69 protein-coding genes, 1 tRNA gene and 1 riboswitch (2 of these 71 only partly in view) are annotated in these 54,542 nt (G+C 40.9%); of the genes, 17 read left to right on the forward strand and 53 right to left on the reverse strand.

Annotated elements, in window-relative coordinates; translation table 11 throughout:
* The 10 genes from spoIIIAE to NST73_RS11560 all read right to left on the reverse strand — a co-directional run.
* Positions 1–736, reverse strand: the 5' portion of a protein-coding gene (gene spoIIIAE / locus NST73_RS11515; RefSeq protein WP_230677075.1) for a stage III sporulation protein AE. It extends 413 nt beyond the left edge of the window; the window shows 736 of its 1,149 coding nt (coding positions 1–736); its start codon is at positions 734–736; its stop codon lies off the left edge, out of view.
* Between the two features lie 64 nt (positions 737–800).
* Positions 801–1,214: a stage III sporulation protein AD gene (gene spoIIIAD, locus NST73_RS11520; RefSeq protein ID WP_087978339.1), complete on the reverse strand. Its 414-nt coding sequence runs from the start codon at positions 1,212–1,214 to the stop codon at positions 801–803.
* Positions 1,211–1,417 (reverse strand): stage III sporulation protein AC, encoded by a 207-nt coding sequence (spoIIIAC, locus tag NST73_RS11525; RefSeq protein ID WP_003153142.1) that lies wholly within the window; start codon positions 1,415–1,417, stop codon positions 1,211–1,213. The genes spoIIIAD and spoIIIAC overlap by 4 nt, the downstream gene beginning before the upstream one ends.
* Positions 1,418–1,436: 19 nt before the next feature.
* On the reverse strand, positions 1,437–1,952 hold the full coding sequence (gene spoIIIAB, locus NST73_RS11530; protein WP_007501189.1) for a stage III sporulation protein SpoIIIAB: 516 nt from the start codon (positions 1,950–1,952) through the stop codon (positions 1,437–1,439).
* Positions 1,946–2,869, reverse strand: a complete 924-nt coding sequence (spoIIIAA, locus tag NST73_RS11535; RefSeq protein WP_024718857.1) for a stage III sporulation protein AA — start codon at positions 2,867–2,869, stop codon at positions 1,946–1,948. The genes spoIIIAB and spoIIIAA overlap by 7 nt, the downstream gene beginning before the upstream one ends.
* 66 nt (positions 2,870–2,935) lie before the next feature.
* Positions 2,936–3,217, reverse strand: a complete 282-nt coding sequence (locus tag NST73_RS11540) for a YqhV family protein (protein WP_039165991.1) — start codon at positions 3,215–3,217, stop codon at positions 2,936–2,938.
* Between the two features lie 173 nt (positions 3,218–3,390).
* Positions 3,391–3,948 carry an elongation factor P gene (gene efp, locus NST73_RS11545; protein ID WP_007501192.1) on the reverse strand — a complete coding sequence of 186 codons (558 nt, stop codon included), beginning with the start codon at positions 3,946–3,948 and terminating at the stop codon, positions 3,391–3,393.
* Between the two features lie 25 nt (positions 3,949–3,973).
* A complete protein-coding gene (locus NST73_RS11550; RefSeq protein ID WP_007501193.1) occupies positions 3,974–5,035 on the reverse strand; it encodes a Xaa-Pro peptidase family protein in 1,062 nt (353 codons plus the stop codon).
* Positions 5,032–5,475 (reverse strand): type II 3-dehydroquinate dehydratase, encoded by a 444-nt coding sequence (gene aroQ / locus NST73_RS11555; RefSeq protein ID WP_144679358.1) that lies wholly within the window; start codon positions 5,473–5,475, stop codon positions 5,032–5,034. The genes NST73_RS11550 and aroQ overlap by 4 nt, the downstream gene beginning before the upstream one ends.
* A gap of 111 nt (positions 5,476–5,586) precedes the next feature.
* Positions 5,587–6,114: a YqhR family membrane protein gene (locus NST73_RS11560; protein WP_057079319.1), complete on the reverse strand. Its 528-nt coding sequence runs from the start codon at positions 6,112–6,114 to the stop codon at positions 5,587–5,589.
* A 221-nt stretch (positions 6,115–6,335) separates the two neighbouring features.
* Between NST73_RS11560 and NST73_RS11565 the strand changes: the two genes are divergently transcribed.
* A complete protein-coding gene (locus tag NST73_RS11565) occupies positions 6,336–7,292 on the forward strand; it encodes a DUF1385 domain-containing protein (RefSeq protein ID WP_144679356.1) in 957 nt (318 codons plus the stop codon).
* 38 nt (positions 7,293–7,330) lie between these two features.
* The gene (locus NST73_RS11570) at positions 7,331–7,726 is read left to right on the forward strand and encodes an SA1362 family protein (protein ID WP_024422959.1); all 396 of its coding nucleotides are present in this window, start codon (positions 7,331–7,333) and stop codon (positions 7,724–7,726) included.
* Here NST73_RS11570 and NST73_RS11575 read toward each other — a convergent pair.
* The 3 genes from NST73_RS11575 to NST73_RS11585 form a co-directional block, all read right to left on the reverse strand.
* The gene (locus NST73_RS11575; RefSeq protein ID WP_041091753.1) at positions 7,723–8,598 is read right to left on the reverse strand and encodes a patatin-like phospholipase family protein; all 876 of its coding nucleotides are present in this window, start codon (positions 8,596–8,598) and stop codon (positions 7,723–7,725) included. The genes NST73_RS11570 and NST73_RS11575 overlap by 4 nt on opposite strands.
* Positions 8,599–8,903: 305 nt before the next feature.
* Positions 8,904–9,338: a transcriptional regulator MntR gene (gene mntR, locus NST73_RS11580; RefSeq protein WP_003215946.1), complete on the reverse strand. Its 435-nt coding sequence runs from the start codon at positions 9,336–9,338 to the stop codon at positions 8,904–8,906.
* An 85-nt stretch (positions 9,339–9,423) separates the two neighbouring features.
* Positions 9,424–10,260, reverse strand: coding sequence for a biotin/lipoate A/B protein ligase family protein (locus NST73_RS11585; RefSeq protein WP_017357972.1), 837 nt, complete (start codon positions 10,258–10,260; stop codon positions 9,424–9,426).
* A 219-nt stretch (positions 10,261–10,479) separates the two neighbouring features.
* Between NST73_RS11585 and NST73_RS11590 the strand changes: the two genes are divergently transcribed.
* Complete coding sequence (locus NST73_RS11590) at positions 10,480–10,860, forward strand: rhodanese-like domain-containing protein (RefSeq protein ID WP_024718853.1); 381 nt, start codon at positions 10,480–10,482, stop codon at positions 10,858–10,860.
* Positions 10,861–10,899: 39 nt separating this feature from the next.
* Here NST73_RS11590 and gcvPB read toward each other — a convergent pair whose 3' ends face one another.
* Genes gcvPB through gcvT form a run of 3 tightly spaced genes read right to left on the reverse strand, consistent with a single transcriptional unit; the run spans position 10,900 to position 14,813 of the window.
* Positions 10,900–12,360 carry an aminomethyl-transferring glycine dehydrogenase subunit GcvPB gene (gene gcvPB / locus NST73_RS11595; protein WP_024718852.1) on the reverse strand — a complete coding sequence of 487 codons (1,461 nt, stop codon included), beginning with the start codon at positions 12,358–12,360 and terminating at the stop codon, positions 10,900–10,902.
* Positions 12,353–13,699, reverse strand: coding sequence for an aminomethyl-transferring glycine dehydrogenase subunit GcvPA (gene gcvPA, locus NST73_RS11600; protein ID WP_024718851.1), 1,347 nt, complete (start codon positions 13,697–13,699; stop codon positions 12,353–12,355). Before gcvPA ends, gcvPB begins: the two co-directional genes overlap by 8 nt.
* Positions 13,700–13,715: 16 nt before the next feature.
* A complete protein-coding gene (gcvT, locus tag NST73_RS11605; protein ID WP_072367814.1) occupies positions 13,716–14,813 on the reverse strand; it encodes a glycine cleavage system aminomethyltransferase GcvT in 1,098 nt (365 codons plus the stop codon).
* 201 nt (positions 14,814–15,014) lie between these two features.
* A riboswitch (glycine riboswitch) is annotated at positions 15,015–15,122 on the reverse strand.
* A gap of 250 nt (positions 15,123–15,372) precedes the next feature.
* Here gcvT and NST73_RS11610 point away from each other — a divergent pair.
* The 4 genes from NST73_RS11610 (at position 15,373) to NST73_RS11625 (ending at position 18,573) form a co-directional block, all read left to right on the forward strand.
* Positions 15,373–17,043 carry an SNF2-related protein gene (locus NST73_RS11610; protein ID WP_008342199.1) on the forward strand — a complete coding sequence of 557 codons (1,671 nt, stop codon included), beginning with the start codon at positions 15,373–15,375 and terminating at the stop codon, positions 17,041–17,043.
* Between the two features lie 14 nt (positions 17,044–17,057).
* On the forward strand, positions 17,058–17,855 hold the full coding sequence (locus NST73_RS11615) for a YqhG family protein (RefSeq protein WP_144679351.1): 798 nt from the start codon (positions 17,058–17,060) through the stop codon (positions 17,853–17,855).
* A gap of 184 nt (positions 17,856–18,039) precedes the next feature.
* Positions 18,040–18,204, forward strand: a complete 165-nt coding sequence (locus tag NST73_RS11620; protein WP_008342197.1) for an anti-repressor SinI family protein — start codon at positions 18,040–18,042, stop codon at positions 18,202–18,204.
* Positions 18,205–18,237: 33 nt separating this feature from the next.
* Positions 18,238–18,573 (forward strand): helix-turn-helix domain-containing protein, encoded by a 336-nt coding sequence (locus NST73_RS11625; protein ID WP_017357978.1) that lies wholly within the window; start codon positions 18,238–18,240, stop codon positions 18,571–18,573.
* A gap of 67 nt (positions 18,574–18,640) precedes the next feature.
* On the opposite strand, the gene NST73_RS11630 is transcribed toward NST73_RS11625, so the two are convergent.
* Genes NST73_RS11630 through tapA form a run of 3 tightly spaced genes read right to left on the reverse strand, consistent with a single transcriptional unit; the run spans position 18,641 to position 20,649 of the window.
* Positions 18,641–19,441: a TasA family protein gene (locus NST73_RS11630; RefSeq protein ID WP_008342195.1), complete on the reverse strand. Its 801-nt coding sequence runs from the start codon at positions 19,439–19,441 to the stop codon at positions 18,641–18,643.
* 58 nt (positions 19,442–19,499) lie between these two features.
* A complete protein-coding gene (locus NST73_RS11635) occupies positions 19,500–20,072 on the reverse strand; it encodes a signal peptidase I (RefSeq protein WP_017357979.1) in 573 nt (190 codons plus the stop codon).
* A gap of 49 nt (positions 20,073–20,121) precedes the next feature.
* On the reverse strand, positions 20,122–20,649 hold the full coding sequence (gene tapA / locus NST73_RS11640; protein WP_342499103.1) for an amyloid fiber anchoring/assembly protein TapA: 528 nt from the start codon (positions 20,647–20,649) through the stop codon (positions 20,122–20,124).
* A gap of 252 nt (positions 20,650–20,901) precedes the next feature.
* On the opposite strand from tapA, the gene NST73_RS11645 reads away from it, so the two are divergent.
* Positions 20,902–21,228 (forward strand): DUF3889 domain-containing protein, encoded by a 327-nt coding sequence (locus tag NST73_RS11645; RefSeq protein WP_039166025.1) that lies wholly within the window; start codon positions 20,902–20,904, stop codon positions 21,226–21,228.
* A 34-nt stretch (positions 21,229–21,262) separates the two neighbouring features.
* Here NST73_RS11645 and NST73_RS11650 read toward each other — a convergent pair whose 3' ends face one another.
* The 9 genes from NST73_RS11650 to NST73_RS11690 form a co-directional block, all read right to left on the reverse strand.
* Positions 21,263–21,457 (reverse strand): YqzE family protein, encoded by a 195-nt coding sequence (locus tag NST73_RS11650; RefSeq protein WP_008342191.1) that lies wholly within the window; start codon positions 21,455–21,457, stop codon positions 21,263–21,265.
* A 60-nt stretch (positions 21,458–21,517) separates the two neighbouring features.
* The gene (gene comGG, locus NST73_RS11655) at positions 21,518–21,901 is read right to left on the reverse strand and encodes a competence type IV pilus minor pilin ComGG (protein WP_342499104.1); all 384 of its coding nucleotides are present in this window, start codon (positions 21,899–21,901) and stop codon (positions 21,518–21,520) included.
* A complete protein-coding gene (gene comGF, locus NST73_RS11660) occupies positions 21,898–22,395 on the reverse strand; it encodes a competence type IV pilus minor pilin ComGF (protein ID WP_034647459.1) in 498 nt (165 codons plus the stop codon). The genes comGG and comGF overlap by 4 nt, the downstream gene beginning before the upstream one ends.
* Entirely contained in the window at positions 22,337–22,651 is a 315-nt protein-coding gene (comGE, locus tag NST73_RS11665) for a competence type IV pilus minor pilin ComGE (RefSeq protein WP_039166034.1), read from the reverse strand. Before comGE ends, comGF begins: the two co-directional genes overlap by 59 nt.
* Positions 22,635–23,081, reverse strand: a complete 447-nt coding sequence (comGD, locus tag NST73_RS11670) for a competence type IV pilus minor pilin ComGD (protein WP_096881621.1) — start codon at positions 23,079–23,081, stop codon at positions 22,635–22,637. Before comGD ends, comGE begins: the two co-directional genes overlap by 17 nt.
* Positions 23,074–23,367 carry a competence type IV pilus major pilin ComGC gene (gene comGC, locus NST73_RS11675; RefSeq protein ID WP_008342186.1) on the reverse strand — a complete coding sequence of 98 codons (294 nt, stop codon included), beginning with the start codon at positions 23,365–23,367 and terminating at the stop codon, positions 23,074–23,076. Before comGC ends, comGD begins: the two co-directional genes overlap by 8 nt.
* Positions 23,368–23,383: 16 nt before the next feature.
* Positions 23,384–24,424, reverse strand: a complete 1,041-nt coding sequence (gene comGB / locus NST73_RS11680; RefSeq protein ID WP_041506954.1) for a competence type IV pilus assembly protein ComGB — start codon at positions 24,422–24,424, stop codon at positions 23,384–23,386.
* Complete coding sequence (comGA, locus tag NST73_RS11685; protein ID WP_035390817.1) at positions 24,405–25,475, reverse strand: competence type IV pilus ATPase ComGA; 1,071 nt, start codon at positions 25,473–25,475, stop codon at positions 24,405–24,407. Before comGA ends, comGB begins: the two co-directional genes overlap by 20 nt.
* Positions 25,476–25,933: 458 nt before the next feature.
* Entirely contained in the window at positions 25,934–26,806 is an 873-nt protein-coding gene (locus NST73_RS11690; protein ID WP_024718838.1) for an STAS domain-containing protein, read from the reverse strand.
* A gap of 99 nt (positions 26,807–26,905) precedes the next feature.
* On the opposite strand from NST73_RS11690, the gene NST73_RS11695 reads away from it, so the two are divergent.
* A tRNA-Gln gene (locus tag NST73_RS11695) sits at positions 26,906–26,976 on the forward strand.
* 55 nt (positions 26,977–27,031) lie between these two features.
* Here NST73_RS11695 and NST73_RS11700 read toward each other — a convergent pair.
* Entirely contained in the window at positions 27,032–27,412 is a 381-nt protein-coding gene (locus tag NST73_RS11700; protein WP_007501232.1) for a Spx/MgsR family RNA polymerase-binding regulatory protein, read from the reverse strand.
* Positions 27,413–27,624: 212 nt separating this feature from the next.
* Between NST73_RS11700 and NST73_RS11705 the strand changes: the two genes are divergently transcribed.
* A complete protein-coding gene (locus NST73_RS11705) occupies positions 27,625–27,867 on the forward strand; it encodes a DUF2626 domain-containing protein (protein ID WP_003217440.1) in 243 nt (80 codons plus the stop codon).
* 48 nt (positions 27,868–27,915) lie between these two features.
* On the opposite strand, the gene NST73_RS11710 is transcribed toward NST73_RS11705, so the two are convergent.
* Positions 27,916–28,554, reverse strand: coding sequence for an MBL fold metallo-hydrolase (locus NST73_RS11710; protein WP_017357989.1), 639 nt, complete (start codon positions 28,552–28,554; stop codon positions 27,916–27,918).
* Positions 28,555–28,714: 160 nt separating this feature from the next.
* Between NST73_RS11710 and NST73_RS11715 the strand changes: the two genes are divergently transcribed.
* Complete coding sequence (locus NST73_RS11715; RefSeq protein WP_003217333.1) at positions 28,715–28,888, forward strand: DUF2759 domain-containing protein; 174 nt, start codon at positions 28,715–28,717, stop codon at positions 28,886–28,888.
* Positions 28,889–28,912: 24 nt separating this feature from the next.
* On the opposite strand, the gene NST73_RS11720 is transcribed toward NST73_RS11715, so the two are convergent.
* The 11 genes from NST73_RS11720 to rpmG all read right to left on the reverse strand — a co-directional run bounded on the left by NST73_RS11720 (position 28,913) and on the right by rpmG (position 38,663).
* Positions 28,913–29,227 carry an MTH1187 family thiamine-binding protein gene (locus NST73_RS11720; RefSeq protein ID WP_017367597.1) on the reverse strand — a complete coding sequence of 105 codons (315 nt, stop codon included), beginning with the start codon at positions 29,225–29,227 and terminating at the stop codon, positions 28,913–28,915.
* A gap of 77 nt (positions 29,228–29,304) precedes the next feature.
* Positions 29,305–30,558 carry an MFS transporter gene (locus NST73_RS11725; protein WP_274660602.1) on the reverse strand — a complete coding sequence of 418 codons (1,254 nt, stop codon included), beginning with the start codon at positions 30,556–30,558 and terminating at the stop codon, positions 29,305–29,307.
* A gap of 316 nt (positions 30,559–30,874) precedes the next feature.
* Complete coding sequence (locus tag NST73_RS11730; protein WP_056705261.1) at positions 30,875–31,996, reverse strand: M14 family metallocarboxypeptidase; 1,122 nt, start codon at positions 31,994–31,996, stop codon at positions 30,875–30,877.
* Positions 31,997–32,080: 84 nt separating this feature from the next.
* The gene (locus tag NST73_RS11735; RefSeq protein ID WP_135009246.1) at positions 32,081–34,000 is read right to left on the reverse strand and encodes an LTA synthase family protein; all 1,920 of its coding nucleotides are present in this window, start codon (positions 33,998–34,000) and stop codon (positions 32,081–32,083) included.
* A 212-nt stretch (positions 34,001–34,212) separates the two neighbouring features.
* Positions 34,213–35,166, reverse strand: a complete 954-nt coding sequence (locus NST73_RS11740; protein ID WP_008342319.1) for an ROK family glucokinase — start codon at positions 35,164–35,166, stop codon at positions 34,213–34,215.
* A 13-nt stretch (positions 35,167–35,179) separates the two neighbouring features.
* Positions 35,180–35,383: a YqgQ family protein gene (locus NST73_RS11745; protein ID WP_008342322.1), complete on the reverse strand. Its 204-nt coding sequence runs from the start codon at positions 35,381–35,383 to the stop codon at positions 35,180–35,182.
* A gap of 70 nt (positions 35,384–35,453) precedes the next feature.
* A complete protein-coding gene (locus tag NST73_RS11750; RefSeq protein ID WP_056705265.1) occupies positions 35,454–36,992 on the reverse strand; it encodes a rhomboid family intramembrane serine protease in 1,539 nt (512 codons plus the stop codon).
* Between the two features lie 86 nt (positions 36,993–37,078).
* On the reverse strand, positions 37,079–37,252 hold the full coding sequence (locus tag NST73_RS11755; RefSeq protein WP_017367602.1) for a hypothetical protein: 174 nt from the start codon (positions 37,250–37,252) through the stop codon (positions 37,079–37,081).
* Between the two features lie 102 nt (positions 37,253–37,354).
* Positions 37,355–37,819: a hypothetical protein gene (locus tag NST73_RS11760; protein WP_061419592.1), complete on the reverse strand. Its 465-nt coding sequence runs from the start codon at positions 37,817–37,819 to the stop codon at positions 37,355–37,357.
* A gap of 84 nt (positions 37,820–37,903) precedes the next feature.
* The gene (locus NST73_RS11765; RefSeq protein ID WP_342499105.1) at positions 37,904–38,464 is read right to left on the reverse strand and encodes a 5-formyltetrahydrofolate cyclo-ligase; all 561 of its coding nucleotides are present in this window, start codon (positions 38,462–38,464) and stop codon (positions 37,904–37,906) included.
* A gap of 49 nt (positions 38,465–38,513) precedes the next feature.
* Positions 38,514–38,663 carry a 50S ribosomal protein L33 gene (gene rpmG, locus NST73_RS11770; RefSeq protein WP_008360061.1) on the reverse strand — a complete coding sequence of 50 codons (150 nt, stop codon included), beginning with the start codon at positions 38,661–38,663 and terminating at the stop codon, positions 38,514–38,516.
* Between the two features lie 452 nt (positions 38,664–39,115).
* On the opposite strand from rpmG, the gene NST73_RS11775 reads away from it, so the two are divergent.
* Together NST73_RS11775 and NST73_RS11780 are read left to right on the forward strand one after the other, a co-directional pair.
* On the forward strand, positions 39,116–39,463 hold the full coding sequence (locus tag NST73_RS11775; protein WP_003217285.1) for a hypothetical protein: 348 nt from the start codon (positions 39,116–39,118) through the stop codon (positions 39,461–39,463).
* Positions 39,460–39,960, forward strand: a complete 501-nt coding sequence (locus tag NST73_RS11780; RefSeq protein ID WP_008342335.1) for an endolytic transglycosylase MltG — start codon at positions 39,460–39,462, stop codon at positions 39,958–39,960. The genes NST73_RS11775 and NST73_RS11780 overlap by 4 nt, the downstream gene beginning before the upstream one ends.
* A 44-nt stretch (positions 39,961–40,004) precedes the next feature.
* Here NST73_RS11780 and pstB (NST73_RS11785) read toward each other — a convergent pair whose 3' ends face one another.
* From pstB (NST73_RS11785) to NST73_RS11825, 9 genes are all read right to left on the reverse strand, one after another.
* Entirely contained in the window at positions 40,005–40,787 is a 783-nt protein-coding gene (pstB, locus tag NST73_RS11785; RefSeq protein ID WP_024422991.1) for a phosphate ABC transporter ATP-binding protein PstB, read from the reverse strand.
* 15 nt (positions 40,788–40,802) lie between these two features.
* Positions 40,803–41,606 carry a phosphate ABC transporter ATP-binding protein PstB gene (pstB, locus tag NST73_RS11790; protein WP_186365908.1) on the reverse strand — a complete coding sequence of 268 codons (804 nt, stop codon included), beginning with the start codon at positions 41,604–41,606 and terminating at the stop codon, positions 40,803–40,805.
* A 32-nt stretch (positions 41,607–41,638) separates the two neighbouring features.
* Positions 41,639–42,523, reverse strand: coding sequence for a phosphate ABC transporter permease PstA (gene pstA / locus NST73_RS11795; protein WP_007501259.1), 885 nt, complete (start codon positions 42,521–42,523; stop codon positions 41,639–41,641).
* A complete protein-coding gene (gene pstC, locus NST73_RS11800) occupies positions 42,523–43,449 on the reverse strand; it encodes a phosphate ABC transporter permease subunit PstC (protein WP_017357999.1) in 927 nt (308 codons plus the stop codon). Before pstC ends, pstA begins: the two co-directional genes overlap by 1 nt.
* A gap of 79 nt (positions 43,450–43,528) precedes the next feature.
* Positions 43,529–44,446 carry a phosphate ABC transporter substrate-binding protein gene (locus NST73_RS11805; RefSeq protein WP_017367609.1) on the reverse strand — a complete coding sequence of 306 codons (918 nt, stop codon included), beginning with the start codon at positions 44,444–44,446 and terminating at the stop codon, positions 43,529–43,531.
* A gap of 214 nt (positions 44,447–44,660) precedes the next feature.
* Complete coding sequence (locus NST73_RS11810) at positions 44,661–46,796, reverse strand: penicillin-binding protein 2 (RefSeq protein WP_326110720.1); 2,136 nt, start codon at positions 46,794–46,796, stop codon at positions 44,661–44,663.
* 122 nt (positions 46,797–46,918) lie between these two features.
* Complete coding sequence (locus NST73_RS11815) at positions 46,919–48,205, reverse strand: MFS transporter (protein ID WP_008342348.1); 1,287 nt, start codon at positions 48,203–48,205, stop codon at positions 46,919–46,921.
* Between the two features lie 123 nt (positions 48,206–48,328).
* Positions 48,329–48,937, reverse strand: a complete 609-nt coding sequence (gene sodA, locus NST73_RS11820; protein WP_007501264.1) for a superoxide dismutase SodA — start codon at positions 48,935–48,937, stop codon at positions 48,329–48,331.
* A gap of 183 nt (positions 48,938–49,120) precedes the next feature.
* A complete protein-coding gene (locus NST73_RS11825) occupies positions 49,121–49,606 on the reverse strand; it encodes a DUF456 domain-containing protein (RefSeq protein WP_007501265.1) in 486 nt (161 codons plus the stop codon).
* 143 nt (positions 49,607–49,749) lie between these two features.
* Here NST73_RS11825 and NST73_RS11830 point away from each other — a divergent pair, with 143 nt between their 5' ends.
* Positions 49,750–50,502 carry a DUF1189 domain-containing protein gene (locus tag NST73_RS11830; RefSeq protein WP_342499106.1) on the forward strand — a complete coding sequence of 251 codons (753 nt, stop codon included), beginning with the start codon at positions 49,750–49,752 and terminating at the stop codon, positions 50,500–50,502.
* Positions 50,503–50,541: 39 nt separating this feature from the next.
* Here NST73_RS11830 and NST73_RS11835 read toward each other — a convergent pair whose 3' ends face one another.
* Positions 50,542–51,087 (reverse strand): GNAT family protein, encoded by a 546-nt coding sequence (locus tag NST73_RS11835; protein ID WP_342499107.1) that lies wholly within the window; start codon positions 51,085–51,087, stop codon positions 50,542–50,544.
* Between the two features lie 190 nt (positions 51,088–51,277).
* On the opposite strand from NST73_RS11835, the gene NST73_RS11840 reads away from it, so the two are divergent.
* Both NST73_RS11840 and ispG read left to right on the forward strand, forming a co-directional pair.
* Positions 51,278–51,580, forward strand: coding sequence for a hypothetical protein (locus NST73_RS11840; RefSeq protein WP_007501268.1), 303 nt, complete (start codon positions 51,278–51,280; stop codon positions 51,578–51,580).
* A gap of 106 nt (positions 51,581–51,686) precedes the next feature.
* Positions 51,687–52,802, forward strand: coding sequence for a flavodoxin-dependent (E)-4-hydroxy-3-methylbut-2-enyl-diphosphate synthase (gene ispG, locus NST73_RS11845; protein ID WP_008342357.1), 1,116 nt, complete (start codon positions 51,687–51,689; stop codon positions 52,800–52,802).
* Between the two features lie 47 nt (positions 52,803–52,849).
* On the opposite strand, the gene NST73_RS11850 is transcribed toward ispG, so the two are convergent.
* Positions 52,850–53,212, reverse strand: a complete 363-nt coding sequence (locus NST73_RS11850) for a DUF308 domain-containing protein (RefSeq protein WP_008342359.1) — start codon at positions 53,210–53,212, stop codon at positions 52,850–52,852.
* Between the two features lie 139 nt (positions 53,213–53,351).
* Here NST73_RS11850 and NST73_RS11855 point away from each other — a divergent pair, with 139 nt between their 5' ends.
* Complete coding sequence (locus tag NST73_RS11855; RefSeq protein WP_008342361.1) at positions 53,352–53,930, forward strand: nucleotidase; 579 nt, start codon at positions 53,352–53,354, stop codon at positions 53,928–53,930.
* Between the two features lie 227 nt (positions 53,931–54,157).
* Here NST73_RS11855 and NST73_RS11860 read toward each other — a convergent pair whose 3' ends face one another.
* Positions 54,158–54,542, reverse strand: the 3' portion of a protein-coding gene (locus tag NST73_RS11860; protein ID WP_284725471.1) for an ROK family protein. Its footprint extends 533 nt past the window's final position; only the last 385 of its 918 coding nucleotides appear in the window; the start codon falls outside the window, past its right edge; it ends in the stop codon at positions 54,158–54,160.

Here is a 54,542-nt window from a genome sequence, read left to right on the forward strand (position 1 = left end):
CGCCGAGGAATACAGTTAAAAAAACAGCGAGCCCGCCAATGGCGACATTTCTTAACAGCTGGGCAAGCTGGGTCACTTTGTATTGTTCGGTCAATGTACTGACTATGCTCAAGATCGCTGATAAAAAGATGAGCGGAAGAACGACATATTGAATAAAAACACCGCTCGTGTTCATTAAAAACAAAATCACAGGATGAAAGAATCCGGCTGAGACAAGCCCGCCTGATGAGGCAATAAGTGCTAATAAAAGAGGAATAAGAGCAAGAATAAAACTAGTCATTGTTTGAATGGCTTCTGTTGCATAAGAGATCGCAACATGAAAACTGTTTAATGCAATAATAATAAGCACCATATAAACAAGAGCGTATGCAACTTTACTAACAGTGCTTTGTTCAAACGCATTTTGCAAAAGCTGTAAAAGCGAACAAAAGATGGTGAGTAATATAAGTGTGCCTAAGAGCTTTCCATTGGCAATCAGCTCATGAAACAGATAATGAACAAAAGCCTTCAGCCACGTTTGGGGAGACAGCTCTTTATCGCCATCAATCATTTCCTTCACAGTACCTTTTTGGCTTTCAGGCAGAAAGCCACCATACTCGTCCAATATCGTTTCCCAAAAGTCACTGATAGAATGAAGCTCTAAGGCATCAGCCTGTCCACCCGCAACTTCTTCTGCGACCGGTTCTTCACTTGATAAAGGCACACTTTCTTCTGCACCTGCATACGGAACGATCATCCAAAAGAACATCATAAACCCCAGCACAGCTGTCACCCGTTTCATCATCATCACCTCTTTTCCATCAAGTCATGGACGGGATCATACCTAGGATCGTCTCAATGATGACCGTTAAAATCGGTACCGCCATGACCAAAATAAGAATCTTGCCGCCAAGCTCTATTTTTGAAGCGATGGCGCCTTGGCCCGCATCCTTTGTAAGCTGGGCTCCAAATTCTGCAATATAGGCAATGCCAATGATTTTCAAAATGGTTTCAACGTATTTCATATTGACGCCTGCACTTGCTGCAATTTTTTCAATCATGGAGATAATGGCATAGATTTGATCGATTAAATAAAGGAAAATGACACACCCAGTAAACACAACAAGCATAAAGGCAAAGGTTGGCTTTTGTTCTTTGACGATTAATGCTAGAAAAGTAGCGATTAAACCAAGTCCAACAATTTGAATAATTTCGATTTGTAAGCCCTCCCCTATCCTTGAAATAGAAATACGGCTTTAATCTTCTTAAACAAATCATCCACAATGGTAGCAACCATAAATAAAATGTAGATAAATCCAAGCAGTGTGACCCACTGTGCGTACTCTTTTTTCCCCATTTGATCTAAAATCGTATGGAGAAAAGCCACGACGATACCCACTCCCGCAATTTGGAAAATGACGTTTACATCAACGCCCATGCTCTCGACTCCCTTCCTCTCACATCAATAACAGAATCAGTAGTAACCCACTTAGAAAACCAAGACTTCTCACCATTTTTTCATTTTTCGCTTGGGCAACTTCAGCTTCTTTTTCCTCTGATTCCAAATGGCCTAAAGCTAGCTTGATATATTTTTGCTGAGCCGTCACATCATGCTGACCAAGGGTTTCTCCAAAGTGCTTCAGCGCCTCATATTCGCCTTTTTTTAATACGGTTTTTTTCCATACATCCTCTAGACTTTCATTCCATGCATGCCTCGCAGAAAAGGTTCCGACGTTGAGTTTTTCTGCAAATTGTTCAAATAGCCGATTCACAGGCGGTCCTACTTGGGACGCAATTTGGTCAGCGGCTCTAGCTAAAGGTGTTTGACCATACATAATTTCAGCTTCAAGAGATTGGAGTGCAAACCGGAGCTGGCGGATTTGCTTTGGCCGATCACTGTACCGCTTCGCAAACTCGAATCCTCCCCATGTCGTAGCCGCAACAATGAAAATAGCACCAATAAGCTTTAACATACGTCCACTCCCCGCCTCCGCTTCAGCTCTTGTCCCTCTTGGTCAAATATCCGTCCGATCGTGCCAGGCCCTTTTTCTCTATTTAATTCCACATATCGATCAAACACACGAAGCTGCCATAACGGTTCAAATGATGGCCGTTTAGATAAGTCTTCAAGAGAATACCCATGAGCTGAGACGATAATGGTGACTCCAGCATGGATTGCTTCTAACAGTGCCTGTACATCTTCACTTTTTCCGATTTCATCGACAATGATGACTTCTGGGCTCATGGATCTGATCATCATCATTAATCCTTCAGCCTTTGGGCACGCATCAAGTACATCAATCCGGTGCCCAAAAGAATGCTGCGGCACTCCTCTTATACAACCTGCGATTTCAGAGCGTTCATCTACAATCCCTGTTTTTCTAGGAGAAATGGCTGTTGTTCCTGTACTGACAAGACGTGCTAGATCACGCAGCAATGTCGTTTTCCCGGTTTGCGGCGGACCTATAATCAGTGTGTTACACCAATGTTTTTCATATAAATAAGGGAGAAACGGCAGAGCAATTCCGATCTTCTCTTTTGCGATACGAATATTAAATGAAGAAATATCTCTTAAGCCTTTGACGAATCCATTTTCGACGATGACCTTTCCAGCAAGCCCAACCCGATGTCCGCCAGATATGGTGATATAGCCCTGTTTTAACTCTTCCTCCAGTGTGTACATACTGTAATTACTGAGCCTGCCTAATAGCTGAGCCGCATCTTCACCTGTTGTATAATAGGAAAGAAAGCGGGGTTTTCCTCCTTGCATCAGCTCAATTGGGCGATCGGTGCGAATGCGGATTTCTTCTATTTGCGCCCACTCTGCTTCTTTTAACATGCTGAGTTCTTGTCCAATTGAGTGCGGGAGAATATCCAACAAACTCCGCAACGAATTCCCCTCCTTTTTTTCTTCTCTAAAATGTATGATGCATGCCGTTAATTATGCCAAGCCATTTCACTTATAAATTCCAACAAGAATAAATACGACACCAATGAAAATAAACACAAGCTTCGCATAGGATAACTGCCCTGCAATTTGGTAGATTCCAATCGTCATCGTAATAATAAAAATGAGCGGCCCGATGATCGCTAATATACTATTGATGACAACCGCTTTACGCACATCATTTGTTACTAAAATGAGGATGGCGGCCGTCAGTTCAATCGTGGCAGATAAAAACCTCATCCCTGCCATGGCAGCGACTGATGGGTGTATACCCGGGAGAAATTGTTTCATATAGAACCTCCAGCTTTTTTTACACTATATGCTTCACTAGCTAGAAGTAGTCTTGTTTTTCAAAAGGAAGAGAGATGGATGAGAGAATAGAGTAAGGGGTGTCATAACGAGGCGTCCTATTTTTCAAATAAAAAAAGACTGTAAACACGAGGTTTACAGTCTCTCTCCGTTCATTACGCTCTTGAAACGTATGAACCGTCAGATGTATTGATCACTAGTTTATCACCTTGGTTCACAAAGAAAGGAACGTTCACGATTAAACCAGTTTCTGTTTTTGCAGGTTTTGATCCACCTGATGTCGTATCACCTTTAATACCAGGCTCTGTTTCTACTACTTCTAGTTCTACAGTGTTTGGAAGTTCTACTCCAAGTGTTTCATCACCGTACATGACGATTTGAACAGACATATTTTCAAGCAAATATTTCAGCTCATCTTTGATTTGCGCTTCGCTTAGTTCAAGTTGTTCGTATGAGCTTGTATCCATGAATACATGCTGATCGCCATTTGCATATAAATATTGCATTGTTTTTGTTTCAATTTGAGCTTTCGCTACTTTTTCACCTGCACGGAATGTTTTCTCTTGAATCGCACCTGTACGCAGGTTACGCAGTTTCGAACGGACAAACGCTGCGCCTTTTCCTGGTTTTACGTGTTGGAAATCCACTACACGCCAAATACCGCCGTCCACTTCAATTGTCAGGCCTGTACGAAAATCGTTTACTGAAATCATTTTGTCATCCTCCTACATTTCACCATCATAATATGATAAGTTCTTTCGGTGAGTGGGTCAATCGTTTATTGCCGTCAGCTGTCAGGACAATATCATCCTCAATTCTCACGCCGCCGACATCCGGCAAGTAAATGCCTGGTTCAACTGTCACAACCATTCCCTCTTCTAACACGACATCTGAGCGTGAGGAAAGGCCAGGTGCTTCATGTACTTCCATACCAAGCCCATGTCCAGTCGAATGCCCGAAGTATTGACCGTAGCCATACTTTTCAATGATGTCTCGTGTGATGCGATCAGCTTCTTTTCCTGTTAAGCCTGGCTTGATTTTATCCACACCAGCGTTTTCTGCTTCTAATACGATATGATAAATTTCCTTTAATTTGTCGCTTGGTGTTCCTACAGCAATGGTTCTTGTCATGTCTGAACAATAGCCTTTATAATAGGCACCGAAATCCAGTGTCACCAAGTCGCCAGATTCAATCACCTTTTCGCTCGCTCTCCCGTGTGGCAGGCTTGAACGAACGCCAGAGGCAACAATCATATCGAATGAAGATCCTTCTGCCCCTTCTTTTCTCATGAAAAATTCAAGCTCGTTCATGACCGCAATTTCTGTCAGGCCCGGCTTGATGTACGTGAGAATATGATCAAAGGCATGATCTGCAATCTTCGCAGCTTCCTCTAATATCTTAATCTCTTCATTAGACTTAATCAAGCGCAACTTTTCAACTGATTCTGAGACTGGAACAAGCTCGATACCGCTTGCTTTCCCCGAGTACTGCTGGTAGGTGGCAAACGTCATATGGTTTTGTTCAAAACCAAGACGTTTCACCCCAAATTCGTTTGCCGTTTGGACAGCAGTTTCCACAATGTTTCCTTTATGTTCAATGATGTCATAACCCTTTACTTGATCCTTGGCTTGCTCCGTGTAACGGAAATCCGTAATAAAGGCGGCTCGATCCTTTGAAACGATGGCAAGACCGGCTGATCCAGTAAAACTCGTCATATAATGTAAATTAAAGCTGCTTGTAATCACTAAACCATCTATGTCTAATTCGGCTAAAAGTTTTCTTAGTTTTTCAAGTTTCATGATACTGCTCCCCCTTCACTGACTAAATAACGAATCGCCAATTTATATCCTTCTAAACCAAGTCCAACGATTTGACCTTGGCATACTGGAGCAAGAACCGAATGATGGCGGAATTCCTCTCTCTTATGAACATTTGTGATATGTACTTCGATGACAGGTAACGTAATACTTGCAATGGCATCTCTCAGTGCATAGCTATAGTGGGTAAAAGCACCCGGGTTAAACACGACGCCATCGTACTGATCTTCTGCTTCATGGAGCGCATCGACCAAATCTCCCTCGTGATTCGATTGAAAGAACGTCAATTGAATATTTGCTCTTTCTGCAAACTGAAACAAATCCGTTTCTAAATTTGTTAGTGTTTTACTTCCATAAACTCCTGGCTCTCTCTTGCCGAGCCTATTTAAGTTGGGCCCATTCAGCACTAGAAAATGAGGCATATATGACCACTCCTTCACCCTAATTCACTCTATATCGATGTCTGTTTCTTTTTCCTTAGAAACCTTTCGTTTCCAAAAATAATTTTATCATATGAATGGTGGATTTACACTTTATTCTGTCTTTTTCCCGAGTGCCCTTGCAAGCTTCTGACTCGTTAATTCATTGTATTCAAATGAAATACTGTATCCGACAAACATGCCATATAAAATATATAGGCAAAATGTCGTCACAATGGTGCTTTGCTGCAAATCTTGCACTTGCTTCACATCGGGGAATATAGGATTAAATACATAAAAAACAAGCAGCCATAAAATCGCGCCATAGATCAGCCCCATCCAAAAACCTTTGATCCGTTTGAGCAGTCCATAATAAATAAAGGCTGCTCCAATAGATAAAATCCCTAAAAGTACAATACTCATAAATGTACCAAGTCCGCCTTTTTTCCATTCACCAAGCACAAATGGCTGCAACAGCATATTTGGACTCACCTCTGAAAAATGAAACATATGGGTCAGAAATCCGATAAAGCCCCAAAAAACTCCGCCGGCAAAACCTGTAGCTGCTGCCCTTGCCACCATTGATGACGTTTGTACTGATTGATTTTTTTCTTCTTGGTTTTTCTTTTCATCACGTTTCATATGAACACCTCCAGCAAGTAGTATGTCCAAAATGTCATGAAAAAAAAGGATTTCCGTGCGAGAGTGTAAAATTTTTATAACAGGGTATACTGGCTAAAAAGAGGTAGATAGAATTCTAGTAGATAATCGACCTGTGAGCTAGTGATTTCCCCTCTTTTCCTGTACAATAAAGGTATAAGGAAATGCATGTAAATTACAGGAAACAGGCAGGTTGATGAAATATGTCCAATCAAACAAAACCTCCAGCATATGGAGGGCAGGCAGTTGTGGAAGGTGTCATGTTCGGAGGTGAAAAGAACTATGTGACAGCGATTCGGCGTAAGGATGAGTCGATTGAGTTTTTAAAGCTTCCCCGGACCTCCAATAAACGAACAACCTTTCTTAAGAAAATCCCTTTTGTCAGGGGTGTTGCTGCACTTGTTGAAGCAAGCGCAAACGGCAGTAAGCACTTAAACTTCTCCAGCGAGCGCTATGACTTAGATCCTTCTGAAGATCATTCTCTTGAAAAAGAACAAAAAAGCTCGAAATTATCAATGATCTTTGGCATTGCTGTGATCGGAGTTCTCTCTCTTCTTTTTAGTAAATTTGTCTTTACTTTAGTGCCTGTCTTTTTAGCCGAACTTGTGCGTCCGGTGTTTTCTGGAAACTTCGCACAAATTGCAGTGGAAACATTCTTTAAATTGATCCTGTTATTAGGCTATATTTACTTTATTTCCATGACCCCTTTAATTAAAAGGGTATTTCAATATCATGGGGCAGAACATAAAGTCATAAACTGCTATGAACAGAATCTTGACATCACAGTGGAAAATGTCCAAAGCCAATCTCGCCTGCATTATCGATGCGGCAGCAGCTTTATTTTATTCACTGTCATTGTCGGCATGTTCGTCTATTTACTCGTACCGACAGATCCTTTATGGGTGAGAGTTCTGAATCGCTTGGCGCTTATTCCGGTTGTTCTGGGCATTTCATTTGAAGTGCTTCAGCTCACAAACAAACTCCGTGACGTGCCAGTGCTTAAAGTGCTTGGCTATCCTGGCCTTTGGCTGCAATTGCTCACAACAAAAGAACCCTCTGATGATCAAGTCGAGGTAGCCATTGCAAGTTTTAATGAACTTCTTCGTTTAGAGGAAGCATCTGCGAAACAAGCATCAGATTCTGCTCATCAAGTGATCTAGTTTATAAATCCGGTAAATTCTTTCGGAGGTGGACAGTTATGAATCGCCGAGTACATCCTGCTTTTACCATTATTTTCGCTTTAGGTGTTTTGGGATTTGTGTATTTACTCACAACGAATCCAGGCAGACTCTTTACGATGCTGCTATCAGTTGTGATCATTGGAGCGGTTCTATTTTTCTTATTTAGATGGCTGATGAATCGAAGAACTGGAACAGAAGGAAATCTTTATCGTAAAGCAGTCAAACAATCAAAACGTCGCTACCAGCAGCCTAAACCAAAAACGAAAAGCCAGATGAAAAACCGGGTCACTCATTTGCGAAGCGTGCCGACTGACCACAAGTCTAAGCCCGTCCTTCTCAAAAAGAAAAGCCAAACACATTTGACAGTCATTGAAGGCAAGAAAAACAAAAAGAAAAATCGCGCCTTATTTTAAAATGTCCAGCTCTTTAAAAATTGCTCGGCCTTCTGTCTGCCTAGATCGACGAGCGCCTTTTTCTTTTCTGTCATGAGATGAAAATCAGTGGCAATGACGTGTTCTACAGGGATAAAAATAATATGACGTTCGTGTTTTGTGGCAATATGTCTTTCGTCATGAGCACCACGCATCGTTTCAAATAGAGCGCCAAACAGTTCAAACGCATTGCGGATGGAATGTTGAGGGCGTTCTTTTTCGTTTGGGGTTAATGTGACACCGACAAACGGTCTTTTTTTCTCTTCAGCAAAAAGCCAAATCGGAAAGTTGCTGAGCACGCCGCCATCCACGATGGTACAAATTCCTTTTGAAGACCTCAGTTTGACAGGTTCGAAAAAATACGGCAAACTGCAGCTCATCCGAATGGCTCTGGCAACAGAAAACCGTTCTGGATTTAACCCATAGGAAGGAAGGTCATCTGGAAGGACGAGGATTTTGCCATTTGTTAAATCAGAAGCGACGATTTTGAGCGTATCTTTTTTCAGATCTCCGAATACGGTGACGCCTTTTCGTTTTAACACGTCTGTCAGCCATTTTTCTAGACGGTCACCTTTGTAAAGGCCAAGACGCCAATAAATAGACACCCATCTGAGCATTTTAAACGGGATGAATTGACACCTTCGGTCAAGCAATTGATGCTCATCCATTTCGTCTAACAGCTCCCGAATCTCCTGACTCGTAAAACCCGCTGCGATGAGTGAAGCAATGATCGCTCCCGCACTTGTTCCAGCGAGACGGACAAATTGAAATCCTCTTGCTTCAAGCGCTTCATAGGCGCCTGCAAGTGCTGCACCCTTAATGCCTCCACCTGAGAACACACCATCTATCTTCATCAAGGAGCCCCCTTTTCTGTCACACTATTAATAGTGTAGGAGCATTTGCCTTTCATTAGAACTATATTCAAAAAGGACACCCTTCGCCAGGTGTCCTTTCAGCGTGTAGACAACCCCTCGCATTCGGTGTCAGTCCTGCGCTCCGGTGCTCACGAATGTCAAATTCGCTCCGCTCCGATGCTCGTCCTTCCTAGACTGCAAAGGTTTTCTTTCACGCTGAAAAGAAGACAAAGAGCTAAAATAAAGTACATTTTACCCCTTTGTCAACAATTTAAAAGGACACCCTTCGCCAGGTGTCCTTTTTCTTAAGATTCTTGATTTGTTTGTTCGTTTTTCTTTTGAATCGCTTTCAGCTGAACGGATCGCTCATCGTTTTCTTCAAAGAATTGGACGAGGTCGCCGATGCGGTCAATGCTGTTCCAGCTGAGATGATGCTCAATACCTTCTACATCATCATAAATTTTCTCTTCATCTACACCAATGATTCTTAAAAATTGCTCTAGCAGTTCATGTCTGTATACGAGACGTTTTCCAATTTTTTTGCCTTTCGGGGTTAAAATTAGACCACGATATTTCTCATAAATGAGGTATTCATCTTTATCTAGCTTCTGAACCATTTTTGTTACAGAGGAGGGATGGACAGCGAGGGCTTCTGCAATATCAGATACTCTTGCATATCCTTTTTCTTCTATCAGCATATAAATTTGTTCAATATAATCTTCCATACTAGGTGTAGTCATAAAACCCCTCCAAAATGCACCTTTACTTAATAATCATAACAATTCTACACCATCGCCCATTAAAAAACAAGAAGAGTCCTTCGTCTTAACGCTTGTAATTCCAATCATCTGTGGCGTATTTCGTTTTGGCGAGGTGATGAACAAATGCCAACTCTTCATCTGTCAGCTCATAAGGCACAAGCTCGATATTTAATCCTTTTTCAAACCCTCGTTTAAATGCAACACGCGCATCGTCTATCGTACATGTTCGATCTGAAATTTCATTGATCGCCACCGCTTTGTTTTTAAAGCTGCGCTGCATCCGCTCTCTCACCCGGTCGTTTGGATACAGAAATAAATCAAACAATTTGTCCTCATCAAGATCAATTAAGATCGAGCCATGCTGGAGGATCACACCTTTTTGTCTTGTTTGCGCACTGCCTGCTACTTTTCTGCCTTCTACGACAAGCTCGTACCATGAAGGCGCATCAAAACATACAGACGATCTTGGATTTTTTAAGCTTTCTTTTTCTTTTTCTGTACGAGGAATGGCAAAATACGCATCGAGTCCCAGTTCTTTAAATCCCTCTAAAATCCCTTCTGAAATGACGCGGTATGCCTCTGTCACCGTCGCCGGCATCTCTGGGTGCTCTTCTGACACGATGACACTGTAGGTCAATTCCTGATCATGAAGAACGCCGCGGCCTCCTGTAGGCCTGCGAACAAATCCAAGACCATAGCGCTCAACCGCTTCCATGTTGATTTCTTTTTCAACATGTTGAAAATATCCAACAGATAATGTCGCTGGATTCCAACCATAAAAACGGATCACAGGCGGGATCAGCTTCTCGCTATGCCAATAAAGCAAGGCTTCGTCCATGGCCATGTTAAAGGCTGGGTCTTGGTTTCCTGTATCAATGAAACACCATTTCTCTTTTTGCATATAAAATCCCTTCTCTTTTACGTAGTCAATGTTAGATAATGGTGGTGACCACCGATTTTCTCTCTTCATCAGTCTATCAAATAGGGAAGGAATTGAAAATAATTCTTACCATTTATGATGACAAGTTTCTTTTGCTTTACTATAATAGTATTTGTCTAAAACGTACCATCAGACAGGTGACTGTGCTGATGCTCAAGAAGGAGTCGAGTCGTATTGCCAATATTCAACTATATCGTCCTCTCACTTTGTGGACTTTTCGTTCTTTATTCCATCGGCAGTTACATTTATCAGCAGCGCATAATGAAAACGCTGACGGAAGCAGAATTTATCAAAGGTTACCGCAAAGCCCAACTCATTGATGTGAGAGAACCAAATGAGTTTGAAGGTGGACATATTTTAGGCGCAAGAAACATTCCCCTTTCACAATTAAAGCAGCGCAAAAATGAAATACGCCCTGACAAGCCTGTTTATCTCTATTGCCAAAATAATTTGAGAAGCGGAAAAGCTGCTCAAACGTTACGTAAAAATGGCTGTCGTGAGATTTATAATTTAAAGGGCGGCTTTAAAAAATGGGGCGGCCGCATTAAAACAAAGAACTAACAAAAAAGACTCTGGGAGCTAATGCCCCCATGAGTCTTTTTATTTTCTTTCAAAAACCAGCACTGGATTCCGTGCAGCCTTTGTTTCATCCATTCGTTTCACAACGGTTGTATGTGGTGCTTCCTGTACGATTTCTGGGTTCTCTTCCGCTTCTTTTGCAATTTGAATCATCGCTTCAATAAATGCATCAAGGGTTTCTTTTGATTCTGTTTCAGTTGGTTCAATCATGATACATTCCTCTACATTTAGCGGGAAGTAAATCGTTGGCGGATGATAGCCAAAATCAAGTAATCGTTTGGCAATATCAAGTGTCCGCACACCTAGTTTCTTTTGACGTTTACCTGAAAGGACAAATTCATGCTTACAGTGGCGGTCAAATGGCAAATCATAATGAGCACATAAGCGGCGCATCATATAGTTTGCATTCAACACCGCATGATCCGTTACAGCCTTTAAGCCGTCTGGTCCCATAGAGCGGATATACGCATACGCTCTGACATTGATACCAAAGTTCCCATAGAACGGTTTCACACGGCCGATAGATTCTGGACGATCGTAATCAAAGAAATAACGACCTTCTTTCTTCACAAGCACTGGCTTTGGCAAATATGGAATCAAATCCTTTTTCACGCCAACTGGACCTGAACCAGGGCCTCCTCCTCCGTGTGGACCTGTAAAGGTTTTATGAAGATTTAAGTGAACCACATCAAATCCCATATCCCCCGGTCTTGCTCTGCTTAATACAGCATTTAAGTTCGCTCCATCATAATAAAGCTTCCCGCCTGCTCCGTGGACGATTTCAGCCATTTCTAAAATATTTTCTTCAAAAAGGCCGAGTGTATTTGGATTTGTGAGCATGAGAGCCGCTGTTTCTTCATTGACAACACGGCGCAGGTCGTCTAAATCGACAAGCCCATGTTCATTAGATGCCACCGTAATCGTTTCAAATCCTGCTACTGTTGCAGATGCGGGATTTGTTCCATGAGCAGAATCAGGCACGATGACTTTTGTTCGTTTAAGATCTCCTCTTGCTTCATGGTATGCACGAATCATCATGAGCCCCGTCCATTCGCCATGTGCTCCTGCCGCAGGCTGTAATGTCACGGCGTCCATTCCTGTAATTTCTTCTAAATGGTCACCTAAATCATAAAGTAACTCTAATGCACCTTGCACAGTGTCTGCCTCTTGAAGTGGATGCACGTTCGAGAAACCTGCAAGACGTGCCACCTTTTCGTTAATCTTTGGATTATATTTCATCGTACAAGAGCCTAGAGGATAAAAGCCAGAATCGACCCCGTGATTACGCCTAGATAATGCTGTGTAGTGACGCATAATATCCAGTTCAGAAACCTCTGGCAGCTCCGCATCTTCATGGCGGATATACGCTTCATCAAATAAATCTGGGAGCTTCTCCTCAGGTACGTCTAAATCAGGCAGGCTGTAACCAATTCTTCCTTCTTTGGATAATTCAAAAATAAGCGGCTGATCTTGTTTATTCATGACGATCCCCCAATTCCTTGATGAACGTATCAATTTCTTCTTTTGTTCTTAGTTCTGTCACAGCGACGAGCATATGCTGCTGAAGCTCTGGATAATCCCGTCCCAAGTCATATCCGCCGATGATTCCTTTTTTAAGCAATCGCTCATTCGCTTCTTTCACAGGTTCATTCAGTTTCAACACAAATTCATTAAAATGAGCGCCCTCTATTTCAGCCTGTAACCCATGTTTTTCTGCCTGCGTCTTGGCATAATGGGCTTTTTGTACGTTTTGATAGGCAATGTCTTTGATACCTGTTTTCCCAAGCGCCGTCATCGCAACAGAAGCGGCTAACGCATTTAATGCTTGGTTTGAACAAATATTTGAAGTCGCTTTGTCTCTTCGGATATGCTGCTCTCGCGCTTGAAGGGTCAGCACAAATCCTCGCACACCGTTCTCGTCTTCTGTTTGCCCGACTAAACGCCCCGGCACTTTCCGCATTAATTTTTTCGTCACAGCGAAATATCCACAATGAGGTCCGCCAAATGCAGCTGGAATGCCAAATGGCTGCGCATCACCAACGACAATATCTGCCCCAAGCTTTCCTGGTGGTGTCAGTAAACCAAGTGCAAGCGGGTTACTTGAGACGATGAATAAACTTTTCCCTTTATGTGCAATCGGTTCAATGTCCTTTAATGGTTCAACAACACCGAAGAAGTTTGGGTATTGTACAAGGACCGCTGCTGTTTCGTCGCAGACGGCTTCTTCTAATGCAGCTAGATCGGTCTGACCTTTTCGCGCAGGTACCTCGACGACTTCAATATGCTGTCCTTTCGCATATGTTTTCAGCACCGCTCTTGATTCAGGATGAACCGTCTCAGATACCACAATCTTTTTCTTCTTTGTATGTCCTGCTGCCAGCATCGCCGCTTCAGCTAATGCCGTTCCGCCATCATACATCGAGGAGTTGGCAAGATCCATGCCAGTCAGCTCAGCAATCATTGTTTGGAATTCAAAAATTGCCTGCAATTCACCTTGAGAAATTTCAGGCTGATAAGGTGTGTACGCTGTATAAAATTCAGAACGTGAAATCACATGGTCGACAATCACAGGCTGGTAATGATCATACACACCAGCACCTAAAAACGAGGCATAAGCCACTGTATCTTTATTTTTTGCAGCAAGACGAGACAATTCCCGCACTAGCTCTGTTTCAGATGCGGCTTCTTTGATGTTGTACGCACCTTTGAATCTGACTTTCTCTGGGATATCTGAGAAAAGCTCATCAATTGACTGAACACCGATGACATCCAGCATTTCTTTTTGATCTTGCTCTGTTTGCGGCAAATACCTGTGCTTCATCCTCTATTCCTCCTCGTTATTTGGCTCTTTTATAAAATGGTGTGGCGACGATTTTGGCTTTTAGACGTTTTTTGCGAACTTGCACTTCCACTTCTGTCCCAAGCTGCGCCTCTGATGTTTCAATCAAGGCAAGCCCAATATTTTTCTTTAATGTTGGAGATTGTGTACCGGTTGTGACTACACCAATCTGCTTATCTCCTGAGAAGACCGGATAGTCTGTCCGCGGAATCCCCTTATCTATCATTTCAATCCCGACAAGCTTTCGCTTCGGTCCTTCTTCTTTTTGTTTTTTAAGTGCATCTTTTCCGATAAAATCTGCTTCTTTATCCGTTTTAACAGCAAAACCAATGCCGCCTTCTAAAGGAGAAATATCCTTCGTGAGCTCTTGGCCATAAAGCGGGAGTCTTGCTTCAAATCTTAAGGTGTCACGTGCACCGAGTCCACATGGGATCAGTCCTTTCGGCTGTCCGGCTTCTAATAAAGCGGTCCAAAGGTGAACAGCATCTTCTGACTGGCAGTAGATTTCAAAGCCATCTTCTCCTGTGTAGCCGGTTCTTGATACAAGCACCTCTTTTTGCGCAATTATCGCTTTTGATAAAAACGTAAATGGCTTCAGTGATGTTACCTCTTCATCCGCAACATCTTTGATGATGTCAGCAGCAAGAGGTCCTTGAAGGGCTAACAAGGCGGTTTGATCAGAGACATTTTTAATGAAAACGTCTTCCTCACCTTGATGTTTCAGCAGCCAATCCACATCTTTTTCAATATTTGAAGCATTGATCACAAGCAAATAGTTGTTCTTTTCTTTTTGGTAGACAAGCAGATCATCCACCGTTCCGCCATCTTCATAACACATGGCTGTATATAGTGCCTTACCGTCTGTCAGCTTTGACAGATCATTGGTTAATAACCTTTGTAAAAAAGGAAGGGCTCCCTGACCTGTGACTTCCACCTCACCCATGTGAGACACGTCAAACAGCCCTGCTTTTGTTCGAACAGCTTCATGTTCTTCTTTAATGGAAGAAAATTGGACAGGTAATTCCCAGCCCCCGAAGTCAATGGTTTTTGCGCCAAACGTTTCATACGCATGAAAAAGCGGTGTTCGTTTCAACATCAATCGTTTCCCCCTTTTTTCTTACAGTGCATCACAAGCTGAATTTTCAGAAAAAAATCACAGCAAAAAAGGACAGAGCGCTCCCTTTTATCAAAAAGAAGTCTCTGTCCTTGCACCTGAAAGTTTACAGCACAACATCATTGTGCGTTTTCCCCTTTGGTGGTTTGCTAAAAATCGCTACGCAAACACTCTCCAGAGTTGCGTCCGGTAAGAGTACTTTTGCCTGAGAGATTCACTGAACCAATTCAGCTTGCTCCTTCGGCGCCTGTCAGTGCAAAATAACCGCTAGGTCTCTCCCCATACCATCATCCGCTCATATTCTTCACCTTTATTGGACATACTATCAAAATGGGTGACTTATTCTCTAGATCACTTACCAACATCCTACCATTAGAAATGGATGAAGAGCAACAGAAAAATCATTAACATTTTTAAAATAATCATTCATTATCGTTCGCTTTTATTGATATATAACATCTTTTAAATCGCTATGAAAAAATGAAGCGTTTAAAAACAGAACGATTTTATCATCACTCTACCAGAAAGGCAGGCGGTCACATTGAATATTCAAACGATCTTTGATCAAAAATGGGCAAGTGAATTTCAAAAGCGGCTTACAGCAGACGGTCCCTGGGCGAATTGGGATATGTACCGTTTAGCAGCACAAGTACAAAAAGTGACAGCCATTGATTCATTTGAAGGACTGCAAGCACCTGCGCACCTGCCTGCATTTACTCCTTTAAAACACCAGCTCGAAGTCGCTAGAAGAGTCGTAGAAGAGATGAATGGGAAAGCCATTTTAGCAGATGAAGTGGGTCTTGGAAAAACCGTTGAAGCAGGACTGATTATCAAAGAATACATGATTCGCGGACTTGCCAAGAAGATTCTCATTCTCGTACCCGCCTCCCTTGTTTCCCAATGGGTACAAGAACTGCGGACGAAATTTTACATAGATGCTGTCGAGCAAAAGAAGAGCTATGTGTGGGAGCAGTGCGATGTTGTGGTTTCCTCAATTGATACAGCCAAAAGACAGCCACATCGAGACACGATCTTATCCATCTCCTACGATATGGTCATTATTGATGAAGCACACAAACTGAAAAACAATAAAACGAAAAACTATGAGTTTGTAAGAAATTTGAATAAAAAGTTCTGCCTTCTGCTCACAGCCACACCTATCCAAAATCGAATAGGAGAAATTTTTAATCTCGTTTCTCTGTTGAAGCCAGGCCATTTAGGTAATGAAACACAGTTTAAAGACCTCTTTGCCAAAAAAGACCTTCAACTTGAGGACCATGACCGGCTAAAACAGTTAGTCAATAAAGTCATGATTCGGAACCGGAGACAAGACACTGGCATCGAATGGTCAAAGCGGCATGTAAAGACGATTTCTATTGATTTCTCCCCGACAGAACAAGCACTATATGATGAAATTTGTAAGTTAAAAGAAAACCCTTCCTATACGAAGCACATGTTTTCAATTATGACCTTAGAACGAGAATGCTGTTCGAGTCGTGAGGCCGTCTATATGACCATTAAAAAAATGCAAGAAGAGGAAAAACACATTCTAGGTGCTTCTGCGATGATGCACATCATGGAGAAAATCAACCAGGTAGAACAAAATTCTAAAGCACTTGAAGTCGTTAAACTCATTCAACAATTAAATGAAAAAGTCATTATCTTCACTGAATACCGTGCGACACAAATTTATTTGCAATGGTTTCTCCAGCAAAACGGCATCAGTTCGGTTCCTTTTCGAGGCGGGTTTAAACGGAGTAAAAAAGACTGGATGAAAGATTTATTTAGAGAGCGGGCGCAAGTGCTCATTGCGACAGAAGCAGGCGGCGAAGGGATCAACCTTCAGTTTTGCAACCAAATCATCAACTACGACCTTCCGTGGAACCCAATGCGCTTGGAACAAAGAATTGGACGTATTCACAGGCTAGGTCAAGAGCGGGATGTCCACATTTACAATATGGCAACTAGCGGGACAGTTGAAGAACATATTTTAAAACTTTTATATGAAAAAATTCAGCTGTTTGAAAACGTCATTGGTGATCTAGATGATATTTTAACCCGAATTGATATCCAAGATGCTGAAACAGAATTGCATCAAATTCTCTTCCAGCACGAGTCTGACGTAGACATGAAAAAGAAATTAACCCAATTTGCTTCCTATTTAACAGAAGCACAAACACCGCTTTTAGAAGAAAGACAGCAAGGTTCATAAAGGAGAGTTGACCAATGGAGCAGCGCGAGATTCACACATTTCTTCTCCGTTTCTTTCAGGCAAATCAATGCGACATACTTGAAGAAAGTGCAGGACACATGACCGTACAGCTGACAATCGAAATGGATAAATTGATCATGAACCGTCCTTTTTATTGGCATTGGCTCGAAAAAACGGGAGGCGTACCTGAGCCGCGGCAATTGACTTTGATCACCGATCAAAAAAAAGCTGATGACTCGGTCGAAGGAGAATTTGTCCACTTCGGCTCCCCTCGTTTATTCCAAATATTCGAGGTTGTGAAACAGCAAGGCCGTTTTATTCGGCTGTACGAAAAAGTCAGACCGCTCACAAACAGCCAGATCGCACTGGAGCCGTGGCTTGGTCTCAATGTCAAAATATCCTATCTGGCAGACCGTAAAAAAGACAAACTGATGTCTCTTGGACTTCATCTAATACGCGGAGAAGTCATCGAACAATTTCAAGAGAAGCTGGAAGCGCGTGAGCTATCGTCTCAAATTCCTGATTATTGCTTCACAATGAGTACGATGATTAAGCCAGAGAGCGGCGTCAAACGGCTTTACAGCCTGATGGAACGTTATGCCAATGAAGAGCCGGATGATTGGGCTGTAAGAGCTGTTCAAAAGTGGAAAGAAGACTCGGAACTTTTAAACCAATTTTATGAAGGGACTTCAGACACATCTGTAGAATATGAAATAGAAAGACAAGCACTTAAAACTTTATACGAACCAAAAATCAGTCTTACGATTGAAAATGGCGGACTTTTTTACTTACAGCAAAAAAGAGGAGGCTGACTTAGCGAGTCTCCCTCCCTTTCATGTGATATCAAATTTTCGATCAATCAAAAGCAACGTTTGTCTGTTTGTATTGGGCGGAAACATGACGCAAGCAATCTATGAGGTCTTATCACCTGTGTTTTTCCATTTCATGCGTTAAGTGCCTGAAATACACGATTCAGTATTTTAGGAGGGTATTTGTATGGAAAAGAAAACGAAGTTATTAGACAGTGAATGGGTTCAATTATTACGCGAAGCGCGCAAAGCAGGACTAACAGTAGAAGAAGTCCGTCATTTTCTCAAATCACGCGAAAAGTCCTCTGAGTCTCCCCCTATGGCAAGAAGTCATTCTATCAAACCTTTCTGAATGTGCTATAATATCGAAAGGAAGGTGATGACATTGATTGGCCAGCGTATTAAACAATACCGCAATGAAAAAGGCTACTCACTATCAGAACTGGCCGAAAAGGCTGGGGTAGCGAAGTCTTATTTAAGTTCAATAGAAAGAAACTTGCAAACAAACCCCTCCATTCAATTTCTTGAAAAAGTCTCCGCTGTTCTGGACGTCTCGGTTCATACACTGTTAAACGAAAATGATGAAACCGAATACGATGGTCAATTAGATAGTGAATGGGAAAAACTAGTTCGAGATGCAATGACATCAGGGGTTTCGAAAAAGCAATTTCGTGAATTTTTAGATTATCAAATCTGGAAAAAAAAGCAAGAAGAGGAGTAATGCGCATATTTTAGCGCATACTCCTCCAATTGCTATGCAGATCTTGTTATCAGTCTAAAGACTGACTTTATTTTTTATCTTCGCTGTGTGCTTTTTCGTTTTCTTTCACGTAGCCTTTTTCATCCGTATGCTTTTTTGGATTGATCGTTAAACCATTCCACTGAGTCGCTTCGAAGGAAAGATCAACTTGAATCGCATCGCCTTGGTATTTATTTTGGATATAGTTACCCGCTTTATCCTTCGTCTGGTCATTGACAAATTCAATGATCATTTCCATTTTATCGTAATCAAACGGATTCTTTGGAATGCCGTCATACTCTGGAGCTGTTGATCCATCAACGGTGGCAACATTAATTTTACCACTTTCATGTAAAAACTTCTCATCGACGGCATGACGAAGCTTTTCAAATGCGGTCTGATCCTGCTTTGACGTTAATAGATGCAGGTCAAGCAGGTTTGCATGGTCTAAAATAATATTTTTCGGGTATCCATTCCCACCTTCGGCTCCAACCGTTAGAACACTCACCTGAAATTGGCTGAGGAATTCTTCAGCTGTATTCTTCCCGCCATTTTTCGCTGATGTTCCATCTTGAAACTGGCTATAATCAAGACTCATCAGCACTTGATTAATTGCAAGAGACCCTTTATTTTCAAAATTAAATTCCTTCTTTATACGGTCACCGGGTTTTATGTTCGCAAGGTTGATGGCGCCGGAATTCTCTTTTGCAGATAGATTCAGCTCTCCTGTAGAGTAGACCGCGTTTGCCGTCTCAACATCATTAAATGCAGCCCACGTTCCCCCGCCAATTAAAGCAAGACCTAACGCTCCCGATAAAACACCTAAACGAATTGATTTTTTCATTGCCATGATTGAACCCCCTAATAAATTGTTTTATTGAAACCTGATTTAGGTTACAAACGAAAATTTATGCTTGTTCCTCTGACATGTGTAACTCAGCCGTATGTCTTCGATGTTTGGCAGCACCAACAAAATGAATGGTTGAATAAACAAGCAGCATCACCCCTGGAATAATGAGCAAAAGAGCGGTCCCAGCAGAAGTTCCTGCATACGAAAGAAGCTTTCCTGCATAAGGAATGTTCACGCCCGTATACTGCGCAGTCACTTGATTCGCTTTGACGAGCGTGCCGTCTTGATACATATTGTGGTCTCCTTTTGTCTCAAAGGCTTTATTTACTCCTTTTCCTTTCACCCCAACAATGCGGTGAGTCACAAAGGATTGGTCTTGCTTCGTTTGAAACGTAATAATATCCCCTTTTTTGAGTGTTTCAGGTGAGGTGACATGTTTCACAACAATCAATGAACCAGTCGAAAATTCCGGTTCCATTGATCCAGATAATACTTGCTTGAACTCATAACCAAAGATCTGAGGATCTCCGCCTGTTGTCCTTGATGACAACACGACAATAATACACACAATCATCATCGTGAAGACCAGCGCGTAAAGAATACTCCCAGACATTTTCATCCACTTTTTCATACCTTTCTCCCCTTTACATATCATATTTCATTCAGCAGGCAACCCCTATTTAGGACGCCTTTTCTTGACAGTTTGAAAGCTGCATATGTTGAGACGTAAAGAATGGCTTTTCAGCACCACCAAACCCTTTAGGATAATAGATTTTAAACACATAGATTCCATTTGTTTTTGCTTTAACTGCCGTGACAGTCGTCATTTCTTCTGATGAGAGGGACTGTATAGCACCTTTTTCAATAACATGGCCATCTTGTAATGGCACCTGAACACTCTCTACTTTATGTAGTTCCCACTTCCATTCAGAGTGCGCGATGGGTTGTCCAATATTTTTTAGTGACATGCTCAGCTTTTGAGGCGCACAGACTGTCCCCTCAATGATCGTTTGATCGATCAGTTTCAAATGACTTCTATCCCATTTCTTTGGCTGGCAATGCCGATCTGTCTCTTCGAAATTTTCACATGTTTTCATGACAAAATTCGAATGCTCGACATCGTTAAAAGAAGCGTTAGTAGACGTAATAAAAAAAGAAGTGAAAATCAAACAAATAGCACAAAATAGTACAAAGAGCGGCTGTTTCATTGAATCTTTCAACTCCTTGAACAATTGTTCTTTAAAAAGAACGATTACACTCAGTATAAGGAATTACCTATAAAATCCAAAACGTCAAATTAGTCCATTTTGTTCTTAAACAAGAACATTACCGAGAAAATTCTTCCATTTTCTCATTCTTTCGCCATATTCAATATTTTTTTCTGTGACATTTGTACTTCTTAAAAATTTACATAAAAGTGCAGGATTTGGTCAGGATAATAATTGGTGAGGTGATGTTAGTTGAAATATGGAAGAATCATGATCATGCTCAGTTTACTGTTAAGCCCCTTGATACAAAGCGCCCATCTAGCTGAGGCAAAAGGAATCACTGCTGCCGCAGATCAATGGGAAACAAGGGCAGTCAAAGAAGCAAAAAAACGGTATCCGTTAGCACATGTTTTATTCAAACAAAAAGTGTGGGATCGGCACCGGGAGAAAGAATCCGTGAAGCAATATCATATTACGTTGAAAGATCAGGCCAAAGAATTTGGGGTATATGTCACCATTTCCTATAACCCTTACTCGAACAAGGTCAATAAAGTCATTGTTGTGGAAGAATACAGCTAAAATGGCATGAAAAAAACCGCCTGCTGGCGGCTTTTTACTTTTGTCGATGACGTTGACGTTTTTTTAGCATCATTGAGAAGCCAAAAGGCAGAACACCGAATAAACGCTGAGAAAATGGTGGTTTTGTCTCCATTTTTTCCTGTTTATGTTCTTTCCGCTCATCACGTGGTGTATTCATGTATTTAATAATTTCCTGCGTCATATATTTTACATAATCATTTGTCTTCATCGAACACTCACCTCTTCTTCCTTAAAGTGTTACCAAGAAGAGTATCGTTTTATACACTCGCTAATAAGTGCTGATCCATTGATTGATTTCTCCTGTCTCCTTATTCATCTCTAGTTCCCGCTCGTCAGTTACACCACCCTTTGTCTCGATATTAACCAAGAGCCGGACTAGCTTTTTTCTGTCATCGCACCCAATTCGCTTCAACGTCACTCGACCTTCTTCTGTGACAATTGGGCTCAATGGCTGATCACAAATACGACTTAATTTGTTTGCGGCTTCATTTAGACCCATTCGAAATAACTGTTGTTTTTGGTAAAAAGAAATCGTGAGCTCTGCACTTTTCAACTCTTTTTGAAACCCAATGGTCATTGAACCTAGAATCAATAAAAATAAAAGAATGACAGTAAATACGTATGGATAAATAAATCCATCTTCTCTTTTCACGTTTTAGGAATCACTCCTTTGTAAGTGAAAAAAACAGCTTCATGTACTTGACCAAATACATCTGTGACTTGGAGAGTGGTGGTTTGCTCTTTTGTTCTTACATGGAATTGTTTCACCTTTTGTAATAAAGGGAGATGACCTGCCTGATCCGTTCGTTTACGAAGCATCTCTTGATACGGCTCAATCGTCACCACTCGCCCTTGATTTGAAATATACTCCAGTGCTGTTCCATTTTTCACCGCTCTTACAGCGACAGCACAATTTAGCTCCTCCTCTAATTGCAGGACCGTTTGTTTCCACTCCATTTGCGAAAATTTGTTGATTTCTGCAAACGGATGAGCTTTTTCAGCAATTGATAAAAGCAGCATGCAGCCAAAAGAAAGCAGCAAAAATAGCTGCAATTGCCATATTGCTTGAGCGAGTGTAAAGCCTTGTTCATCGCTCCAAATGTCGAAAGCAAATCGTCTTCTTTTTTTGTACTTTGTATGAAACACATCCCTTCTCCTGACCCCAAATGAATTCATATGTGATCTCGCCTCGTTTCTTTGTACTTGATTCATTTTGACCTTCTATAAAAGCTGTATTCATATACTCATGTAAGATTTGATAAGCTTCCAGTTTAGCCCTTAATTCTTCTTTCCCAATTGTCAGTTTTTCAAAGGATGGCACGAGCACAAGAGCAGCAAATAGAAAGAGGTGGCAAGAAAAGAGCATCTCAAACGTACTAAATCCTTTATTGTTGCTGAACATGAATCCGCCCGCTCCCTAAGTAAATCGTGAGTTTATATATTTGACTGCCAAATTGAACAATGAGAGAACCGCCGCTATTTGGATGTCCGTTTTTATTAAAGTGAAGGCCTTTTTGAAATGTGGATTGCTTGATGGTGCCTTTTTTGTGTGGATTAGAAGCAATGATCTGCTCACTATTCTGTTCGATGACTTGATAAGATACATTGGGCGGGTGAAACTCAACAGTTACTCGTGTTTTTTTAATAAATGCAGTATAAGATGCCAATTGAAGATCTTGTTTTAGCAAGTTCACTTGCTTTTTTGCTTCAGCACTTTCTAATATATTGGGCACTTTTCCACCTATTATCGATAATAAGATAGAGAAAATCATGACGATCAAGAGCTGTTCAATGAGTGTAAATCCTTTCTCCTGGAAAAGCGATTTATTCATTTTTCACATCCCCGTTTTGAATGAAAATTGCCTTTCCATTTGGACAAGTTAATCCTTTTTTGACATAGCCTTCTTTTTCTAATTCAGCTAAAGATGGCGTCTTGCCGTCATGCTCTAATTCATATGCCATTACCTGTGTACTCACCATTGATTTCAGCCCTTCACAGCCCTTTGCTTGAATGCTTTGATGATGCCGAGTGATATTTGGAATGGTGATCAATAAAAGAATGGAGATCACAAGCATGACAATTAACATTTCTAACAGTGTAAATCCTTTATCATTCATGCCTTAGTCCTCCTTTTCACACTTGTTCCATTAGTTGATACATTGGTAAAAGAATAGATAAATACACAATGAGTATAAGAAATGCTGTTAAGCCATAGATGACAGGTTGCAGCCATGAAACCCATTTTTCAATTTTTAATTCTGCATTCTCTAAAAGAAATTGACTATATGTGTACATCTCTCTTGCTAGCATCCCACTTGCTTCCCCATGCTTAATGACAGCCGCAAAATGCCTTTCGAAAAAAGGAGACCGGCTTATTTGATGTTCCATACTCTCACCTTTTCTTAACTCCCCTATCATTTGTTCAGACATTTCTTGAAGGAAGGGTAAATAGGTCTGCTGTTTAAAAGCTTGCAAACTTTCGTAAATCGATAACCCAGCTTGAAGAAGTCCGCTTAGCTGAAGGGAAAAAAGATACGTATGCATCAGCTGCACCCCTTTAAATACCACCGGCAGCCTGCTGATGACTTTCAGTTTCTCAAGGGTCGATTTTTTCTTAAAAAAGAGCTCATAATATCCAAAAAGACAGATACATATACAACCGATCATAAGCAACAAAGCGTGTAGGAATTGGAAGAGGCCAAACATCCCTTGAATCAGCCATGTCATGCTTGTATTCATAGATGAATATAATAAAGAAAATTGAGGGACGATCATTTGCTGAACAATGATGAGCACAACAAAAACCGTAAACATAAGAAAAATCGGATATCGTAACATACGCTTGAATGTGTCAACCTGCATGATTTTTTTCTCTAGAAAACGGGCGCTTTGTTCAAGAGCTCGCGCTAGGCTGCCATGTTTCTCTGAAAAACAAAGAATAGCGACGGCTTCCCGCTGAAAATGAAGTCGCTCAAGTACAACGTAAAAAGGCTCCCCTTCAAGCAGCCACTGAATGCCTGGCGTTAATCGCTGCTGCTGTTTTTTTGATAACTGAATATTCACCATTGTTAATGCCTCAACCAATGTATATCCAGCTTGAATCAATTGAGCCAGTTTCGATAAGAATTCAGCTTGTTCTTTTTTGGACCAGGCTTTAGAGGTTCGCTTCTTCATAAACCCAGCGATGATATGTGCTTTTTGATAAATAGCCGAGTGCCACTCCTTTCCGAATTAACCTTTGCAGTGTTTCGTATGACGAATGAGCGTATTCTCCTTTTGCCTCTTTGATACACTCACCAAGCTCCTTTCCGTAAAGCAATTCAAATACATTTGTTCGTCTGACTGGCCGATTTAGTTTGCAATAAAGCTCACACGTTTCGCCGCAAAATGGACATGCGAGTTCGATTAACCGCTGAGCAGCAATAGCAACCATTGTTTGTTCGAGTTCATTCATCGTCACACCAAATTCGAGCATTCGATAAAGAGCTCCTTTTGCATTCTTTGCGTGCAATGTGCTCATGACTAAATGACCTGTCAAAGCTGCTCTAATAGCTGTTCTGGCTGTTTCCGCATCTCTTATTTCTCCAAGCACAATCATATCTGGATCATGTCTTAAAATAGCGCGTAAACCTGCCGCATACGTGATACCAGCTTTTTCATTTACTTGAACCTGCAGCACTTCTTCATTTCTTGTTTCCACAGGATCTTCAAGGGTAATAATATTCCGATTAAAATGTTTTTTGGCAAACTGAATCAATGAATAAAGTGTTGTCGTTTTCCCTGAATTTGTTGGTCCTGTAAATAAAATGAGCCCATGCGAATGATTCAGAAACGATAATAATCTCGTTGAAGCCTTCGGGAACAGTGACAAATACTTTGTTTTCGGCACATGATCCTGCGGTAAAATCCGAATCACTAGACTTTCATCATTTACAGTTGGTAGTGTAGAGAGCCGAACAAACACTTGACCGCGTCTTAACATCACAGCCAATGATCCATTTTGTGGTCTCCTTCTTTCACCAATATCCATAGAAGATAAAAATTTGAAATGAGCAATGAGCCGCTCTCCGCTCTTTTTGTCAATGATCCGCTGCTGAATGAGGTCAGCGTCTACACGAAAAGAGACTGAAGCTTCCTTTTCTCTCGGAACAATATGCACATCAGATGCTCTCATGCGGCACGCCTCTTCTAGCAGCTCTTGCCCCAAATATTCAATACCATACAAGTGGTTCACTCCTTTCAGTGACCATATTGTATGATGGCGGAACGTGCCTGACAAAAACGCATTTCATGATTTTCATGACTGAAAAGGTGTGAAAATATTCAATTAGAGGTGTATTTCATCTATAAATAACAGAAGGACATATCAAAAAATTTGACTTTTACAACAGCGGGTTCCATTCAGAGGAGAAAATAAAAAAGAAGTGCTATTGGCACCTCTTTTTTGATGATCATTTCATTTGGTTCTTTCATTATGGATGATCTGTTACAAGGAGGTGTCTTCAAATTTAATCCTCCTTAATAGATTACTGATTTGAAGATAAAGAATATCCTTTCGTGTCTGATTTATGGATAAAAAAAGAGACCAAATCTGTATGCGAATTGGTCATCTCATTCATATGCTCATTATATTGTTTCTCCTTGTCAACAGACCCGTTACTTTTACTAGTAACATTTTTTGGTTCACGTTGCTTCTTGCTGCTGCTCTTCAAAGATACGAAAGCCTCTTTTTTCTAAAGCTTTTGCAAGGCTGTGTTCAGTATTTACTTTTGAGAAATCAATGCCGAGTTTCACTACAGTTTGAGCGATTTCTGGGCGAATGCCTGATATAATCGTCTCAATTCCTAGCAACTTCGCACTATCAACCACTTTAAACAGCTGATAAGCAACCATCGTATCAACAACGGGAACGCCAGATATATCAATAAATAAATGGGTTAGACGCAGTCTAGATGCCTGTTCTAGTACTGATTCCAAAATGATTTTCGCCCGGTACGTATCAATTTCACCAATCAGCGGCAAAATACCGATCTCTTTTGAAACTGGAATAACAGGCGCACTAAGCTCTTGAATCATTTCTCTTTGTGCATTAAGCTGATTGATTGTCACGCGGTCATACTCTTCTGATAAACGTGCAATCATGTCATCAAATGTGGCGTGAAAATGCTGATTCCAATCGCACACATCTTTGAGTGTCACTTCAAGCTCCGTATGTTGTGTGAAGGTCTCAATTCTGGAACAAAAAATGTGGCGGAACACCCTAAATTGTCCGATGATTTCATATAAAGGTACTTCATGAACAGCTCGATCGCGGGCAATATCAACTGACCACTTTTTTAGATGGTCTTCTACTTTATCTGATAGCGTGACTAACGTTGCTGCAATCGTTTGAATAAATGCTGTGTTTTGTTCTTTCAGCTTCTTTTCTGTCTCCTCTGAAGCATGTTTGGAATATAATGAGCCTTCTTCTGTTCTTGTTTTCAGCCATTCTTCGGTCATGACAGGGGCTTCTTTAAGAATAAATTCATATAATTGCTCAGATTTTTCATTTTTCATTTCTGTCGTTCGCTCCTTTTTCACTTACAACTAGTGACAACCAACTTTTTATGTATAAATGACCGCAGATGGTGAACAATAGCATTACACGTTTCATATTGGGCTATAGCCAAGTGGTAAGGCAATGGACTTTGACTCCGTGATCGTTGGTTCGAACCCAGCTAGCCCAGTTCAGCACAAAAACGAAGACGGCTGAAACATCATTCAGCTGATCTTCGTTTTTGATTAGGAAACCGATTGATGAATCGCTTTCTTTTTTGAAATTTTCATGAGTTCCCCTGGATTATAGCCGACCACTAATTTATTTCCATCAATGATAATAGGTCTCCGGAGCAGCTTTGGTTTTTCAATGAGAAGCTGAAGTACCTCATTTACTTTTAGATCATTAATATTTAAATTTAAGCTTTTAAAAGCTTGGCTTCGAGTAGCTAAAATTTCATCCATTCCTTCTGTTGTTAAGGACAGGATTTTTTTCAATTCGTCTAGTGTTGGCGTTTCTCTGAAAAGGTGACGCTCTTTAAAATCAATTTGATTCGCCTTTAACCAATGTTTTGTTTTGCGGCAAGACGTGCAGCTTGGGTATGAATAAAAAGTAATGTCACTCATTAGTCTTCCTCCTTAGGTCGTTAACCTTTTCTCTTATGGACTAAGTACCCTCATGCATTTAGGCATAAACACTTTTTCATCACTTTTTCAAAAAAATTTTTTCTAACGAAAGAATGAATGTTCACACGTTGTCAAAAATGTAAATGTTTACATAACAAGTGATCATCAGCTATAATATGAATCAAAGGGGTTTTTTAAGGGGAGGGAAAGAAATGAATCGCATGTTCCGCGTTCTTGGGTTTTGGACGGGTATTTTTGCTGTCATGTTCTATTTAGGACATATGAAAGATGCATCCTTGCTGTTCTTCGGTCAAACCGTTCTTTTTGTATTTTTATCCTACTTGAATTTATCCGAAAGAATGTATATTTACATTTTCGGAGCGTACTTGACGATTTTCTTTGCCGGATTTACATATTATTCGATTTTCATCATGGTTCCCGGTACCGGACATTAATAGAAAAAAGCATCTCCTTTGAAAGAGATGCTTTTTTCGTGCGTGCTATTATAAAGAAAACCCATTGATAAACGGATTTTGCTCCTGTTCTGTAAGCACAGTTGTTTCCTCGCCATGTCCACTTAACACAAGAGTTGATTCTGGCAATGACAACAATTTGTCATGTATCGATTGAAGCAGCACGTCTTGATTACCGCCCGTTAAATCAGTTCTCCCGATACCACCTTGGAATAGAGTATCACCAGAAATCACAAATCCCTCTTCCGCTGAATAGTAAGACACACTGCCAGGTGAATGACCTGGTGTGTGGAACATTTCTAATGTAAACGATCCAATTTGAAGAGGTCCTTCTGACGTAATCAATTGTTCAGCTTCTTTGACCGTAATTCCGTTACCAATTAGTCGAGCTGAACCGTTTAGCTGAGCATTTGTCAGCCATTCTTTTTCCTTTTCATGGACATAAAGCGGAATTCCCCATTCTTGACGCACCTCATCTGCTGCACCAATATGATCAAAATGGGCATGTGTCAATAAGACAGCAAGTGGTTTCAGCTGTTTTTCTTTCACATAAGAAATTAGCTTTTGCGCTTCGCCGCCTGGATCAAAAATTAAACATTCTCCCTGTTCATTTTTCCAAATATATGCGTTCGCTTGCACATAGCCTAGCGGCATTCTTCTCCAATTCATTTTCATCACCTACTACTTTTTTCATTCTTTTTTATTATGAAGGCTATTCAATAAAAATTCAAACAATCGTCAACTTGAATGTACTCGACAAGCTTTATGAAAACGGTTAAAATGAAAAGAAAGGAAATCAAGGGGATTGATGACAAAGGGGGACTTTCATATGATGCTCGTCATTATTTTTGGTCTAGTCACGATTTTAGCCGCTCTCGGCATCTATCGCTCACTCAAAAAAGTGAACGTACTGGCCATTGCTTTCGCTGGCGCCACATTTTTGGTTTTTGGATGGTTTACCGTCATGACCATCATCTATAGCGGTTATCCAACTGCACATTAAAAGCCTGCAATAAGCAGGCTTTTTCTATTGATTCAAATGTTTATTCACGCTTTCTAATTTGCTTGAAAGGGTGGTCGTTTGATCTCTTCTGTCATCTATGCGGATATTGGTTGCTACTCGGTGTAAACCCTTTTCAAATGGAGCTTCATGAATTCGCTGAATGACCTCAAATAACACGGATAGCTCCCCTTCAATTAATGTATTCATTGGTGTGAGCTGATATTTGATTTTCCCTTCTTGTTGAAAACCCTCTAACAATCTTTGTACGTCTGCTACATATGCACTCACGCTTGGTGTCTCAGTGCCTATTGGAATGATGGTGACATCTGCTATTGCCATGGTTCTTGCTCCTTTCAATGACATCCTATTTCTTTCTCGTTCTCATTGTAACCCATCGTGATTCAAAAATGCCATGATCATGTGGCGTTTAAGCTTGGTTTGTCCCGTTCTATCGTCAAATCTGCTCTCTCTACCTTCCCAATATTTGTGAAAAGGAGCAAGCATATACCTGAAATGGCTTCGATCAGTCCACCAGCTGCAATGACATAACCTGAACCGAATAACGTCGCCATATAACCACCAATGAGAGCGCCTAACGGTATCATTAAATACGAGATCATGTTAATAATCGCATACACTTGCGGCTGATCCTCCGCTTTTACTGACAATTGAATCATCGTATGTTCAGGTACATTGACTGCACTGATGGCTGCACCTAAGGCAAATGCAGATATAAACACAAGTGGTAATAAGGCATTCATCCCTGTAATGAAAAATGCAATTCCATCAACGATCCCTGCCCCGATAAACAACAGACCGTATCGATTCACTTTCACCTTTGTTAAAACGAATCCCATCAAAAATGCACCTAATGCCGTGGTCACTTTGATGAATGAATATACTACTGGTCCACTATGTAAATCTTCTGTTAAATAAATAACCGACAATGCCTCCCACGGTGCCGCAGCAAAATTGGAGCAGACACAAAAAATGGCTAATGGAAACAAAATATGATGACTTTTCACAAGTGAAAATCCTCTTATTAATCGTTTTCCGTATGATAATCCTTTTTTACCTTTATCCATGATCGCTTCCGTTTTATATGTAATCAGCAAAACCAGCAAAGCGGACATGAGGTAAAGAGGAATAATCACAAGCATTGTATATCCTACCCCTACAAATGCAATCATGACACCACAAATCGTCACAGTCACAAGCCTGACCACATGACTGGCTGATTGAATGGTTGCATTCGCCTTTTGTATCACATCTTCATGCACAAGCTTTGGAATAATGGACACCGAAGCTGGTTCATAGGAACCACCAGTCGCTGAATGCAGCAACATACCGCCAATGATGAGTGCCAAAGGAGAAAAATCATAAAAGTAACTCACCACAATCACAAGTATAATCGCCGCCCGAGTTAAATCAGCAAAGCACATCCAAAATTTCAATTGATGCGGCTTCATCATTGGGGTAATAAACGGCCCAATAATGGCTTGAGGGACAAAACTAACGGCAATAAAAAATGCTGTTCCAATTGCTCCTTTTCCCCCTAGCACTAAAAGCCACAAAATGGAGTTAAAAGATAAACTATCAGCAGTAATTTTACACATTTTAGAAACAAATAGATAAGTAAAATTCCGTTTCCACAGGCTTTGAGCATTCAATCATCGACATCTCCCTAATTCATATCCTTTTTTTTACATCCACTCTTTCACAATAGCTTACAGGAATGCTCTCGTCAATCACATCAGCACGGTTTTTATTGACCATAAGAAATTGATTGGTTTGAACGTATTAAAAGATTGTTGACAAAGGGCGAAAATGAACTTGATTTTAGCCCTTTGTCTTCTTGTCAGCGTGATAGAAAACCTTTGCAGCCCTAGGAAGGACGAGTACTGGCGCATTCGTGAGCACCGGCACGCAGGACTAACAAAGAATGCGAGGGTTTGTCTACACGCTGAAAGCACCGATTAGGTGCTTTTAATACTTACATGCTTCCCACAATAACCGCTTTGTTTTTTCATAGATCGAATCAAATTGACTCATAGAAAGCGGGTTCTTTCCTCGCCCAAGTTCCACCGTATATCCCTCACTTTTACATTGATAAATAAACCAATCACGATAACCTGCATAGCTATCAAGATATTGAATCGCTTTGTAACCGCTCACCCGTTCTAACCGTTCGACCGTCTCTTTTGAAATGGCCGGTTCGTGGCCAAGAAAACCCCAGTATATCTCTTCTCCTTGTGTATGAAGGGCAATTAGCCGATCAAAGCGTTTTCGTAAGGCGAGATGTGCCATTGCTTTCGCTTCTGGTTCTGTTAACGGCTGATGCCCTGGGAAATCCCTATAAGACGGTGCCTTCGGCTTATTACGATAATATTCGATTTCCCAATAAGCAGGAAATTGATTGTTTAAATCAATTCCTCGAATATTCGCCTTCCATTCTCGATAATCGGAAAATCCACCATTTAGCGGCGCGAACTCCTCACGGCACAACCCTAAAGATTCTGGACCATTGCGAACCAAATCAACACCGTCTGGATTTACCATCGGGACAATAGACAAAGCAGTGGTCTGCAATATACGAACCGCTTCATGATGTCTTGCTTGCACTGGGTCCGAGGCCGCTAAACAAAGTGATTTAAGCCATTTTAATAAAACAGAGGTCGTGATCCATTCATTTGCATGAAAAGAGGCATTAACATGTATGGAATGTAAATGTTGTACAGGCTCCGTACGGATTTCATAAATGGGCGTATCAAGCACTGATTGACCAATCACACTCATCTGAAGAAAAGGAAAAACAGCTTTCAAATATTGAAGCTCTCGTTCTAAGTGAGCGCTATCATATTCAAATGTGCCGCTGATCCAATCATCTGATTGCTGGAGCCGGTAAGGCGCAATGAAGCTTTGCACCTCACCTACCGATTGAAATGAATGGGTCCCTTCTGGAAGTCTATACCCCGGTAAAAGGAGGTGCTCCGTATTTGACTGATTGGACAAACGGAAAGCTTCTTTCCCTATACCAAGCTGCTTTGCCACATCCTCCTTCCTTGCCTCATCCAGATGCCATTCAATTGTGCCAAACGACTTTTTCATTTACATCCCTCCTCTTACACTATATGAACCAGTAAGTAAAAAAAGAAAACCTCTGCATGTAAATAGCAGAGGTTTTCTTTTAAATTAAGACGCCTTTTTTAGCTCAGTGTCATCTTCTTTTTTAGATGGTGAATGGTCCGAGTTGTTTCGGTCATAAAATCTAAGGAGATCTCCATAGATAATTTGATCAGAGAATTGAAGCTCTTGTTTTGCCTTTTCTTCATAAGACTGACAAACAGACTCATCTTCTCTCGGCTCACCCGTTTCTTTGTTGTAGCACACACCAGCTGTGAAAACACTGTCCTTCGTAATAAAACTTCCATCTCGAAGCACTGTGAAGTCATTTGTATCTTTTGATAATAGGTCATGACCAAATTGAATTTGCTTGCTTGTATCGATTCCTAGAAGGTTCATGACTGTTGGACGGATATCTACTTGCCCGCCAACTGTATCAATCTCTTTTGGATGTTTATCCGTGATACCTGGAATGTGTACAACAAATGGTACTTTTTGAAGCTGAACTTCTTCAAAAGGTGTAATGTCTTTGTTTAAGAATTGTCCCATTGCTTCGTTATGGTTTTCAGAAATCCCGTAGTGATCACCATATAACACAAAAATGGAGTTGTCGTATAACCCTGCTTCCTTCATTTTTTTAAAGAAAAGCTTTAGTGCCTCATCTTGATAACGCACTGTAGGGAAGTATTTGTTCAACGTTTTGCTCTTTGAGTCATATTCATCAATGAGCTTATCTTCTTCATCTAAGTCAAATGGAAAATGGTTCGTTAATGTAATCAATCTCGTATAGAACGGTTGCGGGATCGTTTTCATTAAATCTACTGACTGCTCAAAAAACGGACCATCTTTTAGTCCCCAGCCAACTGAATTTTCTTCATTTACATCGAATGATTTAATATCAAAAAATTTGTCGTAGCCAAAGCTGTCATAGATCAGGTCACGGTTCCAGAAACTTTTGTTATTCGCATGAATAACAGAAGAATGATAGCCTTCCTCTTTTAACAACTCAGGTGCGGCTTTGAACTCGTTGCTTGGATTTGTGAAAAATACAGCTCCTCTTCCAAGCGGATAGAGTGAATTATCAACAATAAACTCGGAGTCCGATGTTTTCCCTTGACCCGTTTGATGATAGAAATTACTGAAATGGTAGCTTTTCTTGATCAATTTGTTTAAGAACGGCGTGATCTCTTTCCCATTCAATTTTTCATTGATCACAAAGCTCTGGGTAGACTCAAGCGATACTAGAATGACATTTCGTCCTTTTGCTTGACCAAACGTCTTTTCATTACGGTCTGTTTGATTTGCGCTTACATAGTTTTCAATTTCAGTTAAGCTATTGCTGTCGGCAAGTGCTCGCTGAGCGGATTGCTTCGATTGCAGAACCCCATCATAAATATGGAAGTTATATAAGCTGATGTTTTTCACTAGCATCTCACGGTCAAATGAACGAGTTAACAGCTCTGGTCTTTCTGTTTCAGCCAAACCAAGGTTAAAAAAGAAAGTGGCTGCCACAAATAAATAATAAGCTGCACGTCCCTTACGTGAAATCGTTACATCTGTTCTAAAGGAAGGCTGTTTTTTATAGAGCCAAATTAAAATGATGATATCAACAAACATCAGAAAATCAACTGGTTCAATTAAAGAGGTAATACTTGACCCGAGGTCACCCATATTGTTTGTTTGAAATAGGACGGGGATGGTTAGAAAATCACTGTAGAATCGATAAAATACAATGTTAGCTAACAAAATAAATGTCAGAACAAAACTCGTCACGATGATATATCGATTGCGATTTTTTTCTTTAAAGAATAAACCGATACCGAAGATAAACAAGAGAAAGCTAAGCGGATTAATAAACAGGATAAATTCCTGCATGAAATTTTCAATTTTGATATTAAAACTAGATTTATAGATAACATAGGTTTTCACCCACATTAACAAAGTCGCAATCAGTAAAAATGAAATCGCCTTTAATCTTTTCTTTCGCATTGTAACCTCCTTATGCTAAAAACGCACTCAGGTTAGGGACATCCCCAATTATTGGTGCTTCTTCAAAAATAACTAAAGTATATCTTATCCTGTCTATGCTGGAAAATCAATGTCTTTTTCCCCATGACAAACTTATGAATATGCTAAACATTCAATTTCATGCCTATCTATCGCTGATTTTAATAAAAATGACATCATTATGACATTTTTGTTCAAGACAGCCACTTGTTTTTTGCCATCCATGCACCGCCGATCACGCCTGCATCGTTTCCTAGTGAGGCAATCACCACTTCAACATCCTCAGCACATGGCGGGAAGGCATGATGTTTGACGACACGCTCTACTTTACTGCGAAGAAGCTCGCCCGCTTTAGATACACCGCCGCCAATGACGATTTTTGTTGGGTTTAAGGCACTGGCTAGATTCGCAAGGACAAGACCAAGATGGGTTGTTACTTCATCTACGACATGCATCCCAAGTTCGTCTCCGTTTTCTGCTGCCTCAAATACATCCTTTGCAGACAGCGAAGTAAGTGAGCCAAGTGATGATGTATGGCTCTTTGTTTGTAATGTATCTTTTGCGATTCGGACGATCCCTGTGGCAGACGCAATGGTTTCAATACAGCCTGTTCTCCCGCAGTTACATGGTGCTCCTTGAAATGGAACGGCACAAATATGACCAATTTCTCCACCAGCACCTGTTTCGCCTTGAACCACTTCTCCATTGACAATAATACCGCCGCCAACCCCTGTGCCCAGTGTAACCATCAGGATGTTTTTGGCGCCATCACCTGCACCCTTCCACATTTCACCGAGTGCAGCAATGTTCGCATCATTTTCGATGACAGATGGAAGTCCTGTCTCTGCCTCTAAATGGTCTTTCAAGGGATAGTTTGTCCAGCCCAGATTCGTTGTTTTATAGACAATTCCGGATACTTTATCCACTGGTCCAGGTGCCCCCATACCGATCCCAATTAGGGCTGATTTCGGCATGCTGATCTCAACTAGTTTATGGTCAATTGACTTGGCAATGTCGACTGTAATTGTCTGCCCAGATTTATCCGTAGGAATCTCCCACTTATGCTGAATTTCACCATAAAGATTAATAAACGCAAGCTTAATTGTCGTACCGCCAAGATCAACTCCTACAAACCAATCCCCTGTCATATGTCCTCCACCTTCACATTGTTTTTCGATTTAATTTAGCTAGTTCCATTTGAAGGATGGTCATTGCGTTTGACCATTCAGTTCGATCGATGATGCCCGATGTGTACATTTCCTTCAATTCATCTGCCATAAATTCTAATTCCACTTCACGATCTCCGAAATACACGTAATTTCCAAATCTCATGAGCAGCTGCTGTACATCATATAACGTTTTCATTATTTTCACCATTTCTCTAAATCAACAGATAGGATAAGCGTATTCATAAATACGCTTTCAGTCAAGTCATTCAACGTGTTTGAGTGTTTTCAATATATTGTTTCAACTTTAAAAATTGGTCATTTTGCGGATCTTGTTTTAATGCTTTTTCGATGAAGTCGTCTGCTTCCGCTGTCTCGCCTTTTTCTACATACAACAACGATAAGTGATACAATTTATTCGGCTCATTTGGATCTTTTTCAAGCGACTTTTGCAAATACTCAATGGCCTTGTCAAGATGTCCAAGCTGTGCTTCGGAAAGCGCATATATATGAAGTGCTTCAGCTGAGGCATCCTTTTGCTTTACATATTCCTCTAGACGCTGACTTGCTTCGCTATAGTTCTTTTCATCAAATAAACTCGCTGCCTCGCTAGTTGCCGCCGCTTCTTTTTGATCGTCTGAATGAAACCCTGTATACAATCCAAAGCCGCCAATAAGGAGGAGAAGAAAACTAGCAAGAAGCATTTTGACAGGCTGAAACTGTTTAGGAAGACGGACCGCTAAAGCGGCTAAAAATCCCCCAGCGAGCCCCCCAAGATGCCCTGCATTATCAATCCCTGATACAGTGAAACCTATCCCTAAATTGATGAGGATAATCACAATAATATTTGTCCCCATTGTACGAAAGAAGAGCTTCCGGTTAGAGATCGCTAAATATAGCAATGCGCCTAAACAGCCAAAGATCGCACCTGATGCTCCTGCTGCGATGGCTGTATTAAACACAAAACTCGCTATGGAGCCAAAGATGCCGGAAACTAAATAAATCAGCAAAAATCTTCCTGAACCATAAATTCTCTCAACAGCTGCTCCAACGGACCAAAGAGCAAATGTATTAAAGAGTAAATGCGTCAAACCAATGTGTAAAAACATAGGTGTCACAAAACGCCACCATTCACCCTCTAAAATCAGCACATTATTTTTCGCACCGAATGCTGTTAAAGTGGCTGTATTTGTACTTCCACCAGATAATTCAAGTAAAAGAAACATCACCACTTGAACTGCGATTAACAAGTAGGTAAAAATCGGTCTGCCATTTTGAAAAACGGCCCGTTCTCGTTCACGTTGCTTTTCCTGATCTTGAAATGCCTGAAGCACGTTCATTTTAAGCTGCATCACATTTTCGGCTGTATCTGCCTTCGCCTCTTCTACATCAATCGAGAGTGATGTATTCAGCCATTTTTGCAGCTCGTGTCCATCGTTTTGAAGGGTTTCTTCATTCAGTAAAACAGGTGTCACCGTCACCTTTTGTTGTTTTTGCGGTTGACCGTTTATGTCTTCCCAATCATCTACTGGATGATCAGCTGTAAATTGTAGCTGCAGGAGATGGAGAGAACGTTTACGCATGGCTTCTCTCAACTGATTCATCCGAAAGGCCTGCTCTTCCATATCTCGAACGATCTCCTGTCTAAAATTCACATCTCTTCTATAGAGACGGATGAGATCATATCCTGAGTTTCGTGGTGCTTCAAAAAAGATTTCATCTTCTGGGTACGGACTTTGAATCATCTCGTATCCTTTTTGTCTGAGTTCATCAATCACTCGCCAAAATAGACTATCTATGACATTCATTCATTCGCGCTCCATTTTTTACATTATTATAGCAAGAATTACTCTTATACGCATTTCTCAACAAAAAAATCCCGGCTTTTGCGGGATTAGAATGCTTGGCGAATAAATTTCGTCCGAAAATATGGGATTTTCATCAGCCATTTAATAAAAAAGTGACGCACTTGGTTTTGACCTAAGATCAAATTCATGAGCCGATAACGATTTTGCACAAGAACGAATGCAAACAGTGTGAACACAATGCTCCAAATCATTTTATTCATCATATTCCCTCCTATGTTCGTATCGTGGCTTAAATAGGATTTGTTTATGCATGAACCATCATTTTTATCGCTGACAATGGCGCGTCTTTTATTAATCAGTTTTCACAGCCTAATCCCATGTTCTTTTGATTGAATATAAAACTCTTCTCCATACTCTGTTTGAAGATAAGCTACATCAAATTGTTGAAGGTCAATCAAATCCTTGAACGTATGAGGCAGTTTACCATTCCACTCTAACTCTTCGATCTTATGCGGGAAGTTGTGATCGTTTGGATTTGGTGTATGGATATATACTGCGTCTAATGCAGGATCTTGTTCGTAAATACTAATCCATGTTTGATATGGCTTTTCAAAACCTTCAAGCAGCTTGAGTGTTCTATTGTACAAGGCGACATGAGCTTTAATATGCTCTCTTCTTATTTTCAAGCTATTTTTCCCAACACCCCAAAAATCAAGATGGGTATGAAAAAAATCGAACCAATAATCATGATCAAGTTGTAAGTCAAAAGTATTCACTTCCTCCCACAAATTACGGAAGTATCTTTTCTTTCCTCGAAATTTTTTCATATATGACTCCTGCTAGCTAAAATGCCATGAGCTAATGAAACGATCTCAACACAAAAAGCCCGTTTTTGGACAATGAGCGGGCTTTCACTTTTGATATAACGTACCTTTTTCACTGACAATCATAGACACCGGTATGTCGTGCGCTTCAGCCGGAATATGACTCGTCTGCTGTAAAGACAAACAAAGGGCAATGGTTACGCCGTGGTAGTCCGCTAAGTAGCGATCATAATAGCCCCCACCAAACCCAATCCGGTAACCACGTTGATCGAAGCACACCCCAGGGACAATGATCAAATCAATGGCTTCTTTATGTACAGCTGTAGACTCAAGAGGGTCTGGCTCCAATAGCCCAAAATAGCTGGATGTCATCTTTGTTTCGGGTGTATATTCATAAAACACCATCTCTTTTGTTTTCGGAAAACAGGTGGGAATACAAACTGTTTTTCCTTCTTCCCACGCTTTTTCAATCAGAGGCATTGTCGGTATTTCTTTTCCCCTAGACATAGTCAAAGCAATCGTTTTCGCCTGTTTCCATTCTGGCAGTTGCAACACGTGTTCATGAAGTAGAGAAGCGTGGCGATTGAACTCTTCAGCGCTTATCTGATCAAGCATGGCCAATGTTTGAAGGCGGAGCTCCTTTTTCATACAGGTTCATCTCCCATCATAAAAAAACAGCAGGAAAATTCCCTGCTGCTTACTTTGTTTCACGATGTAAAGTTTGTTTTTTATCACGTGAGCAATACTTTTTGAATTCAACGCGATCTGGATTGTTTCGCTTATTCTTTTTAGTAATATAGTTACGCTCACCGCATTCAGTGCAAGCTAGAGTAATATTTACGCGCATGTTTTTCCCTCCAAACTAAAATCAATTCACATTCAGACCTAACTATAATACCACTTCTAGCTAAGGAATGCTAGAATGTTTTTTCACCAATTTCATTTTTCAATGCATTCCACCCGCATCCTGATCCATATTGGTCTGGTCATGTGATGAAAAATCGCCTTCTCCCCTATAAAAACACGTTCTTTGTCGTACTGTATACATGAGAACCCCCTCTTTGTTCCACAGCTTTTTTTCATCTGATCCGTCTTCTTTTATTTTAACAGCGGGCAAGGTTTTCATACTTGGTTTCCCTATAAAAAGAAAAATGATGAAAAAAAGGTGATTTTTTCAGCAATTCCTTTTGAAACTAGCTTTTTTATGGTATAAAAAAGAAGGGTCGAAAACTGTCTGAAACAATCATGAGAGCCTTTTTTGGCTTTCAGCATTAAAATATGAATAAAAGGTGATGAAACATGGAAATTGCAATTATCGGATTGCTTGTTGTCAGTATTGTACTGATCGCATTCTCATATTTTCAAAGAGAGCCGATTAAAGAAGTCGAACAGGAACTTGAAACACTTCAACTATCTGCAATGCAAGAAATCTATAAACTGAAAAAGAAAATGAAGGTTCTTGAAGAAGAATTGCTTGAAACAAACATCGTTGTCCGCAAGCATTCAGAAATTGATCCATCTATTGCAAGACAAATCATTTCAAAGCATCAAAATGGCATGTCTCCTGAGGCGATTGCGCGCGCTGAGCATGTATCTGTAGAAGATGTGAACATGATCATTAAAGACAACGAGAGGGTGCTTGTATGACGAAAAAAAGCATCCAAACGTTTGCAGCAGGTATGATTCTTGCAACTGGTGTTCTGGCGATCGTCTTTTTCCTTACTGGAAAAGATGAAGCGGCAGCTGATTCTACAACAAAAGAAACCCTCGCAGCGAAAGTGACAGACACTGACGTGAAAAATTACTTAGACTCTAAAAAAGAAGTCTCCGTCAGCCGTGAAACATATCAACAACTTCTTGATTATAAAGAAAAAGCGCTGAAAGCAAATGAAGACGGCGATTCTCAGAACGATAAACAAACAACGGACAAACCAAAAGGCAAAACGGTTAAATTCGTGATTAAAAACGGTATGAGCACAAGTGATGTTTCAGACATGCTTGAAAAGGACGGAATCATCAACTCGTCTAAAGATTTTAATGATTACGTGATAGACGCAGGCTACCATAAAGAAATTCGTGCCGGCAAATTCAATTTAAAAACAGGTATGACATTTAAACAAATTGTCAAAGCCTTAACAAAATAACATCAAAAACCCCCTGGCGGCATTGACCTCCAGGGGGTTTTTGATTATCCAAATCGTCCTGATATATAATCATTTGTTCTTTGATCATTTGGCTCTGAGAACATCACATTCGTATCATTGACCTCAACAAGCTCGCCCATCAAAAAGAACGCTGTTCGGTCTGATACCCTTGCCGCTTGCTGCATATTATGCGTCACAATGGCAATCGTATATTTCTCTTTCAGTTTCATGATTAATTCTTCAATCTTTAATGTTGAAACAGGATCAAGCGCAGATGTTGGTTCATCCATTAATAGAATATCCGGGCTTGTGGCAATGGCTCTTGCGATACAAAGACGCTGCTGCTGACCGCCGGAAAGACCTAATGCAGGCGCATTTAATCGATCTTTCACTTCATCCCAAAGGGCAACATCACGAAGCGCTTTTTCAGCGATTTCTTTCAATTGCTGCTTGCTCTTCACCCCGTGAATTCTTGGCCCGTAGACGACATTATCAAAGATAGATTGAGGGAATGGGTTTCCTTTTTGAAAGACCATCCCGACGTTTTTACGCAGTTCCACTAGATCGACACGGCCTTTTAAAATATTGTCACCGTTATACATCATATCCCCGGTGATTTTCACACCTGGCACTGTTTTGACCATGAGATTTAAGGTCTTTATAAATGTTGACTTTCCGCAGCCGGACGGACCGATAATCGCTGTGACCTCATGCTCTTTAATGTCTAAATCAATATGCTTCAGTGCGTGATGCTGTCCGTACCAAAGGTTCATATCATTCACACGAAACACTTCTTTTTTGGCTGTTTCAGTTGCTACTGCATTCATCAAAATCCACCCGCCTTATCCGAATCGACCATTAATATAGTCTTCTGTTTTTTGCTGCGCAGGACGTGTAAAGATACGTTCAGTCGCATCGTATTCCACTAGATCACCGTTCAGGAAAAAGGCTGTATGATCAGATACACGTAACGCTTGCTGCATATTGTGTGTGACAATGACAATCGAATAATCATGTTTTAATTCCGATAATAGTTCTTCAATTTTTGCATTTGAGATCGGGTCTAAGGCAGAAGCCGGTTCATCTAATAAAAGCACGCTAGGTTTCATCGCAAGGGTACGTGCAATACAGAGGCGCTGCTGCTGGCCGCCTGATAATGATAAAGCAGAGCGGTGCAAGCGATCTTTGACCTCATCCCATAGCGCTGCCTTTGTTAAGCTTTCTTCTACGGCATCATCAAGCACTGATTTCCTTTTTTCACCCGCATATTTTAGCGCATGCGTAATGTTGTTGTAGATAGATTTAGGAAATGGATTTGGCTTTTGGAAGACCATCCCGATTTCTCTTCTTAAATTCACCACATTAATACGGTCATCCAAAATATTTAACCCTTCGTACATGATCGCCCCTTCACTTCGTGCACCTGGAATTAGGTCGTTCATGCGGTTAATGCTGCGTAAAAAAGTCGATTTTCCGCACCCTGATGGGCCGATTAATGCCGTAATTGCATTTTTTTCAATTTCAAATGAAATTTGATTGACTGCTTTTTTTTCACCATAATAAATACTTAAATCCTGCACCTGTAGAATCTGTTCCGCTTGAAGTGGAGCCTTTTTTGCTGCAATCTCTTTTTTTTCTGCTAGCATTTGAACCATATCCCCTTCACACCTCTCACTATTTATTTTGACGTAAGCTTCTTATGAATAAATGAACCAAGCCATCTAGCTGCTAAGTTGAATACTAATACAGAGAGCACAAGTACGGCTGATGCACCATTTGCAATGGCCTCTGCATCTGGAATAATCCCCTGTGTATTGACGTTCCATATATGAACGGCTAATGTTTCTGCCGGTCTAAAAATATTGAGTGGTGACGTATCGGAGAAAGGACTCCAGTTTGTAAAATCAAGACGCGGTGTTGAAAGACCTGCTGTGAAAAGAAGAGCAGCCGCCTCACCGAAAACTCTTCCCGATGCTAAAATCGCTCCGGTAATAATGGATGGAATCGCACCTGGGATCAGAACCGTCTTCACTGTATGCCACTTTGTCACACCGAGCGCAAGCGATGCTTCCTTTTGATCCTTCGGTACAGATCGAAGTGCATCTTCTGTCACCCTGACCATCACTGGCAGATTAAAGACAGTCAGCGCAAGGGCTCCTCCGATAATCGTATAGCCCCATCCTGTTAAATTAACAAACATCAGCAAACCAAACATACCGATGACGATCGATGGCAGAGACGATAACACTTCAATACATGTACGAATAAAATCAGTCACTTTGTTTTGAGGTGCATATTCTGCCATGTACACCCCGCCGCCCACGCCAAGAGGCACGGTAAACAGCATCGTAATAAATAGAATGTAAAACGAGTTAAACAGCTGATCCCTAATACCGCCACCAGAGCCAATCGCACTTGAGCGGGTGGTCAAAAAGTCAAAATTTAATTCTTTGGCACCGTTGAAGATGATATAAGAAAACAAGCCAACAAGTATCGCCGTAATAATGGCGGCACATAATCCAAAAACGATTGTGGCAAAACGATCGGTCATTTTGCTATTCATTAAATCTTCCTCCTAGATGACAAGTATCTGATAATGAGTATGAACATAAATGATACAACTAGAAGGACAAGTCCCATTGACCAAAGTGTATTGTTTTCAACACTTCCATACGTTGTATGTCCCATGTTTAACGTAATAATGGTTGTTAATGTACCAGCTGTGTCCATAATACTTTCTGGTAGATTACGCGTGTTTCCAATGACCATCTGAACGGCAAGGGCTTCTCCAAATGCTCTTGCCATTCCAAGCACGACCGCTGTCATTAATGTTGGCAGCGCTGCCGGTACAAGAACACGTCTGATCGTTTGCCATCTTGTTGCGCCTAATGCATACGATCCCTCACGTAAACTTTTTGGAAGTGAAGCCATTGCATCAGTTGCAATGGATGTAACAGTTGGCAGAATCATAATAGACAGGACAATCGTTCCTGCTAACACACTGTGCCCTGAACCGCTTGACTTAAAGTGTCCAATAAACGGCACCAATACTGTAAGACCTATGAATCCGTAAACAACGGATGGAATCCCTACAAGCAGTTCAATCACTGGCTGGAGAATTTTCCGTCCCCATGCAGGCGCAATTTCTGTCATGAAGATCGCTCCTGCGATGCCTAGCGGTGCTGCTATGAGTGCTGATAGAAGCGTGACAGCGATTGATCCAAAGATAAATGGAAATGCGCCGTATTGCGGATTTTCTGCTGTAGGGTTCCAATTGATACTGGTTAAGAACTCAATTGGGCTTACACCATTTACGATGAAAGATTGTAAACCCTTAATGCCAAGGAAGATTGTGATGGCAATTGATACAGCAATCATTAAGAATGCGCAAAATTTCACCAAAATACTTCCTCTTACTTCATCCATTTGCCTATTTTTTTTCGAGCTGATCAGTCGATCGCTCGCTTCTGTATGTTCTATCTGTTTCATCTTTTTCTACACTCCTATGAATGTCATAAAAGGAAAAGTGAAAAGCTCCACTTTTCCTTCATCATCAATTCAAGACCTTTTACTTATCTGTTTGTTTGCCTGTTGCGTCTCTTTCTACTTTCATATTAGAGACTGAGATGTAGCCTTGGTCTTTAACGATTTCTTTTTGTACTTCGTCACTCATCAAGTAATCTAAAAATTGTTTTGCTAAACCTTCTGGCTCACCTTTTGTATAAGAGTGCTCGTATGCCCAAATTGTATATTTACCGCTTTCTACATTGCTTTCTTCTGGTTTCACACCATCAATGCTAAGCGGTGTAATTTTGTCATCTGTTAAATAGGAGAATGCTAGGTACCCAATCGCACCTGGTGTTTCTGCAATCAACTTTTTCACTGTGTTTGAAGAATCCTCTGTGATTCCTTCTGCAGGTGTCGCGCCGTCAAGTGCATATTTCACAAATGTTGCACGAGTTCCTGATGAGTCTGGTCTGTTCACAAGTGTGATTTTTTGGTCTTTCCCGCCAAGCTCTTTCCAGTTTTTGATTTTACCAGTGAAGATTTTTTTCAATTCGTCCTTTGTGATGTCTTTGACACCAACTTCAGGGTTAACAGCTGCCGCCATTCCAACAACTGCTACTTTGTGGTCTTTTAAAGCTTTTGCGTCGATTCCGTCTTTCTCTTCTGCGAATACATCTGAGTTCCCAATTTGTACAGATCCTTCTGATACTTGAGAAAGTCCTGTTCCTGAACCGCCGGCTTGTACTTGAATATCGGCTTTTGGATGTTTATCCATGAATTTTTCTGCTGCCGCAAGAACTAAAGGCTGCATCGCAGATGATCCTGAGATGGTAATGGAACCTGATGCCTCATCTTTGTTTGAAGCATTTCCTTTACTGTCTTTTGAATCTCCGCTTGAGCTGCTGTTTCCGCATGCTGTGACGAATGCTAACAATGCGATAGTAAGGAAAGTAAGCAGCCATAATTTGTTCTTTTTCATTTCAAGAATACCCCCTGAATAATTTGTCCTACGAGTAATACATTAAAGGTTCTTTATTAATTTCGTTTAAATGGAATGTTAAGGTTTTGTAAATGTCGAAGATTTGTAGAGAAATTGCGGGGTTTTTTATGATTTTTGTCAATTTATATCGAAAAGTTTGAAGAAAATATAAAAAAACGCCCACAAAAAGTGAGCGTTTTTACCTAGAAAAGGTCTAGTTATTTGTTTCTGCTTCATTTTCAATTTTGTTTTTGTTCTTCGCTTGTGTATCATTGCTTTCCTGTTTTGATTTCAGTTCAAAGTACTTGTCTAATACTTGTTCACCAATATCATTTGTAATCGGATAGCGCTGGTTGTAATCTTGATACACCCAAGGCACGACAACTGAAATCGCTACTTCTGGATTATCAGCAGGCGCATACGCAACAAGTGTTGTGTTATACGTTGGTGTGCCGCGTTTGCTTTTAATCGGGCCGTCATAGAATGATTGAGCGGTCCCTGTTTTGCCAGCTGGATTGTATTTTTTGTTGCCAAAGTTCGAATATGCTGTCCCTCTTGGGTTCTGCATCACAAGCTTGAATCCTTGCTGTACGCGTTTGATCTCATCACTTGTCATATCGAGCTTATTCAGTACATCCGGCTTGATGGACTCTGTTACAGCCCCAATGCCTCTTTGCGGATCTGGCTCTCTCACTTCTTTTACGAGCTGAGGACGTAAACGATAGCCGCCATTGGCAATCGTTGAGACGTATTGCGCCATTTGCAGCGGTGTAAACGTGTCATATTGTCCAATCGCATAGTCAAGTAAGAGACCGGATTGTGTAGACGTTCCACGATAGCCAGTTGCTTCGTTTGGCAGGTCAATACCTGTCTCCACTCCAAGACCAAATTTACTAAAATTGTAACGGAACGTATCAAACGCCTTTGTATCAATTGGGAGCGGCTGATTCTTACGATATTCCCCTTTCCCAATTGCAATCGCTGTTTTAAACATATACACGTTTGATGAACGTTCTAGTGCGGTTAAATCATTAATGAGTCCCATATTTTGATAGGATTTTTTCGGCGGTGACTGAGCGATATATAGCGGTTCATCGTATTGGGTGCTTCCAATATGAAGGACGCCTGTTTTATAACCTGTCAGCACAGTTGCCCCTTTTACTGCTGATCCCATCGCATATGATGATGTCATCGTTCCTAGTGCATAGTCATCAAATTTGTATGTCCCATTCTTATTGGTAATCTGTTTACCCGCAATCGAGAGCACTTCCCCATTTCTCGGGTCCATCATGACAACAAACGCACGATCAAGAAGTTCTGTGCCACCTCTTTGCTTCGCACTTTTCAAGTTCTTTTCGATGATTTTTTCCACCGCTTTTTGCAGCTGAATATCAATCGTCAGCACAAGGTCTTTCCCGCTCTTTCCTTCTGTTAACACTTTAGAGCTTGTGACATTGCCTTCTTTATCCGTTGTACTTTGTTCTTTTTCTTTTTGACCTTGCAGGACATCTTCATATTGATATTCAAGATAGCTTTTTCCTACACGATCATTTCGGCTGTAGCCGAGTGATAGATAATGTTCAAGCAGTGACGACGGAAGACCTTCATCACTTGAAGACACACTGCCGAGCATACTGCGGAGCAGTCCTTTATAAGGATAGCTGCGTGACCAGTCTGTTGTGACATCTACACCTGGCAGCTCGTCCAAATGCTCAGAGACGTAAGCAATTTCACTTGGTTTTACATCTTCATTTTTAATGAATTGAGGCGTAAGTGCATAGCCTGCATCCATTTGTCTTTTAATCGCAAGCACTTGCAAATCTTTTTTCGTCAGTTGATTTAATTCCTTGTCTGTGATGCGTTTCAGCTGGAGCTCGTATAGTTTATCATCAGAGACCTTATCGTCACCCTTTAAATCGGCTTCTTTTTGAACAAGCTTTTTCGCTTCATTCGGATGGGTTAAGATCCAGAAATCTTTTTTATCACGATCTGTGATTTTCTTCGTACTTACGTGAATCATATCCGCTAATTTTGTTGCCACTTTGAGCCGCTCTTCTTGTGAAGTCGTCGAGGTTCTCGTATATGTAATGGCATTTAGCGCTTTATTGCTGACAATCGTGTTATAGTTTCGATCATAAATTTTTCCGCGCGGAGCAGATGAGCTGACATTTACGTCTTCTTGTTTTTCTGCCTGCTTTTTATAATCTTCTCCATTCACAATCTGCACAAAACCGAGTCTGACCACAACACCGGTAAAAATAATGAACGCAGCTAAAAATAATAAATTCAGCCGGATCGGAAGTGTTTTGCGCCCTTCCTTCGCGTCTTTTTTGTTTTTCTTGTTTCTCATCACATCACCTTTTCTATCAAGAAAGAAATGGCACCCCTTTTTGTGTATAAAAGGTGCCATCATCATTTTAGCGGTTTTTCTATCATTTATCTAGAAATTTGATGTTCCATTGGTAAGAAATTTTACCTTTCTCCCTTCATAAGGTTCGTTTGAGAAACAGGCTTTTGACCGTCAGCCTCTTCTATATCAGCTGTTTTCTCTTTTAAATGAATGTCCTTTACAAAATAATAAATAAGGGTGTGCCCCGCTCCGAGTACGACAAGTGACGCAGGAATCCCAAGCCGATCGCCCAGTAAGGTGACAGATAAAAGAAAAAAGACAATCGAACAAATACGCCCTGCATTTAAAAATAGTTCTCTGACGACAATATATTCAATTCGGGCTTTTCTTGCATATCTGGCATGACCGATGACATCGTAAGTTAAAGAGACATACGGAACAAGCAGAAGCGGGTAGCCGATCGCAATGGCTACAGCGTACATAAGCAGTGATACATAGGACAAGTGAAAGACGATTAAAAATAAAGCGCCGTATAAAATAAGCCCGCCAAACATAATCGCTTTTTTGCGCCATTTTTTCTTAATCAAACGGGTAGCAAAAAAATAGGCGAAAAAGGCAACACCTGAATTGACTAGACCAAATGTGCCTAAAGCAAGCTCACTGTTTGTTGCAATAAACACAAAGACACTGATTAAAAAGACAAACACGCCTTCACGGAGCCCCTGAAAAAAGTGAGCAGTTGTGATTTTACGCCAATTCTCGTCCGCATGGCGCTCTTTCCAAATTTGCTTAATGATAAATTTTCCTTTTGATTGTCTCCTCTTGAGGAAAAAACTCATCACAACCGCTAATGAAAACAAAAAAAGCGATAAAGTGAAAATCACTGTATAGCCTGTATCATCCGTTAATTGAGAAATCACAATTCCTGCAATGAGCGGCCCAATCATACCAGCTGTAGAGGTAAGCACTCCTAAAAATCCATTAAAGAAATCCCTTGTTTCAGGTTCAGTAATTTCAAAAGTAAGCACGTTAAAGGCAAGCCAGTAAAAACCATAGCCGATTCCAAGCACACTGCCTAATAACACGAGCCGAGCTGCCGCTTGCTCTCCTGCCATGAGAACAATTAAGTAAAAAGCGGCTAAGAAGATGACACCGAAACGAAGGACAAATGCACGATCTATTTTTTTAGCGAGCCGACCAGCAAATAAAAAGGTAATGGGCTGAAGGACAACTATCGCCAAGTTATAAATCGCAAGGTCTGTAAATCGCCCAGACTGTTTCCATAAATACACGTTCACAAACGTATTCGAAAGCGCAATCGCAAGTGCGTATAATCCGCCAATCGTGAGGAGGAGCAATAAATCTCTTGTGACATCCATATCCCCGAACATTTTCTTTAATCTGCTCATATCATTCATTCTCCTTTTCTACACAATAGTCTGTCTCATCAAAAGGCAGATATGTAAAAAAAGGAGGGAAAATATAAAAAGACCCGCTCTCAGAGAGAAGCAGGTCTTTTCAAATCAAATCATTTATTTAGCTTCGCTGTAAAGGCGAGCCACTTCATCCCAGTTCACAACATTCCAGAATGCTGAAATGTAATCAGGACGACGGTTTTGGTAGTTTAGGTAGTAAGCATGCTCCCAAACGTCTAGTCCTAGGATTGGTGTTTTTCCTTCAGTTAAAGGAGAATCTTGGTTTGGTGTGCTTGTGATTTCAAGTTTGCCATTGTTCACAACAAGCCATGCCCAACCAGAACCAAAGCGTCCTGCAGCTGCTGCAGCGAAATCAGATTTGAATTTTTCAAATCCGCCTAATTCTTTTTCGATCGCATCTGCAAGTTCACCAGTTGGTGCGCCGCCACCGTTTGGTGAAAGAAGCGTCCAGAATAATGAGTGGTTCGCATGTCCTCCGCCATTGTTACGTACAGCTGTACGAATGTTTTCAGGCACAGAGTTCAAGTTAGCCACTAGCTCTTCAATTGATTGATCTTCAAGAGCTGATACACCTTCGATTGCTTTGTTTAAGTTTGTTACATAAGTGTTATGGTGTTTTGTGTGGTGAATCGTCATTGTTTCCTTGTCAATATGTGGTTCTAATGCATCGTAAGCATATGGTAATTCTGGAAGTTTAAAAGCCATGGTTAAATTCCTCCTTAGAAATGTATGTACTGAAATGCTTCCTTAGTAAGCAAGCAATTCACCCTAATCAAAGAGTATCAAAAGAAACGGCTTGTTTCAACGTTATTGCTCATGATCTGAAACATTTCAGTGTTTATTTTGTATTTAACCCTTCAGAAAGAGTGTTAAACACCGATTTTCCATTTAGCGAAGCACATAAAACAAAAAGATTCCCAGCATCAGTGCTTGAATCAACCCTTTTGCAAATACGCCTGACACAAAACCAATTAATGAGCCAAGCCCAACTTTCACACTTGTCTTCAGATCTTTTTGATGAACGAGCAGCTCTGCGATGACACTGCCGATAAATGGACCAATGATAATTCCAGCAATCGGAATCACAAAAGGACCGGCTAAAAGCCCAATGGTACTTCCCCAAATGGCCGCCCGGCTGCCGCCAAAGCGTTTCACCCCAATCAGATTGGAGACATAATCCGCGGCAAATAACACAGCTGTAAACATGGCTTGAATGAGCCAAAAGGTGAGCGTCAATTTCTCAAAGCTAAAAAAGAGCCCATATAAAATAAACCCAAGAACCATGAAAACCACACTAGGAATGATTGGATAGACAAGTCCCACAAACGCAATGATAAATGCACAGCCGATCAAAATCCAATACAGCACGTCCAATCCGCTGCCGCCTCCTTTTTATATGCTGTATACATTATGCCTCATTCCTTCTATCTTAACCAGTAATGAAGGCCGTACTTGTACTGGATGGATAGACATTGATACAATGTGAGAAATAGAAAAGCATGTAGGAAGTGAATCGGTTGAACGTATTTAGTTTATTGTTAAAAGGAATTTATTCACCAAAAGATATTGCCAGAGCACGTTTTACTGGGATTGGAAAGGCCATTTTATTCATCTTTATCCTTTCGATCATCGCAGCTGTCCCCCAGGGCTATCATATGAGCCAAGAGATTTCAAATGCGATGTCAGGATTTCAACATGTGATTAAAAAAGATTTACCCGACTTTTCCATTGAAAAAGGAACGCTTCAAGCGGATCAAAGCACACCGATCGAAAAAGAAGAAAATGGCATCACGATTATCTTTGATCCCGCTGAAAAAATAAAATCAAGTGAGCTTGAATCAAAACAAACAGCCATTGCGTTATTGAAAGAAAAAGCAGTGATTGCCATTGACGGACAAATGACAGATATTCCATACCAGCTGCTTGGCGGAACACTCACAAAAGATGAACTTGCCAGCGTCACAAGCCAGAATCAAGCGATCATTATCCCTGTCATTTGTGTCCTGCTGTACCTATCTACTGCTGCTCTCATGTTCATCAGCGCAACATTCCTAGCCATGCTTGGCACATTTATTAAACGAATGCAGCAAAAAGAGCTGTCCTTTCAAATGCTTTGGAAGCTCTCTGCCTATTCACTCACATTAACAACCGTCTTTTTCGCCATCATGAGTGCATTAAACACGCCGGTTGCAAACTCATTTTTATTAAATTGGGTGATTAACTTTATTTTCTTATATCTTGTCGTTAAAGAAATACCTGCAAAAAAATAAGCTCCCTCATTTTGGGGAGCTTTTTTATTTGTTTTGACCCTATGACTCATCTGGATGGATGATCGCAAACAAATAGTGATCCTCCCACTTATCATTGATCTTTACTTTTTTACGATGAAGTCCCTCATTTTCAAACCCTGTCTTCTCAAGCACACGAATGGAACCAATGTTAGATGGTTTTACGCCAGCCTCAATGCGGTGAAGGTACAGTTCATAAAAGGCATAATTGATAATCAAACGAATCGCCTCTGTCATATACCCCTTCCCGCCTTGCTTTTCATCAAGTACATATCCAAGCAAAGCCCCTTGAATGGGTCCTCTTTCAACAGAATTGAGTGAGATCGTTCCAATTAATGCATCTGTTTCATTTAAGAAAATACCGTGCATATAGGCTTCATCTTTTGCACGCCTTTGCATACTGCGGTTAATCCGTTCCTTTTGACGAGGTACAGTAAAAAAATCATCCTGAACCAAAGGTGTAAATTGCTGAAAATAGGTGCGGTTTTCTCGTTCAAGTGTTAATAGTGCTTCTGCATCACTTTCTGTTAGTGTTCTTACATATATATGCTGACTGATTTTCTTCATATACTCTCCCCCTGTTTTGATTTTATCATAATAAAGAAAGGGCTTAGGATTGCTTTTTCCAAACTTTTTTCACTTACAAGTCATACTAGAACTCACTAGAACCACCCTTCCTAGCTTTTTCACTCTTTTTTGTTCTATCAACTCAGGGACATGCATAATCTGAAGTAAACTCTTAAAAGCGGTGAGTAAAATGCGGCGAATTATTTTTTTACTAGTCAGTTTGTTTGTCCTCTTTATTATCTTTTTTGATTTAAAAAATGGAACGATCCCCGTTCAGGAAGGCCCTGCTGTTCCCGCCAGCGCCTTTCAAACAGCTGAAAAACAGGCATATAAAACTGTCACTGTTAAACAAGGACAAACCGTCGTCTCTATCGTGCATACAAGTAAGCCATTAGATGAAGTGATCGAAGACTTTGAAGCACTGAATCAAGGCGTCAAAGCGAACGAAATTCGGGCAGGCAGCACATACAAGTTTCCGGTCTATAAGAGATAAAACGTTAATTCCTTGTCATTCATACAAAGAGACTGTTACAATATGAGATGTAAAACACGTCGTACACTGCAAACGAATTGCATGTACACTAAGGAGCGATTGACAAGTGAGTGAAGTCACACATCGTACAAAAACGCGTCCCGTCAAAGTGGGACCTTTAACTATAGGTGGAAACAATGAAGTCGTCATTCAAAGTATGGCGACAACCAAAACACATGATGTCGAAGCGACAGTAGCTGAAATTAAACGTTTAGAAGAAGCTGGCTGTCAAATTGTGCGTGTCGCATGCCCAGATGAGCGTGCAGCAAATGCGATTGCGGACATTAAAAAACAAATCAACATCCCCCTTGTTGTCGACATTCATTTTGACTACAAGCTTGCACTGAAAGCGATTGAAGCAGGTGCAGACAAAATTCGTATCAACCCAGGAAACATCGGAAGACGAGAAAAAGTCGAAGCTGTTGTGAAAGCTGCAAAAGAAAAAGGCATTCCAATTCGTATTGGGGTAAACGCTGGTTCGCTCGAGAAAAAGATTCTTGATAAATACGGCTATCCAACAGCAGATGGTATGGTTGAAAGTGCACTGCATCACATTAAAATTTTAGAAGACCTAGACTTTCATGACATCATTGTCAGTATGAAAGCATCTGATGTAAACCTTGCGATTGAGGCATACGAAAAAGCAGCAAAGGCCTTTGATTATCCTCTTCATCTTGGGATTACAGAATCAGGTACGTTATTTGCAGGTACGGTCAAAAGTGCAGCTGGTCTTGGCGCAATCTTGAATATGGGGATTGGTAACACACTCCGTATTTCATTAAGTGCTGACCCGGTCGAAGAGGTCAAAGTGGCACGTGAATTATTAAAATCATTTGGCCTTGCATCAAATGCAGCAACACTCATCTCATGTCCAACTTGTGGACGAATTGAAATTGACCTCATTAGCATTGCAAATGAAGTCGAAGAATATATTTCTAAAATTAAAGCACCGATCAAAGTAGCTGTTCTCGGATGTGCTGTAAACGGTCCAGGTGAAGCGCGTGAAGCTGATATCGGCATCGCTGGCGCTAGAGGTGAAGGCCTCTTATTCCGCAAAGGTGAAATCGTTCGGAAAGTGCCAGAAGAAACAATGGTCGAAGAACTGAAAAAAGAAATCGATAAAATCGCTGAAGAACATTATGCAAAAATGGAAGCTGAAAAAGCAAAACAAGCGAACGCATAAAAAAGAACGCCTGACATCACTGTCAGGCGTTTTCTGTTCCTGTCCTGTTAAAAGAACGGGGTGATAAAGATGCCGAGGATGACGGAAACGATTCCGATCCCGATTGACCACGCGCCAAGCGCATGTGCTCCTTTTCTTCTTGCAATATAACCAACGACGATTGCCGCTACGCCTAATAGCACCGGCAAGACAAATAATGAGATAATCGCAATCGCGAGTGCTGTATAGCCTATCCCCTTACTGCCTGAATCGTCACCTACATGGTCACGTTCTCTTCTGTCTTCACGATCTCTTGATGCTTGATATGGCTCTGCTATTTCAGCAGCTGTTTCCTCTAAATAGCCATCATCATTACTAAAGTGTGTGTCGATTTCACGATCATTTCTTCTGAAATCTTCGTCTCTTTCCATGATCAATTCCCCCTTTTGGTTAATAGAAAGGAGCTTTTTTAGTATGAGCAAAAATGTCTGTTTCATGTTTGCTAAAACTTGCTGGAATTGTGAATTGATTATGTTACACTTTAAGAGGATAAATATGAGGAGTGTGGGCATGTTACGTTTAGGAATTGATATCGATGGCACAGTCACGGCGCAGGACACCTTTGTCCCCTACTTAAATGAGTCGTTTCAATGTGACATCACACTAGATGATATGACGGAATATGATTTGACGAAGCTTTTAAAGATTTCAAATGAAGAATTTTGGGGCTGGATGAATGAGTATGAGCCTCTTATTTATAAACAGGCAAAGCCTGCCGAGGGTGCAAAAGAAATCCTCAATCAAATGAAACATCATCATCAATTGATTTATATCACAGCCAGAAGGCAGCATCACTCAGACATCACCTACAAATGGTTTGAGGAGAACCATGTCCATTACGACGATATCGAGCTTGTTGGCGGACATCATAAGGTGGAAGCTGTTCAAAAACATAAGATCGATGTGTTTTTTGAAGATCACCATGGCAATGCCACAATGATTGCAAAAGAAGCTGACATTCCAGTGATTCTGTTTAACTCACCGTATAATCAAATGCCAATTGATGAACGGATCATTCGCGTTAATAACTGGCAAGAAGCATCCCAATGGATCAAACAGTATGAAAAGCGACTGCAAACTGCTTACTAAAACAGATCAAAAGCCGATACGTTTTTAATGTATCGGCTTCAGATTGTTGACAAAGGGCTAAAATGAACTTGATTTTAGCCTTTTGTCTTCTTTTCAGCGTGATAGAAAACCTTTGCAGCCCTAGGAAGGACGAGTACTGGCGCGGAGCGAATTTGACATTCGTGAGCACCGGCACGCAGGACTGACAAAGAATGCGACGGTTTGTCTACACGCTGAAGCCGATCCGTTTAATGTATCGACTTTTTGATTGTACGATAATGTCCTTCTTTTATTAAAAAATGATAAAGTGCACCCATCATACCTGCCTGATTGAAGTAATAGCACGTTTCCAGTGTCACCTGTATGTTTTTCCATGCATGCAAAGTATGTAAATGTTTCTCAATGTTTGGAATCAAATCGGGCCTTGCACTCACGCCCCCGCCAATGAGGATTTTCTCTGGATTGAGAACTGTTGCCACATTGTAAATACCAATTGCGATTCGTTTGTACCACTGATCGATCATCTTCTCAATGGCCGGATCATGCTTGGCTTTTTCAAAGATTTCTTGACCGTCGATTTGCTGACTTTGTGGAATGCCCTGCTGCTCTTTGTAGCTTCGTATCAATCCAGCT

The organism is Bacillus sp. FSL W7-1034, assembly GCF_038593365.1.
Taxonomy (GTDB): Bacteria; Bacillota; Bacilli; order Bacillales; family Bacillaceae; genus Bacillus; species Bacillus altitudinis.

What these genes read in the sequence shown, in the direction of transcription:
- spoIIIAC (WP_003153142.1), bottom strand. Translation starts at nt 1,417, where the DNA reads ATGGGCGTTGATGTAAACGTCATTTTCCAAATTGCGGGAGTGGGTATC.
- spoIIIAB (WP_007501189.1), bottom strand. Translation starts at nt 1,952, where the DNA reads ATGTTAAAGCTTATTGGTGCTATTTTCATTGTTGCGGCTACGACATGG.
- NST73_RS11540 (WP_039165991.1), bottom strand. Translation starts at nt 3,217, where the DNA reads ATGAAACAATTTCTCCCGGGTATACACCCATCAGTCGCTGCCATGGCA.
- efp (WP_007501192.1), bottom strand. Translation starts at nt 3,948, where the DNA reads ATGATTTCAGTAAACGATTTTCGTACAGGCCTGACAATTGAAGTGGAC.
- NST73_RS11550 (WP_007501193.1), bottom strand. Translation starts at nt 5,035, where the DNA reads ATGAAACTTGAAAAACTAAGAAAACTTTTAGCCGAATTAGACATAGAT.
- aroQ (WP_144679358.1), bottom strand. Translation starts at nt 5,475, where the DNA reads ATGCCTCATTTTCTAGTGCTGAATGGGCCCAACTTAAATAGGCTCGGC.
- NST73_RS11560 (WP_057079319.1), bottom strand. Translation starts at nt 6,114, where the DNA reads ATGAAACGTGATGAAAAGAAAAACCAAGAAGAAAAAAATCAATCAGTA.
- NST73_RS11565 (WP_144679356.1), top strand. Translation starts at nt 6,336, where the DNA reads ATGTCCAATCAAACAAAACCTCCAGCATATGGAGGGCAGGCAGTTGTG.
- NST73_RS11570 (WP_024422959.1), top strand. Translation starts at nt 7,331, where the DNA reads ATGAATCGCCGAGTACATCCTGCTTTTACCATTATTTTCGCTTTAGGT.
- NST73_RS11575 (WP_041091753.1), bottom strand. Translation starts at nt 8,598, where the DNA reads ATGAAGATAGATGGTGTGTTCTCAGGTGGAGGCATTAAGGGTGCAGCA.
- mntR (WP_003215946.1), bottom strand. Translation starts at nt 9,338, where the DNA reads ATGACTACACCTAGTATGGAAGATTATATTGAACAAATTTATATGCTG.
- NST73_RS11585 (WP_017357972.1), bottom strand. Translation starts at nt 10,260, where the DNA reads ATGCAAAAAGAGAAATGGTGTTTCATTGATACAGGAAACCAAGACCCA.
- gcvPB (WP_024718852.1), bottom strand. Translation starts at nt 12,360, where the DNA reads ATGAATAAACAAGATCAGCCGCTTATTTTTGAATTATCCAAAGAAGGA.
- gcvPA (WP_024718851.1), bottom strand. Translation starts at nt 13,699, where the DNA reads ATGAAGCACAGGTATTTGCCGCAAACAGAGCAAGATCAAAAAGAAATG.
- gcvT (WP_072367814.1), bottom strand. Translation starts at nt 14,813, where the DNA reads ATGTTGAAACGAACACCGCTTTTTCATGCGTATGAAACGTTTGGCGCA.
- NST73_RS11615 (WP_144679351.1), top strand. Translation starts at nt 17,058, where the DNA reads ATGGAGCAGCGCGAGATTCACACATTTCTTCTCCGTTTCTTTCAGGCA.
- NST73_RS11620 (WP_008342197.1), top strand. Translation starts at nt 18,040, where the DNA reads ATGGAAAAGAAAACGAAGTTATTAGACAGTGAATGGGTTCAATTATTA.
- NST73_RS11630 (WP_008342195.1), bottom strand. Translation starts at nt 19,441, where the DNA reads ATGGCAATGAAAAAATCAATTCGTTTAGGTGTTTTATCGGGAGCGTTA.
- NST73_RS11635 (WP_017357979.1), bottom strand. Translation starts at nt 20,072, where the DNA reads ATGAAAAAGTGGATGAAAATGTCTGGGAGTATTCTTTACGCGCTGGTC.
- tapA (WP_342499103.1), bottom strand. Translation starts at nt 20,649, where the DNA reads ATGAAACAGCCGCTCTTTGTACTATTTTGTGCTATTTGTTTGATTTTC.
- NST73_RS11650 (WP_008342191.1), bottom strand. Translation starts at nt 21,457, where the DNA reads ATGAAGACAAATGATTATGTAAAATATATGACGCAGGAAATTATTAAA.
- comGE (WP_039166034.1), bottom strand. Translation starts at nt 22,651, where the DNA reads ATGTTCAGCAACAATAAAGGATTTAGTACGTTTGAGATGCTCTTTTCT.
- comGD (WP_096881621.1), bottom strand. Translation starts at nt 23,081, where the DNA reads ATGAATAAATCGCTTTTCCAGGAGAAAGGATTTACACTCATTGAACAG.
- comGC (WP_008342186.1), bottom strand. Translation starts at nt 23,367, where the DNA reads ATGAATGATAAAGGATTTACACTGTTAGAAATGTTAATTGTCATGCTT.
- comGB (WP_041506954.1), bottom strand. Translation starts at nt 24,424, where the DNA reads ATGAAGAAGCGAACCTCTAAAGCCTGGTCCAAAAAAGAACAAGCTGAA.
- NST73_RS11690 (WP_024718838.1), bottom strand. Translation starts at nt 26,806, where the DNA reads ATGAAAAATGAAAAATCTGAGCAATTATATGAATTTATTCTTAAAGAA.
- NST73_RS11700 (WP_007501232.1), bottom strand. Translation starts at nt 27,412, where the DNA reads ATGAGTGACATTACTTTTTATTCATACCCAAGCTGCACGTCTTGCCGC.
- NST73_RS11705 (WP_003217440.1), top strand. Translation starts at nt 27,625, where the DNA reads ATGAATCGCATGTTCCGCGTTCTTGGGTTTTGGACGGGTATTTTTGCT.
- NST73_RS11710 (WP_017357989.1), bottom strand. Translation starts at nt 28,554, where the DNA reads ATGAATTGGAGAAGAATGCCGCTAGGCTATGTGCAAGCGAACGCATAT.
- NST73_RS11715 (WP_003217333.1), top strand. Translation starts at nt 28,715, where the DNA reads ATGATGCTCGTCATTATTTTTGGTCTAGTCACGATTTTAGCCGCTCTC.
- NST73_RS11720 (WP_017367597.1), bottom strand. Translation starts at nt 29,227, where the DNA reads ATGGCAATAGCAGATGTCACCATCATTCCAATAGGCACTGAGACACCA.
- NST73_RS11730 (WP_056705261.1), bottom strand. Translation starts at nt 31,996, where the DNA reads ATGAAAAAGTCGTTTGGCACAATTGAATGGCATCTGGATGAGGCAAGG.
- NST73_RS11735 (WP_135009246.1), bottom strand. Translation starts at nt 34,000, where the DNA reads ATGCGAAAGAAAAGATTAAAGGCGATTTCATTTTTACTGATTGCGACT.
- NST73_RS11740 (WP_008342319.1), bottom strand. Translation starts at nt 35,166, where the DNA reads ATGACAGGGGATTGGTTTGTAGGAGTTGATCTTGGCGGTACGACAATT.
- NST73_RS11745 (WP_008342322.1), bottom strand. Translation starts at nt 35,383, where the DNA reads ATGAAAACGTTATATGATGTACAGCAGCTGCTCATGAGATTTGGAAAT.
- NST73_RS11750 (WP_056705265.1), bottom strand. Translation starts at nt 36,992, where the DNA reads ATGAATGTCATAGATAGTCTATTTTGGCGAGTGATTGATGAACTCAGA.
- NST73_RS11755 (WP_017367602.1), bottom strand. Translation starts at nt 37,252, where the DNA reads ATGAATAAAATGATTTGGAGCATTGTGTTCACACTGTTTGCATTCGTT.
- NST73_RS11760 (WP_061419592.1), bottom strand. Translation starts at nt 37,819, where the DNA reads ATGAAAAAATTTCGAGGAAAGAAAAGATACTTCCGTAATTTGTGGGAG.
- NST73_RS11765 (WP_342499105.1), bottom strand. Translation starts at nt 38,464, where the DNA reads ATGAAAAAGGAGCTCCGCCTTCAAACATTGGCCATGCTTGATCAGATA.
- rpmG (WP_008360061.1), bottom strand. Translation starts at nt 38,663, where the DNA reads ATGCGCGTAAATATTACTCTAGCTTGCACTGAATGCGGTGAGCGTAAC.
- NST73_RS11775 (WP_003217285.1), top strand. Translation starts at nt 39,116, where the DNA reads ATGGAAATTGCAATTATCGGATTGCTTGTTGTCAGTATTGTACTGATC.
- NST73_RS11780 (WP_008342335.1), top strand. Translation starts at nt 39,460, where the DNA reads ATGACGAAAAAAAGCATCCAAACGTTTGCAGCAGGTATGATTCTTGCA.
- pstB (WP_024422991.1), bottom strand. Translation starts at nt 40,787, where the DNA reads ATGAATGCAGTAGCAACTGAAACAGCCAAAAAAGAAGTGTTTCGTGTG.
- pstB (WP_186365908.1), bottom strand. Translation starts at nt 41,606, where the DNA reads ATGCTAGCAGAAAAAAAAGAGATTGCAGCAAAAAAGGCTCCACTTCAA.
- pstA (WP_007501259.1), bottom strand. Translation starts at nt 42,523, where the DNA reads ATGAATAGCAAAATGACCGATCGTTTTGCCACAATCGTTTTTGGATTA.
- pstC (WP_017357999.1), bottom strand. Translation starts at nt 43,449, where the DNA reads ATGAAACAGATAGAACATACAGAAGCGAGCGATCGACTGATCAGCTCG.
- NST73_RS11805 (WP_017367609.1), bottom strand. Translation starts at nt 44,446, where the DNA reads ATGAAAAAGAACAAATTATGGCTGCTTACTTTCCTTACTATCGCATTG.
- NST73_RS11810 (WP_326110720.1), bottom strand. Translation starts at nt 46,796, where the DNA reads ATGAGAAACAAGAAAAACAAAAAAGACGCGAAGGAAGGGCGCAAAACA.
- NST73_RS11815 (WP_008342348.1), bottom strand. Translation starts at nt 48,205, where the DNA reads ATGAGCAGATTAAAGAAAATGTTCGGGGATATGGATGTCACAAGAGAT.
- sodA (WP_007501264.1), bottom strand. Translation starts at nt 48,937, where the DNA reads ATGGCTTTTAAACTTCCAGAATTACCATATGCTTACGATGCATTAGAA.
- NST73_RS11835 (WP_342499107.1), bottom strand. Translation starts at nt 51,087, where the DNA reads ATGAAGAAAATCAGTCAGCATATATATGTAAGAACACTAACAGAAAGT.
- NST73_RS11840 (WP_007501268.1), top strand. Translation starts at nt 51,278, where the DNA reads ATGCGGCGAATTATTTTTTTACTAGTCAGTTTGTTTGTCCTCTTTATT.
- NST73_RS11850 (WP_008342359.1), bottom strand. Translation starts at nt 53,212, where the DNA reads ATGGAAAGAGACGAAGATTTCAGAAGAAATGATCGTGAAATCGACACA.
- NST73_RS11855 (WP_008342361.1), top strand. Translation starts at nt 53,352, where the DNA reads ATGTTACGTTTAGGAATTGATATCGATGGCACAGTCACGGCGCAGGAC.